This is a genomic window from Enterobacter cloacae complex sp. 309I3, from assembly GCF_050031595.1.
GTDB classification, from domain to species: domain Bacteria; phylum Pseudomonadota; class Gammaproteobacteria; order Enterobacterales; family Enterobacteriaceae; genus Enterobacter; species Enterobacter cloacae.
On sequence record NZ_JBLGWI010000001.1, the window covers coordinates 4,113,211 to 4,170,881 of the forward strand.

At 56.5% G+C, this 57,671-nt stretch carries 50 protein-coding genes (2 of these 50 only partly in view); 24 read left to right on the forward strand and 26 right to left on the reverse strand.

Annotated elements, in window-relative coordinates; genetic code table 11:
- A protein-coding gene (locus ACQG22_RS19690) for an autotransporter outer membrane beta-barrel domain-containing protein (protein WP_369706543.1) crosses the window boundary here: on the forward strand, positions 1 to 2,228 show its 3' portion. It extends 775 nt beyond the left edge of the window; only the last 2,228 of its 3,003 coding nucleotides appear in the window; the start codon falls outside the window, past its left edge; it ends in the stop codon at positions 2,226 to 2,228.
- Between the two features lie 81 nt (positions 2,229 to 2,309).
- On the opposite strand, the gene ACQG22_RS19695 is transcribed toward ACQG22_RS19690, so the two are convergent.
- Positions 2,310 to 2,837 carry a LuxR C-terminal-related transcriptional regulator gene (locus ACQG22_RS19695; protein WP_013098695.1) on the reverse strand — a complete coding sequence of 176 codons (528 nt, stop codon included), beginning with the start codon at positions 2,835 to 2,837 and terminating at the stop codon, positions 2,310 to 2,312.
- 670 nt (positions 2,838 to 3,507) lie between these two features.
- On the opposite strand from ACQG22_RS19695, the gene pgaA reads away from it, so the two are divergent.
- Genes pgaA through pgaD form a run of 4 tightly spaced genes read left to right on the forward strand, consistent with a single transcriptional unit; the run spans position 3,508 to position 9,641 of the window.
- The gene (pgaA, locus tag ACQG22_RS19700) at positions 3,508 to 5,946 is read left to right on the forward strand and encodes a poly-beta-1,6 N-acetyl-D-glucosamine export porin PgaA (RefSeq protein ID WP_369706542.1); all 2,439 of its coding nucleotides are present in this window, start codon (positions 3,508 to 3,510) and stop codon (positions 5,944 to 5,946) included.
- Between the two features lie 8 nt (positions 5,947 to 5,954).
- Entirely contained in the window at positions 5,955 to 7,892 is a 1,938-nt protein-coding gene (gene pgaB, locus ACQG22_RS19705) for a poly-beta-1,6-N-acetyl-D-glucosamine N-deacetylase PgaB (RefSeq protein ID WP_369706541.1), read from the forward strand.
- The gene (gene pgaC / locus ACQG22_RS19710) at positions 7,885 to 9,216 is read left to right on the forward strand and encodes a poly-beta-1,6-N-acetyl-D-glucosamine synthase (RefSeq protein ID WP_369706540.1); all 1,332 of its coding nucleotides are present in this window, start codon (positions 7,885 to 7,887) and stop codon (positions 9,214 to 9,216) included. The genes pgaB and pgaC overlap by 8 nt, the downstream gene beginning before the upstream one ends.
- The gene (gene pgaD, locus ACQG22_RS19715) at positions 9,213 to 9,641 is read left to right on the forward strand and encodes a poly-beta-1,6-N-acetyl-D-glucosamine biosynthesis protein PgaD (protein ID WP_369706539.1); all 429 of its coding nucleotides are present in this window, start codon (positions 9,213 to 9,215) and stop codon (positions 9,639 to 9,641) included. Before pgaC ends, pgaD begins: the two co-directional genes overlap by 4 nt.
- A gap of 47 nt (positions 9,642 to 9,688) precedes the next feature.
- Here pgaD and gss read toward each other — a convergent pair whose 3' ends face one another.
- Positions 9,689 to 11,551 (reverse strand): bifunctional glutathionylspermidine amidase/synthase, encoded by a 1,863-nt coding sequence (gene gss, locus ACQG22_RS19720; protein ID WP_150057349.1) that lies wholly within the window; start codon positions 11,549 to 11,551, stop codon positions 9,689 to 9,691.
- Positions 11,552 to 11,734: 183 nt separating this feature from the next.
- Here gss and yghU point away from each other — a divergent pair, with 183 nt between their 5' ends.
- Positions 11,735 to 12,604: a glutathione-dependent disulfide-bond oxidoreductase gene (yghU, locus tag ACQG22_RS19725; protein WP_013098701.1), complete on the forward strand. Its 870-nt coding sequence runs from the start codon at positions 11,735 to 11,737 to the stop codon at positions 12,602 to 12,604.
- Between the two features lie 160 nt (positions 12,605 to 12,764).
- Entirely contained in the window at positions 12,765 to 13,097 is a 333-nt protein-coding gene (locus tag ACQG22_RS19730) for a glycine zipper domain-containing protein (RefSeq protein WP_013098702.1), read from the forward strand.
- A 271-nt stretch (positions 13,098 to 13,368) separates the two neighbouring features.
- On the opposite strand, the gene ACQG22_RS19735 is transcribed toward ACQG22_RS19730, so the two are convergent.
- Positions 13,369 to 14,916, reverse strand: a complete 1,548-nt coding sequence (locus tag ACQG22_RS19735) for a methyl-accepting chemotaxis protein (RefSeq protein WP_250020810.1) — start codon at positions 14,914 to 14,916, stop codon at positions 13,369 to 13,371.
- Between the two features lie 246 nt (positions 14,917 to 15,162).
- Between ACQG22_RS19735 and ACQG22_RS19740 the strand changes: the two genes are divergently transcribed.
- Complete coding sequence (locus ACQG22_RS19740; RefSeq protein WP_102751591.1) at positions 15,163 to 16,203, forward strand: aldo/keto reductase; 1,041 nt, start codon at positions 15,163 to 15,165, stop codon at positions 16,201 to 16,203.
- Between the two features lie 502 nt (positions 16,204 to 16,705).
- Here ACQG22_RS19740 and ACQG22_RS19745 read toward each other — a convergent pair.
- Positions 16,706 to 17,194: a TIGR00645 family protein gene (locus ACQG22_RS19745; protein ID WP_013098707.1), complete on the reverse strand. Its 489-nt coding sequence runs from the start codon at positions 17,192 to 17,194 to the stop codon at positions 16,706 to 16,708.
- 72 nt (positions 17,195 to 17,266) lie between these two features.
- Positions 17,267 to 17,770 carry an ESA_00282 family adhesion-associated protein gene (locus tag ACQG22_RS19750; protein WP_013098708.1) on the reverse strand — a complete coding sequence of 168 codons (504 nt, stop codon included), beginning with the start codon at positions 17,768 to 17,770 and terminating at the stop codon, positions 17,267 to 17,269.
- Positions 17,771 to 17,874: 104 nt separating this feature from the next.
- Between ACQG22_RS19750 and ACQG22_RS19755 the strand changes: the two genes are divergently transcribed.
- On the forward strand, positions 17,875 to 18,279 hold the full coding sequence (locus ACQG22_RS19755) for a hypothetical protein (RefSeq protein WP_013098709.1): 405 nt from the start codon (positions 17,875 to 17,877) through the stop codon (positions 18,277 to 18,279).
- Position 18,280: 1 nt separating this feature from the next.
- Complete coding sequence (locus ACQG22_RS19760; protein ID WP_369706538.1) at positions 18,281 to 18,730, forward strand: cytoplasmic protein; 450 nt, start codon at positions 18,281 to 18,283, stop codon at positions 18,728 to 18,730.
- Positions 18,731 to 18,772: 42 nt separating this feature from the next.
- On the opposite strand, the gene exbD is transcribed toward ACQG22_RS19760, so the two are convergent.
- Positions 18,773 to 19,198, reverse strand: a complete 426-nt coding sequence (gene exbD, locus ACQG22_RS19765) for a TonB system transport protein ExbD (RefSeq protein WP_014833267.1) — start codon at positions 19,196 to 19,198, stop codon at positions 18,773 to 18,775.
- 6 nt (positions 19,199 to 19,204) lie between these two features.
- Entirely contained in the window at positions 19,205 to 19,936 is a 732-nt protein-coding gene (exbB, locus tag ACQG22_RS19770) for a tol-pal system-associated acyl-CoA thioesterase (RefSeq protein ID WP_013098712.1), read from the reverse strand.
- Positions 19,937 to 20,187: 251 nt separating this feature from the next.
- Here exbB and metC point away from each other — a divergent pair, with 251 nt between their 5' ends.
- Both metC and yghB read left to right on the forward strand, forming a co-directional pair.
- Positions 20,188 to 21,375 carry a cystathionine beta-lyase gene (gene metC / locus ACQG22_RS19775; RefSeq protein WP_013098713.1) on the forward strand — a complete coding sequence of 396 codons (1,188 nt, stop codon included), beginning with the start codon at positions 20,188 to 20,190 and terminating at the stop codon, positions 21,373 to 21,375.
- A gap of 142 nt (positions 21,376 to 21,517) precedes the next feature.
- Positions 21,518 to 22,177, forward strand: a complete 660-nt coding sequence (gene yghB / locus ACQG22_RS19780) for a DedA family general envelope maintenance protein YghB (protein ID WP_191979648.1) — start codon at positions 21,518 to 21,520, stop codon at positions 22,175 to 22,177.
- A gap of 45 nt (positions 22,178 to 22,222) precedes the next feature.
- On the opposite strand, the gene ACQG22_RS19785 is transcribed toward yghB, so the two are convergent.
- Entirely contained in the window at positions 22,223 to 23,122 is a 900-nt protein-coding gene (locus ACQG22_RS19785) for an AraC family transcriptional regulator (protein ID WP_023619917.1), read from the reverse strand.
- Positions 23,123 to 23,317: 195 nt separating this feature from the next.
- Between ACQG22_RS19785 and yqhD the strand changes: the two genes are divergently transcribed.
- Together yqhD and dkgA are read left to right on the forward strand one after the other, a co-directional pair.
- A complete protein-coding gene (gene yqhD / locus ACQG22_RS19790) occupies positions 23,318 to 24,481 on the forward strand; it encodes an alcohol dehydrogenase (RefSeq protein WP_013098716.1) in 1,164 nt (387 codons plus the stop codon).
- 105 nt (positions 24,482 to 24,586) lie between these two features.
- The gene (dkgA, locus tag ACQG22_RS19795; RefSeq protein ID WP_023619916.1) at positions 24,587 to 25,414 is read left to right on the forward strand and encodes a 2,5-didehydrogluconate reductase DkgA; all 828 of its coding nucleotides are present in this window, start codon (positions 24,587 to 24,589) and stop codon (positions 25,412 to 25,414) included.
- A gap of 85 nt (positions 25,415 to 25,499) precedes the next feature.
- Here the strand turns inward: dkgA and ACQG22_RS19800 are convergent, their stop codons facing one another.
- Positions 25,500 to 27,674, reverse strand: a complete 2,175-nt coding sequence (locus ACQG22_RS19800) for a YgiQ family radical SAM protein (protein ID WP_038420579.1) — start codon at positions 27,672 to 27,674, stop codon at positions 25,500 to 25,502.
- Positions 27,675 to 27,874: 200 nt separating this feature from the next.
- On the opposite strand from ACQG22_RS19800, the gene ACQG22_RS19805 reads away from it, so the two are divergent.
- Positions 27,875 to 29,350 carry a TrkH family potassium uptake protein gene (locus ACQG22_RS19805; protein WP_013098720.1) on the forward strand — a complete coding sequence of 492 codons (1,476 nt, stop codon included), beginning with the start codon at positions 27,875 to 27,877 and terminating at the stop codon, positions 29,348 to 29,350.
- 30 nt (positions 29,351 to 29,380) lie between these two features.
- Here ACQG22_RS19805 and ftsP read toward each other — a convergent pair whose 3' ends face one another.
- From ftsP to ACQG22_RS19825, 4 genes are all read right to left on the reverse strand, one after another.
- Positions 29,381 to 30,793, reverse strand: a complete 1,413-nt coding sequence (gene ftsP, locus ACQG22_RS19810; RefSeq protein ID WP_013098721.1) for a cell division protein FtsP — start codon at positions 30,791 to 30,793, stop codon at positions 29,381 to 29,383.
- Positions 30,794 to 30,852: 59 nt separating this feature from the next.
- Entirely contained in the window at positions 30,853 to 31,590 is a 738-nt protein-coding gene (plsC, locus tag ACQG22_RS19815) for a 1-acylglycerol-3-phosphate O-acyltransferase (protein ID WP_013098722.1), read from the reverse strand.
- A 164-nt stretch (positions 31,591 to 31,754) separates the two neighbouring features.
- Positions 31,755 to 34,013: a DNA topoisomerase IV subunit A gene (parC, locus tag ACQG22_RS19820; RefSeq protein WP_038983486.1), complete on the reverse strand. Its 2,259-nt coding sequence runs from the start codon at positions 34,011 to 34,013 to the stop codon at positions 31,755 to 31,757.
- Between the two features lie 118 nt (positions 34,014 to 34,131).
- A complete protein-coding gene (locus ACQG22_RS19825) occupies positions 34,132 to 34,533 on the reverse strand; it encodes a YgiW/YdeI family stress tolerance OB fold protein (RefSeq protein ID WP_020689494.1) in 402 nt (133 codons plus the stop codon).
- Between the two features lie 139 nt (positions 34,534 to 34,672).
- Between ACQG22_RS19825 and qseB the strand changes: the two genes are divergently transcribed.
- The 5 genes from qseB to lysM all read left to right on the forward strand — a co-directional run bounded on the left by qseB (position 34,673) and on the right by lysM (position 38,279).
- Positions 34,673 to 35,332 (forward strand): quorum sensing response regulator transcription factor QseB, encoded by a 660-nt coding sequence (qseB, locus tag ACQG22_RS19830; protein WP_020689493.1) that lies wholly within the window; start codon positions 34,673 to 34,675, stop codon positions 35,330 to 35,332.
- Positions 35,329 to 36,666: a quorum sensing histidine kinase QseC gene (qseC, locus tag ACQG22_RS19835; RefSeq protein WP_061771813.1), complete on the forward strand. Its 1,338-nt coding sequence runs from the start codon at positions 35,329 to 35,331 to the stop codon at positions 36,664 to 36,666. The genes qseB and qseC overlap by 4 nt, the downstream gene beginning before the upstream one ends.
- Before the next feature lie 105 nt (positions 36,667 to 36,771).
- Positions 36,772 to 37,353 carry an NAD(P)H-dependent oxidoreductase gene (locus tag ACQG22_RS19840; RefSeq protein ID WP_013098727.1) on the forward strand — a complete coding sequence of 194 codons (582 nt, stop codon included), beginning with the start codon at positions 36,772 to 36,774 and terminating at the stop codon, positions 37,351 to 37,353.
- A gap of 30 nt (positions 37,354 to 37,383) precedes the next feature.
- Complete coding sequence (locus ACQG22_RS19845; RefSeq protein ID WP_013098728.1) at positions 37,384 to 37,698, forward strand: putative quinol monooxygenase; 315 nt, start codon at positions 37,384 to 37,386, stop codon at positions 37,696 to 37,698.
- Positions 37,699 to 37,838: 140 nt separating this feature from the next.
- Entirely contained in the window at positions 37,839 to 38,279 is a 441-nt protein-coding gene (gene lysM, locus ACQG22_RS19850) for a peptidoglycan-binding protein LysM (protein WP_369706537.1), read from the forward strand.
- 30 nt (positions 38,280 to 38,309) lie between these two features.
- Here the strand turns inward: lysM and ACQG22_RS19855 are convergent, their stop codons facing one another.
- Genes ACQG22_RS19855 through ACQG22_RS19865 form a run of 3 tightly spaced genes read right to left on the reverse strand, consistent with a single transcriptional unit; the run spans position 38,310 to position 42,615 of the window.
- On the reverse strand, positions 38,310 to 39,497 hold the full coding sequence (locus tag ACQG22_RS19855) for a glycoside hydrolase family 88 protein (protein ID WP_369706536.1): 1,188 nt from the start codon (positions 39,495 to 39,497) through the stop codon (positions 38,310 to 38,312).
- A gap of 17 nt (positions 39,498 to 39,514) precedes the next feature.
- Positions 39,515 to 40,780 carry an oligosaccharide MFS transporter gene (locus ACQG22_RS19860; RefSeq protein WP_013098731.1) on the reverse strand — a complete coding sequence of 422 codons (1,266 nt, stop codon included), beginning with the start codon at positions 40,778 to 40,780 and terminating at the stop codon, positions 39,515 to 39,517.
- A 32-nt stretch (positions 40,781 to 40,812) separates the two neighbouring features.
- Positions 40,813 to 42,615: a DUF2264 domain-containing protein gene (locus tag ACQG22_RS19865; protein WP_369706535.1), complete on the reverse strand. Its 1,803-nt coding sequence runs from the start codon at positions 42,613 to 42,615 to the stop codon at positions 40,813 to 40,815.
- 166 nt (positions 42,616 to 42,781) lie between these two features.
- Between ACQG22_RS19865 and ACQG22_RS19870 the strand changes: the two genes are divergently transcribed.
- The gene (locus ACQG22_RS19870) at positions 42,782 to 43,621 is read left to right on the forward strand and encodes a helix-turn-helix transcriptional regulator (RefSeq protein ID WP_369706534.1); all 840 of its coding nucleotides are present in this window, start codon (positions 42,782 to 42,784) and stop codon (positions 43,619 to 43,621) included.
- Between the two features lie 23 nt (positions 43,622 to 43,644).
- Here ACQG22_RS19870 and ACQG22_RS19875 read toward each other — a convergent pair whose 3' ends face one another.
- Genes ACQG22_RS19875 through ACQG22_RS19895 form a run of 5 tightly spaced genes read right to left on the reverse strand, consistent with a single transcriptional unit; the run spans position 43,645 to position 48,318 of the window.
- Positions 43,645 to 44,532: a MurR/RpiR family transcriptional regulator gene (locus ACQG22_RS19875; protein ID WP_013098734.1), complete on the reverse strand. Its 888-nt coding sequence runs from the start codon at positions 44,530 to 44,532 to the stop codon at positions 43,645 to 43,647.
- The gene (locus tag ACQG22_RS19880) at positions 44,529 to 45,479 is read right to left on the reverse strand and encodes an iron-siderophore ABC transporter substrate-binding protein (RefSeq protein ID WP_369706533.1); all 951 of its coding nucleotides are present in this window, start codon (positions 45,477 to 45,479) and stop codon (positions 44,529 to 44,531) included. The genes ACQG22_RS19875 and ACQG22_RS19880 overlap by 4 nt, the downstream gene beginning before the upstream one ends.
- Before the next feature lie 9 nt (positions 45,480 to 45,488).
- Positions 45,489 to 46,529 (reverse strand): FecCD family ABC transporter permease, encoded by a 1,041-nt coding sequence (locus tag ACQG22_RS19885; RefSeq protein ID WP_248032009.1) that lies wholly within the window; start codon positions 46,527 to 46,529, stop codon positions 45,489 to 45,491.
- Positions 46,526 to 47,509: a FecCD family ABC transporter permease gene (locus tag ACQG22_RS19890; protein ID WP_369706532.1), complete on the reverse strand. Its 984-nt coding sequence runs from the start codon at positions 47,507 to 47,509 to the stop codon at positions 46,526 to 46,528. The genes ACQG22_RS19885 and ACQG22_RS19890 overlap by 4 nt, the downstream gene beginning before the upstream one ends.
- A complete protein-coding gene (locus ACQG22_RS19895) occupies positions 47,506 to 48,318 on the reverse strand; it encodes an ABC transporter ATP-binding protein (RefSeq protein WP_029883036.1) in 813 nt (270 codons plus the stop codon). The genes ACQG22_RS19890 and ACQG22_RS19895 overlap by 4 nt, the downstream gene beginning before the upstream one ends.
- A gap of 382 nt (positions 48,319 to 48,700) precedes the next feature.
- Here ACQG22_RS19895 and ACQG22_RS19900 point away from each other — a divergent pair, with 382 nt between their 5' ends.
- Positions 48,701 to 50,842 carry a TonB-dependent siderophore receptor gene (locus ACQG22_RS19900; protein WP_369706531.1) on the forward strand — a complete coding sequence of 714 codons (2,142 nt, stop codon included), beginning with the start codon at positions 48,701 to 48,703 and terminating at the stop codon, positions 50,840 to 50,842.
- A 96-nt stretch (positions 50,843 to 50,938) separates the two neighbouring features.
- On the opposite strand, the gene parE is transcribed toward ACQG22_RS19900, so the two are convergent.
- Genes parE through nudF form a run of 5 tightly spaced genes read right to left on the reverse strand, consistent with a single transcriptional unit; the run spans position 50,939 to position 55,347 of the window.
- Complete coding sequence (gene parE / locus ACQG22_RS19905) at positions 50,939 to 52,831, reverse strand: DNA topoisomerase IV subunit B (protein ID WP_013098740.1); 1,893 nt, start codon at positions 52,829 to 52,831, stop codon at positions 50,939 to 50,941.
- A 28-nt stretch (positions 52,832 to 52,859) separates the two neighbouring features.
- A complete protein-coding gene (gene yqiA / locus ACQG22_RS19910) occupies positions 52,860 to 53,441 on the reverse strand; it encodes an esterase YqiA (protein ID WP_014833291.1) in 582 nt (193 codons plus the stop codon).
- A complete protein-coding gene (cpdA, locus tag ACQG22_RS19915) occupies positions 53,441 to 54,268 on the reverse strand; it encodes a 3',5'-cyclic-AMP phosphodiesterase (protein WP_020689480.1) in 828 nt (275 codons plus the stop codon). The genes yqiA and cpdA overlap by 1 nt, the downstream gene beginning before the upstream one ends.
- Positions 54,269 to 54,295: 27 nt before the next feature.
- Entirely contained in the window at positions 54,296 to 54,718 is a 423-nt protein-coding gene (locus ACQG22_RS19920; protein ID WP_003862516.1) for a DUF1249 family protein, read from the reverse strand.
- On the reverse strand, positions 54,715 to 55,347 hold the full coding sequence (gene nudF / locus ACQG22_RS19925) for an ADP-ribose diphosphatase (RefSeq protein WP_013098743.1): 633 nt from the start codon (positions 55,345 to 55,347) through the stop codon (positions 54,715 to 54,717). The genes ACQG22_RS19920 and nudF overlap by 4 nt, the downstream gene beginning before the upstream one ends.
- A gap of 203 nt (positions 55,348 to 55,550) precedes the next feature.
- Here nudF and tolC point away from each other — a divergent pair, with 203 nt between their 5' ends.
- Together tolC and ACQG22_RS19935 are read left to right on the forward strand one after the other, a co-directional pair.
- Positions 55,551 to 57,017: an outer membrane channel protein TolC gene (gene tolC / locus ACQG22_RS19930; protein ID WP_047023594.1), complete on the forward strand. Its 1,467-nt coding sequence runs from the start codon at positions 55,551 to 55,553 to the stop codon at positions 57,015 to 57,017.
- A gap of 190 nt (positions 57,018 to 57,207) precedes the next feature.
- On the forward strand, positions 57,208 to 57,671 hold the 5' portion of the coding sequence (locus ACQG22_RS19935) for a DUF1190 family protein (RefSeq protein WP_013098745.1). Its footprint extends 202 nt past the window's final position; only the first 464 of its 666 coding nucleotides appear in the window; its start codon is at positions 57,208 to 57,210; its stop codon lies beyond the right edge, outside the window.

The window sequence follows — 57,671 nt, forward strand, 5'->3', positions numbered from 1 at the left end:
CAGGCAAAGACTCGCGCTTTACCAGCGACAGCAGCGTTAGCGTGGGCGATTATGGCAATGGCGTGCTGTCGGTTATTGACGGCGGTTCATTTTCCGCAGGCAGCAATGCGCTGATTGTAGGGACATCGGGCTCCGGTTCGAACCGGGGGGCGCTCATCATCGGCAGCCGCGGCAACATGGACACCGGCACGGGTATAACTGAGCCAACGCTTGGTACGGCAGGCGGCGCGGGTACCCTCGATGCGAAGACGGCAATCAGCCTGCGTGGCGGGCTATTCGGCAGTTATGTCTATTTCAACCATACCGACGAAAATTACATCTTCAGCAACAAGATGAGCGGCGAAGGTGAGGTGATAAATACCTCCGGGCAGACAACGCTGAACGGCGATCTTTCAGCGCTTCAGGCGAACGTGACCGCGCGCGGTGGCAAAGTCATTATTGCCAGCAACATCAACACCCAGCCAGAAGACGATATTTTTGAGATTCAGACCCTTAGCGCCGAGAACGGCGGTACGCTGATCCTCAACGCAACGGCGGGATCCGACGTTAACAACGGACAAGGTTACAGTAGCGCCGCGTCAATCAAGGCCGGTGGCACGCTGGGGGGGAACGGCACGTTGGGCCAGACTGAGATCCTGTCCGGCGGGCATATCTCACCAGGGGATGGCGATATCGGCACGCTGACGCTGAAACGTTATCTGAATTTTATCGGCGAATCCTTCTATGACGTTGATATCGCGGGAGATGGCCGCAGTGACCAACTGCTGGTATCGGGCAAAACCACCATCAGCAATCAGGCTAAGGTACAGGTCACCGCGCTGGATCCGCAAACCAGCTACAAAACGGGCCAAAGCTATCGCATTTTAACCTCGAACGGGGGTATTGACGGCCAGTTCGCCGGAGCGATTTCCAAATCCGCCTTCCTGGACGTGGCGCTTAAGCAGAGCACCGACGCCGTCGATCTGACCATCGCGCAGAAAGAGACCGGCGGCGAGAATCCTGGAGGTGAAAACCCGGGCGGTGAAAACCCGGGGGGTGAGAATCCAGGAGGAGAAAACCCCGGCGGTGAAAACCCGGGTGGTGAGAACCCCGGCAGCGGCGAGCCAGGGATTTTCCAGACCGTGGCAAAGAGCAGCAACCAGTGGAATACCGCCGGCGCGCTCTCCACGCTCACGCAAAGCGGCCCGTCGCTGGCGCTGTATAACTCGCTACTGGTGCTGAGCGCACCGGAAGCGCGCGAGGCGTTTAACCAGCTGTCCGGAGAAGTTTATCCGTCAATGCAATCCAACCTGATAGCCGGCAGCACGCAGGTGTTTAACGTGTTAAACCAACGTATGCAGCGCGCGTTTGATAACGACAGCCTGCCGATACCACCGTTAGCGATGTCGCTGGTGCAGCAGCCGGAGCCGCAAAACAATGGCGTCTGGGGCCAGACCTTCAGCTCCTGGAGCCGAAGCAGCGGCGACGGTAACGTGGGCAAGCTGGACGGCAACACCACCGGTTTCCTGCTGGGGGCAGATCGTAAGCTGGCGGATCATAACGTACGTGTCGGTGGTTACTTCGGCTACAGCCGCGGTGATTACGACGTCGACAGCCGTCGTTCCTCAACAGATACCGACAACTATCACCTCGGCCTGTATGCAGCGGGTCAACAGGATGCGTTCTCCCTTCGCGGCGCACTGGGTTACACCTGGCACAAGATCGAAGGCGAGCGCAATGTTGATTTCAGCGGCTTCTCGGATCGGCTGAAGTCTGATTACGACGCCAACTCGCTGCTGGCGTTCACCGAAGCGGGCTACCGTTTCGGCCAGCCAGAGATGAATGTCGAGCCCTTTGTTAACCTCTCCTGGATTCGACTGCATACCGACAGTTTCAGGGAAGACGGCGGTGCCGCCGCGCTGAGCGTTCACAATGAAACCATGAACACCTTCTATTCCACGCTCGGGGTGCGTGGTGTGACCGGATTGCCGAAGAACGTTAACCTCTACGGTTCGTTGGGCTGGCAGCACGCCTATGGCGATAAGAATACCTCTTCGCGCATGGCATTTGCGGGCAGCGACGCCTTCATTACCCAGGGTCAGGCCGTGGATGAGGACGTGATGGTGGGTGATATCGGCGTGAGCGTACAACTGTCGCGTGCAGCGACGCTGGATGTGGGCTATCAGGGGCAATATGGTGCCGATACCCGCGTCAACTCGGTTAACGCTAATCTGCGCTGGTCGTTCTGATTGATATCAACGCTAAAGTGCCGGGTTGCGCTACGTCGACCCGGCCTTCGTGGCGGTTTTTTCTTTTGGTTTATGACCCAATCAGGGATCGTTCCCATCTCCATCCAGCAGTTTGTTTTTAAAGATAAACAAACACGCCTCGTTAAAATTCTCCGCCCCCAGTCGTTCAGAGAGCGCCGTTCGCGTCCGGTAGAGGCTTTTAATCGAGGTGTTCAGTTCGTCCGCCACCTCTTCCATCGACATGCCCGCCCTGAGCAACCGCAGCATAATCGCTTCATGGGTACTCAACCGTAAGTTAAGCAGCCATTTGGTCGTCAGGCGCCTGCCTTTCATATTCAGCACCAGATTAAACAACGACGCCATGTCAGCCACCGGAAGCGCAGTATTCATAAACATCCTCATGCTGAGCTGATTCTCCTCCCGGTGCCGCATATCGAGCATGACGCAGCCGATTGTTTTTCTCGTTCTGGCCGGATGGCGTATCAGATAATCATACAGACGGAGCGGTGAACGGCTGTCAATCAGCACAGAATATTCATCTGCACTGTTATCAAATATCTTTCTGTCAATCGAGTCCAGCAGGATAATATCCGGAAAAAATATCCTCATTCCTCTGACGAGGTAGCGATCCTGTGTCACTAACACTATTGAAGTTGCCACTAACCATCCCTTTTAGATTAAAGCAAGAACGACCCTTCAGAAAGAAGACGCCTTCGTTTTATAGCGCTTTTACATGAACGATAAATGTATTCTGGCTTTGATCATCCCTCGACACGCACATTGATTTGTAAGACTTCCCATAGACTATCACTCAATGTCTGCTATTAATTATAAGTAAAAAACAATCGCAGAAAAGTCACCTCTCAAGATATTAAGAATTTTTGTCACGAAACTTCCCAAACATGCACCAGAAAGTACTTTAATTTATGCACCAAAGCCGCATTAAAAATATAAACAAAAACGTCACAATAAAAATAAATACATTATATATCAACGCATTACAAATATAGACTCCGTTAAAAATAATCATAAAAATCACCCAGATACAGAATTATCTCAAAACAACAACCCGGCTTTTCAACATATTTATCCGTCAACATATCAGGTGTACATTACCTTTCACCGGTCCATAACGATAAGGATCCATAATTACCTTTAAGTAAGTACCTCATAACGTAACTGCATTCACATTTTACGCTCTCATTTATGGCCTTTAACGCTACGTATAAAGGCGGCCGTGTTGCGCAATGGATTTATGATAAACAAATGGCAAATAGATATGGAAAGATCACTTCGCTTCAATACTTTATTCTTTTACCGCGTTCCAAAATTATTGTGTCTGCTATTACTGTTTCCCATTCTGGTTCAGGCTGCCGAATCCGTATATGAACAACAGATTCAGCAGGCGCGTAATGGTAATTACACTTCGTTTCTCCATTACCTGCAGCGTTATCAACAACAGCATGCTCTGACGCCAGAACAAGTGGCAGACTGGCTGCAGGTTGCCTCCTGGGCGGGACGCGATGATGAGGTTATTGAGGTGTGGTTGCGTTATCACGTTTATATGCCCCTGCCCGCCCGGGGAGTGGCCGCAGCCGCGCAATCCAGGAGAAATCAAAAGCAGTGGCAACCTGCGCTCGCGCTCTCGAAGCAGGCCTGTAGCCTTGCACCGGAGAACGACGACTACCGTATCGGGTATATCAAAACCCTGGCCGATGCCCGCATGGATCGGCTGGCCCTGCAGGAAGCGCAAAAACGGGTAACAGCCCACCCCAGCCAGATAAACCTTGAGACGCTCGCCTATGTGTACTTACGCCAGGGGAAAAGCTGGGATCGTCTATTAGCGGACACCCGCGCCCTGAAGAGCGCCCCCGAGAATCACGTACTGCTCAGGGCGCTCGTCGACGCCCTGAACGATAACCGGGTAAGTACGCCTGCCCTGCGGCTGTCACAGGGGATTTCTCTGCCGCCCGCACAACGGCGCCAGCTTGAACTTAACGCCGCCGCCGAACAGGTACGCCTTGCCGATGCGCCTGGGCGGACGGAAAAAGAGCGCCTGCGTCTCGCGCAAGCCGCACTGAATCGCTATGACGCCCTGCTTGCCCGCTGGCAACACGAACCGCAGGCGGCAGAAGATATCATTCGCGCCCGCGTCGACCGCCTTGGCGCGCTGTATGCGCATGGTGATTACCCGCAGGCGATCGCTGAATATCGCGCGCTGACGTCAGCTCACCATCCGGTGCCGGGCTGGGCAATCGGCTGGGTGATCTCTGCGTATCTGCAGGAGCAAAACGCCGATGCAGCCCTGGCACTCCTGCAAAAGTATCCTGACTATGCGCGTAACCCGCAGGATGAAGAACATCAGCTTTTCTATGCATATCTGGACACCGGTCAGTATCAGGCCGCCCGTCACTATCTTGCGCAGATGACCCGCAACGTTCCCTGGGCTCGCTACGATTTCGGCTCGCCAACCGCCCAGCCCAACGATCAATGGCTTATCGGCCAGTCGCTCACGTTTCAGTATTTGCTGGCAACCCATGCCCTGCCGCAAGCAGAAGCCGTGGCGCACCGTCTGGCTGCCACGGCACCCGGCAACCAGGGGCTACAGATTGATTATGCCGCCCTGCTTCAGGCTCGTGGCCTGCCACGGGCGGCAGAGCAAAAGCTCAAAATGGCGGAGGTACTGGAGCCGTCAAATACAGAGCTGGAGCAGCAGCAGGCTTACGTCGCGATGGATCTGCAGGAGTGGCGACAAATGGAACTTCTGACCGACGACGTGCTCGCCCGTGCGCCACGTGACCGCAGCGTCCAGCGCCTGGACAGGCTCAGAAATGTGCATCATATGTCTGAACTGCGTCTGAACGCAGGCAAGGGATTGCACTCCGACAACCCGGTCAGCGGGACACACGATCTGAACTGGGACGCCACGATCTATGGCCCACCAGTCGCTGATAACTGGCGACTGTTTGGCGGCACCCGCTTTGCCGAGGGCAATTTTGACGAAGGCAAAGGCACCAGCCGCCATCTGGTCGGCGGCGTCGAATGGCGATCACGGGATATCTGGCTTGAAGCGGAGCTCTCCGGCAACCGTTATCACGGCACCCACACGCCTGGCGCTCGCCTCTCCGGTCAGTACAGCCTGAACGATCGCTGGCAATCTGGCGGCAGCCTTGAACGGCTGTCACGCACCACGCCGTTGCGGGCGTTACGCAATGGGATCCGTGCAGACCGCGCAGAAGGCTGGGTGCGCTGGTATCAGAACGAGCGTCGTGAGTACCAGCTCAGCGCCGCCATCAGCCATTTTTCCGACCATAACCGCCGACAGGAGTACACCCTCACCGGCAAGGAGCGGCTCTGGCAAACGCCGACCCTGACGCTGGATCTTGAACCGGGCATCTCCGCCAGCGCGAATAGCCAGCGGGATACGCTCTATTACAACCCCGAGCGGGATCTGTCCGCGACGGCTGCGTTGTCCGTCGATCATCAGCTGTACCGCTATTACGACACCCTCTGGAGCCAGCAACTGGTCGCCGGAGCCGGAGGATACTGGCAGAAAAATCAGTCTGCTGGCGCCATCACCCTGCTCGGCTACGGGCAACGCGTTCAATGGAACAACGTCGTGGATACCGGCGTGATGTTGAACTGGGATAAGCGCCCTTACGACGGCAAACGAGAAAGCAATCTCGCCGTCACTTTCGATGCGACTTTACGGTTTTAAGGATGAATATGTTGACCATTCGTTTTCCTGTGGGCCTGCTCATCATCGGCTGGTTATGCCTCAGCGCGAGCGTCTGCGCCCAGGCCATTTCGTTTATTTCGCCCAACGAGAGACCTCAGCCGGAAGCCAGTAAACCCTGGCCGAAGAATCACTTTTTCGTGCTGGCCTATCACGATGTGGAAGATGACGCCGCCGATCAGCGCTATCTCTCCGTGCGGACCAGCGCCTTAAACGAGCAGATAAGCTGGCTTGTGCATAACGGGTATAACGCCATCAGCGTGCAGGATATTCTGGATGCCCACGACGGTAAAAAAACGCTGCCGCCAAAGGCCTTTCTGCTCAGTTTTGATGACGGCTACAGCAGTTTTTATACCCGCGTCTGGCCGTTGATCCAGGCCTGGAATGTGCCGGCGCTGTGGGCCCCTGTTGGCAGTTGGGTGGATACGCCAGCACATCAAAACGTGAATTTTGGCGGTTTGATGACACCCCGGGACCGTTTCGCGACGTGGGACATGGTGCGCGAGTTAAGCCAGTCCCCGCTGATTGAGATCGGCTCGCATACCTGGGCTTCGCATTACGGTATACCGGCCAATCCACAGGGAAGCCGCGAACCGGCTATTGCCAGCCGCTTTTACGATAACGCGACAGGGCGTTACGAAACTGACCAGCAGTTCAGCCAGCGCATCGGCGATGACGTGCGGAAAGTCACCGAAAAAATCGCCCAGGTGACGGGCAAAGCGCCGCGTGCCTGGGTGTGGCCCTACGGTGCTGCCAACGGCACGTCGCTCGCCATTGCCAGACAGCAGGGTTATCAGTTGGCCTTTACCCTTGAGGACGGGCTGGCAGATGTGCGTCACCTGGACAACATCCCGCGCCTGTTAATCTCCGGGAATCCCTCGCTTAAAGCCTTTGCCAGCAGCATCGCGCAGATTCAGGAGACCGACCCTGTGCGCGTGATGCATGTCGATCTGGATTACGTTTATGACCCCGATCCGGCTCAGCAGACCAAAAACATCAATACGCTGATCCAGCGGGTCTACGACATGAAAATCAGCCATGTTTTCCTGCAGGCATTTTCCGATCCCCTCGGCAACGGCACGATTAACGCGCTCTACTTCCCCAACCGTCGGCTGCCCGTGCGTGCCGATCTCTTTAACTTTGTCGCCTGGCAACTGCAAACCCGCGCGGGCGTAAAAGTCTACGCGTGGATGCCGGTTCTCTCGTTCGATCTCTCCCCTGCACTGCCGCGCGTGCAGCGTCGGGATCGGCAAACGGGCCAGGTACGCGCCGCCACCGAGCCCTATACCCGGCTTTCGCCGTGGGATCCGCAGGTTCGACAGCAGGTGACCGAAATCTATGAAGATCTGGCCCGCTATGCCAGCTTCAATGGGATCTTGTTCCATGACGATGCGGTGCTGACGGATCAGGATGATGCCGGGCAGCAGACAACGCGCCAGAAAAGCCAGACGCTAATCGGGTTTACCCACGCCCTGAGCCTGGCGGTGAAGCATATCCGCGGTCCGCAGATAAAAACCGCGCGCAATATGTTCGCCCTGCCGATCCTCGACCCGGCGAGCGAGGCGTGGTTTGCACAGAATCTTGATGACTTCCTGGCGGAGTATGACTGGACGGTGCCGATGGCCATGCCGCTGATGGAGTCCGTCCCGGCAGACGAGAGCAACGCCTGGCTAACGCGCCTGGTTAAGACCATTGCCACTCGCCCCGGCGCGCTGAATAAAACCATTTTTGAGCTGCAGGCCCGTGACTGGGCGCAGACACCGCAACGCGCCGTACCCGATAGTCGCCTGGCGGAGTGGATGCGCTTGCTCCAGCTTAACGGCAGCAAACATTACGGTTACTACCCCGACGATTTCATCCATAACCAACCTGATCTTTCCCGTATCAGGCCTGAATTCTCTTCGTACTGGTATCCTGACAATGACTGATCGCCTTATCGCCTTCTCAATTTTATGCCTGGTATTTGGGTTGCCATTAGGCGTGGCCGCCCTCTTTACCGGCGAACTGATTCTGGATTTTGTCTTCTTCTGGCCCCTGTTCATGTCCGTATTCTGGATCACCGGGGGGCTCTATTTCTGGTTTCAGCTTGAACGACACTGGTCATGGAACAGAAAAACACCCGCCCCGACGTTAGAGGGCGATCCGTTAATTTCGATCCTCATTCCCTGTTTCAATGAGGAACGTAACGCCCGGGAGACGATCGGTGCCGCGCTGGCCCAGCGTTACCCGAATATCGAGGTCATCGCCATCAACGATGGTTCTTCCGATAACACCGCGCTGGTGCTGCAACAGCTGGCGCAGGAGCAGCCGCGTCTGCGCGTCATTCATCTGGCGGAGAATCAGGGGAAAGCCGTGGCGCTGAAAGCGGGCGCAGCGGCGGCCCGGGGAGACCTTCTGGTCTGTATTGATGGCGATGCCCTGCTCGATCGCGATACCGCCGCTTATCTGGTTGCCCCGCTGATCCACTACCCCCACGTGGGCGCCGTGACCGGGAACCCGCGTATTCGCACGCGCTCCACGTTGATTGGCCGCATTCAGGTGGGCGAATTCTCCTCCATCATAGGGCTCATCAAACGCACGCAGCGGATCTATGGCCGGGTCTTTACCGTCTCTGGCGTCATCGCGGCCTTTCGCCGTCAGGCGCTGGCGGACGTGGGATACTGGAGCCCGGATATGATCACCGAAGATATCGACATCAGCTGGAAGCTTCAGCTTCGCCACTGGGATATTTTTTTCGAGCCGCGCGCGCTGTGCTGGATCCTGATGCCGGAGACGCTAAAAGGGCTGTGGAAACAGCGCCTGCGCTGGGCTCAGGGCGGCGCGGAGGTGTTTCTGGTCAATCTTCGCAAGATCGTGCGCTGGGAGCATCATCGCATGTGGCCGCTGTTTTTAGAGTACGCCCTGTCAACGCTGTGGGCGTTTGCGTATGCGGTGACGGTGCTGTTATTTATCATCAGCTCCCTCACGCCGCTTCCTGCCAACCTGACCGTCACGAGCCTGTTCCCGCCGGAATTCACCGGGCTCCTGCTGGGGGTGATGTGCCTGCTGCAGTTCCTCGTCAGTTTGTATATCGAGCGACGCTATGAACGTAACGTGGCGAGTTCGCTTTTCTGGATCATCTGGTTTCCGATGGTGTACTGGATGATCGGCCTGTTCACCACCCTCGTCGCCTTCCCAAAGGTCATGCTTAAACGCCAGCGCTCACGCGCGCGCTGGATCAGTCCGGACAGAGGTAAAGGGAGCATTCAATGAACGAAAACACGTTAATCCTGACTGAATATCGGCTGGTGCCCCGGCTGTTTGATGCAGCGTTAACCCTGCTGGCCTGGGGAGGATTTCTCTTTTTCCTCTATGCCAACCTGTGGATGCAGATAACCAACGAGAGCGACTACCGCTGGGGCGTGATTATTGCCTCCTTTAAGACGGTGCTGATCTATTTACTGATCGCCGCGCTAAACGGCTGGCTGCTGATCCTGTGGTATCAATATAATCGCCGCCGCGCGCATGCAAGACGACATCGCCGCCCTGCAACGCTGATGCACGACGAGCTGGCCCGCAGCTTTAACGTGACACCGCAAATCATCTCAGAGATGAGCCAGTACAATTTGCTGACGGTCTATCATGACCAGATCGGTCGCATCATTGATTTGAAAATCAGTCAGCAGGACGAGGAATAAACCTCAGGCATCCGCAGGTTGTCCCTGCGGATGCTGTTTCTGCACGATCACTTATCCTTCACCACAATCAGCGGTTCAATATCGCTCTCTTTTTTCACCACCAGCGTTTCATCCCCACGCAGGCAGGTTCCGCCGTAATTCCCGCCCACGGTAAAGGTACAGACCTGAATATATTTGCCGTCCACCTTCGGCAAACACCACAGCTGCTGGTAGATATTCTTGCGATCGACAAACTTGCCGCTGGATTTATCCAGCAGTTCATCCTGGGCGCTGATCAGATCGATATTACTGCCGCAACGGCCAGCAATGGGTTTGACGGCATAACCGGTCTGCTTCAGCAGCGCGTTAACCTCAAAATCGGTATCGAGCAGGTAGCGGTGGTTCGGGAATAGCTGCCACAGCACCGGCAGGATCGCCTTATTGCCAGGGATCACCGTCCACAGCGGTTCAAACACCAGCACTTCCGGGCGCAGCAGGACGTCAATCAGCCGCACCTCGCCTGCCGGGTGGCCGGTGCGGATCGGCACGGCAGCGTATTCGGTTTCGCTGACCTCCCGGATCTGCTCGATTGCCGTTTCCCACGCCCAGGTTTTCCACACGCAGTTGACGTGGCGACCTTCATCGTCGATTAACTGCCCGGCAGCATCCCAGCTCAGCGCGCCCAGACCGTGCAGAATTTTGGTCTCAAACCCGGCCTGCAGCAGCGAGCGCTGAATGAAGAGCGCGTGATAATCCTCTTCGACATCATTGTCCTGCATGATGTGCACGAACGGACGCGCATGGCTGTGTTTCCACGCGCCGGTCAACTCCTCCAGCAGACCTTCTGCCGGGTTGTGCCCATTGCCGCGATAACCGTTTTTGACCCACTCTTCCAGAATTAACCCGCCCTCGGTATGGCAGGAGGCAGAATCGGCGTTGTACTCGTAAACCTTAATGCCGCGTTCATCCATACAGAAATCCATACGACCAGTGATCATATGGTGGCGACGCCACTGCCAGGAGAGACGCAGGCGCGGCCAGAGGATTTTGGGGATATCGAAAAGCGCCAGTAAGTTGTCATCTTTCAGCACTTTGTCGGTGGCGTGCAGATACATCAGATGCAGTTCATTGGTCGCTTTAATCAGCTCCTGTTCGGCGCTTTCGGTAATCGTGAAATAGTGGCAGGGATCGTTATTAATAACGTGGCCGTTGGCACGGATGTAGGCCTGCTGCAGGGCGTCATTTTCGTTGAGCCATTTTCCGTCGTATTGACGTTTATTCTTCAACCGCGCACCGCTGATTTTCAGCAGTTCGCCGTCAGGTTCGGGCTGGGGAATACTGTGCTCCGTGTCGTCCGTCTGGATCATCCAGCCAAGGATTTCGGTATCGCTGAAGGTGTCATGAAGCGTGTAACAGCCGTTCTCAACGGTCATGCGCAGCTCACGGGTCCACTGCTGTCCGAGCGGAAGTGGGGAGTGAATAACATTCTGCTCGGCAATGCGGACCTTACCATCTAAAAGCTGGGTGATTACTGCGACATGGCCGGTTTCATGGAACTCGCCGCCCTTTTGCCAGATGAGCAGCGCCCCGGCCTGCGGCGCGCGTTTCGAGCCGTTGGCAAAAGCCTGTAACGGCAGAATATTATCGTTTACCACCTGGCGCAAAAAACGCAGGGAGAAGATCTCCCACGCCATCCCGACGTCGGTAAACACGAAGCCATAGTTGAGGAACAGGAAACGGCGGGCGAACTCCACACACTGCCACTTGTGGCCCATGTATTCGTTGCCAATATAGCTGCGGAAATCCGCGTCTTGCGGGTACTTACGCGGGTCCAGACTGCCGTAATTTGAAGAGTAAATCGCCACGCCACCGGGCGCATAGCCTAACAACGTCCCGAATGGCGCATCACTGCTTAACTTTCCTTTACGCATGTATCCAACCTAAAACAGGCAGGCGGCAATTTTTGGAAGGGTTGTCGTCGTCTGCACGTTGTAATTAACCTGACAGAGGTAGGGTTATCATACACCTCCCCTGGCCTTTGCGCTCAGTTCGTTAAACGGTCTATTCATCTCCTGCTACACTGCCTCAACACATCACAAAAAAGGCAGGCCAACATGTCAGACGAAAATACCTATCAGCCACCCAAAGTGTGGGAATGGAAAAAGAACGGCGGCGGGGCATTCGCCAACATCAACCGTCCTGTTTCTGGTGCCACGCATGAGAAAGATCTGCCCGTCGGTTCGCACCCGCTGCAGCTTTACTCCCTGGGCACGCCGAACGGCCAGAAAGTGACGATCATGCTCGAAGAGCTGCTGGCGCTGGGCGTAACGGGCGCGGAGTACGACGCGTGGCTGATCCGCATCGGTGAAGGCGATCAGTTCTCCAGTGGCTTTGTTGAGGTGAACCCGAACTCGAAAATACCGGCGCTTCGTGACCACTCCACCACCCCGCCAACGCGCGTATTTGAATCCGGCAACATTCTGCTCTATCTGGCAGAGAAGTTCGGGCATTTCCTGCCCAAAGATCCGGCTGGCCGCACGGAAACCCTGAACTGGCTGTTCTGGCTGCAGGGCGCGGCCCCGTTCCTCGGTGGCGGTTTCGGCCATTTCTACAACTATGCGCCGGTGAAGATCGAGTACGCGATTGACCGCTTCACGATGGAAGCCAAGCGCCTGTTCGACGTACTGGATAAACAGCTCGCCCGCGGCCGTTACGTGGCGGGTGAAGAATACACCATCGCCGATATGGCGGTCTGGCCGTGGTTTGGCTGCGTGGCGCTGGGCAGCGTCTACAACGCCGCCGAGTTCCTGGACGCAGAAAAGTACACCAACGTCCAGCGCTGGGCAAAAGACGTAGCGAACCGCCCTGCCGTGAAGCGCGGACGGATTGTGAACCGCACCAACGGTGAGCTTAACGAGCAACTCCACGAACGCCACGCGGCGAGCGACTTCGAGACCAAAACCGAAGATAAGCGTCAGGCGTGATGCACTGCCGGGCGGGTAACCGCCCGGCCAGGCAAATCCTTGTCCAGGGCATGATTAGCTTAAGGGTTGGGCCGGTATTACTGGCACTATGCGGACGTTTTTCTCCAGCCAGACGGCGAGAAGCGACGTTTCAACCGACAGCAGTCACAAAGGATTTGTTATGAAATCAATCAATACAGCGCTGGTGATCAGCATCCTTCTTTTTTCTACCTCAGGTATGGCGATGGATAAAACCGCCGCCGGTGCGGTAGCAGGCGCGGCGATTGGGGCGGCCACAGGTAAAGATCTGAAATCCACCGTAGGCGGCGCGGTCGTAGGTGCAGGCACGGGTGCGATGTTCAAAAACGGTGACAAAGGTAAAGCCGCGCGTAAAGGCGGTGCCGTAGGCGCTGTTGTTGGTGCAGGTGCCGCTGCCGTAACGGGCAACAGCGTACTGAAAGGTGCCGCTGTGGGTGCGGGTTCAGGCGCGCTGATTGGTGAAGCGACGCACTGATAACCGCCGTGGTTCTGCTTTTCGAGCCGGTAGGTTGAGTTTAATGACACCCCCCCGCTATCAACAACTGAACCGCTTGTTTTGCCGGGTGGCGCTACGCTGACCCGGTCTACAATCGACAACAATATCAATAAATTGGCACTGTTCGTTGTAGGCCCGTGCAAGCGTAGCGCCGCCGGGCGAGGGGCACATCTCGCACGATATCAGCAGCCTCAACCCAGCGCTTACGCTGGGTTTCTTGTTTTCTCTGGTCAGGCAACCAACCGCAACATTATGCCGTGAGGCGGAACTTCTGCACCGAACGCTGAAGCTCTTCGGTCTGCCGCTCAAGTGCCGCTGCCGCGGCGGAGACCTGCTCCACCAGCGAGGCGTTTTGCTGGGTCACACCGTCCATCTGCGTAATGGCAACCCCGACCTGGGAAATGCCTTTGCTTTGCTCCTCAGAGGCTGACGCAATCTGCTTCATGATGGTGGTCACTTCCGTTACATCGCGCAGAATCGCTTCCATGGTGGTCCCCGTGTCGTTCACCAGTTGAGCCCCCTGCTCGACGCGAGCGACGGAATCGGCAATCAGCCCTTCAATCTCTTTCGCCGCGTTGGCGCTGCGGCTGGCCAGATTACGCACCTCACCTGCCACCACGGCAAAGCCACGGCCTTGCTCACCCGCTCGCGCCGCTTCCACTGCTGCGTTGAGCGCCAGGATATTGGTCTGGAAGGCGATACTGTTAATCACGGTGGTGATTTCAGCAATTTTCTTCGAGCTGTCGGAAATACCGCTCATGGTGGTCACCACCTCCTCCACCAGCGAGCCACCGCGGCTGGCCGTGGTCGATGCCACATCCGCCAGCTGGCTTGCCTGACGTGCGCTTTCGGCGTTCAGCTTCACGGTGGCAGTGAGTTGCTCCATGCTGGCTGCTGTCTCTTCCAGCGCGGCAGCCTGCTCTTCGGTACGGGAGGAGAGATCGTTGTTACCGCTGGAGATCTCGGTCGCCCCGCGCCAGATATTTTCACTGCCCGCACGGATCGTGCTGACCGCCTCGCGCAGGCTGTCCTGCATGGCACTCAGCAACGGCACCAGCTGTCCCACACAGTTACGACCAAACGGTTCAATGGGCTGGCTGAGATCGCCCTGCGCAATCTGGCGGAACTGCTGACGAATTCGGTCCAGCGGTTTCACCAGCATCGCCACCAGGTAACGGTCGCTAAAGAGCAGGATCAGCAGACCAATCACGGTGGCGGCAATAATCACCGTGCGGGTCATGCTGGTCAGGCCATCCACCACTACGCGGGTACTGTCGAGGGCCTTCGCAGCGGCGTTATTGAACTCCTCAGCGGCCGCACCAAACGCACGGCTCAACTGTGGCGTGACGTTATTAGCCTGCTGGCGATAACCATCCAGCGCGCCCAGCTTCGCCTGCTGCATTTGCGGCGTAACGCCCTGCTCGAGCAGCGCCTGCCAGGTGCCGATCACCCGGGAGGAGACCTGTTCATCCATCGGACCCGGAGAGATCGCTTTCATCTCGGCCAGTTTTTTGCCCATGTTATCCAGCGCCTGCTGGGCGGAGGCCAGATCCGGTGTACCGCCGGCGGCTTTGACTTCCATCGCGCGGCTCAGTCGGGTGACAAAGCGGAAATACTGATCGTTGCCCTCGCTGAGTATGGTCATCTGTTTCACCAGCTGGCGATCGACTTCATTGCCATCCGAAACGCGAGAGAGGGACCAGGTGCTGTAGAGTCCAACGCCTGCCCACATTAAACAAAAGATCCCCAGGATCGTCAGCATGACGAAACGGATCGTGAAATTACGGAGCATGTTCATAAGTATTCCTTGCCGTGAGGGTGAGTTCGCCCAGAGGCGAGTACTACTCTCGTTATCGGCAGGAAACGAGGAAATTATAACCTTTTGTAACTATTTTTCGTTAGCGTGGCTTCACAGGTACCACAGCACCGATTAACGCTTAGAGGCCTTTCCCGCCGCGACATCGCTTCACGAGCAGATTTATGGTTTGATAATCAAAGAATGAAAACGCTGTTTCGAAAATTCATCGATAAGAAAGGAGACATCATGTCCTGGCACCCTAACCCCGGCCGTTATGAAAATATGCAGTACCGCTACTGTGGCAAAAGCGGGCTGCGCCTGCCTGCGCTGTCGCTTGGCCTGTGGCATAGCTTCGGCCACGTTCAGCCGCTCGACACCCAGCGTGCGCTACTGCGTAAAGCCTTCGACCTCGGTATCACCCATTTCGATCTTGCCAATAACTACGGCCCGCCTGCGGGGAGCGCGGAAGAGAACTTTGGTCGCCTGCTGCGGGAGGATTTTGCCGCCTGTCGCGACGAGCTGATTATCTCCACCAAAGCGGGTTACGACATGTGGCCGGGACCGTATGGCTCGGGCGGCTCGCGCAAATATCTGCTCGCCAGCCTCGACCAGAGCCTGAAGCGTATGGGTCTGGAATATGTGGATATTTTCTATTCCCATCGCGTGGACGAGAACACGCCGATGGAAGAGACCGCTGCCGCGCTGGCCCATGCGGTGCAGAGCGGTAAAGCGCTGTATGTCGGAATTTCGTCCTATTCAACGGCGCGCACGCAGAAAATGGCTGACCTGCTTCGCGAATGGAAAATCCCACTGCTCATCCATCAGCCGTCGTACAACCTGCTTAACCGCTGGGTGGATAAAACCGGCCTGCTGGAGACGCTAAAGCAAAACGGTACTGGCTGTATTGCGTTTACCCCACTGGCGCAGGGGTTGCTGACCGGAAAATACCTCAACGGTATTCCTGAAGGTTCGCGGATGCAGCGCGAGGGGAATAAAGTGCGCGGGCTGACGCAGAAGATGCTGACCGAAGCCAATCTGAACAGTCTGCGCTTGCTCAATGAGATGGCACAGGCACGTGGTCAGACAATGGCGCAGATGGCGCTAAGCTGGCTGCTGAAAGATGAGCGCGTAACGTCCGTGCTGATTGGTGCGAGCCACCCGGAACAGCTGGAAGAGAACGTTCAGGCGCTGAAAAACCTGCGCTTTAGCGAAGAGGAGCTGATACGCATTGATAAGCATGTTGCGGATGGAGAGTTGAATCTGTGGCAGGCGTCGTCGGATAAATAGTGCGGCCTGTTGCCCTCTCCCACAGGGCGGAGGGTTCCCCAGTAATTTTTAACCATAAGCGATAACACTGCTCTCAGAATGACTGAGAGCATTCAGCGATGCCCTGGTCCGGCTGTAAATCGCTGAGGCGTTTCCTGCAGGCCGGGGCGAGGCGCATGGATGCGCCGAGAGGGCGGCTTTACAGGGACGTTACATCCGCCCGTCCCCGATAAGCCGGAAGGAATAAGCCGAAGACAAAATTGCCGGGAGCAATTTTGGACAGCACTTGCGCTGGCCCCAAAGGGGTGAGCCCCAGGGATGGGGCGAACAATCCGCGAAGCGGCGATTTACCGCCGGGAGCCCGGGTCGCCAGGGCGGCGGCGATTGAGCCACCCTGGCACGTTCACGGGTCATGTTGTTACAGAGTAGCAAGGAACATAAAGTGAACGGAATGACCTCCACAGCCGTATGTTCCCCCTCACCCCCGCCCTCTCCCACAGGGAGAGGGTGGTTAAGAAGGAAATTACTTCTTGCTAATCTTATCCAGATACCCCATCACAAACGCCGAAAGCACAAACGTGAGATGGATAATGACATACCACATCAGTTTGTTGTCCGGGACATTCTTTGCGTCCATGAACACGCGTAACAGGTGAATGGAGGAGATCGCCACAATCGAGGCGGCCACTTTATTCTTCAGCGACGTGGCATCCATTTTGCCCAGCCAGCTCAGCTTTTCTTTACGCGCGTCGATATCAAGCTGGGAGACAAAATTCTCATAGCCAGAGAACATCACCATCACCAGTAAGCCCCCCACCAGCGTCATATCCACCAGTGACAGCAGAACCAGAATCAAATCTGCTTCGGCAATGGAAAAGATGTTCGGCAGAACATGCAAGATTTCCTGGAAGAACTTAATCGTGAGCGCAATCAGCGCCAGCGAAAGGCCAAAATAGACGGGTGCCAGTATCCAGCGCGAGGCGTACATAGCGTTTTCAAAGAAGCGTTCCATAAAGTCCTGTCTGCAAACGAAACCAGCACTCAGTATATCGCAACGGCGCTGACTGTTTGCAACAACTAACCATTACACGTTGTCAGGATCCACCTCAGGGCGCGCATACTCCGGCCAGACCAGCACCACCAGCTCCGGATAGGCTTCCAGGCTGAACTCGCGAAAGCACTGACGCAGGTTTAATACGTCTAAATCGGAATACGAGACCTTCTCACCATTCAGACAGCGCTTTTTGATATTGTCGTAATATTTATAGACCGCTGAATTCAGGTCACTGCAGCGACGCTGCGCTTCAAACAGGCCCGGCGTGTCATTAATTTCCGACATTTTCATCCGCTTTATTGTCGCGTGCAAAAAGTCGATATATTCATGGTTCACCCGCCAGTACCAAACCGGCGTCACCGAGTTCATCAAAACAGAGAAATGGTCTTCACCTTCCTCTTTAGTCATCAGTTCAGGCTGTGGGGTTTCACTGGTGTCTTTCGACTCTTTCGTTTTATTGAACTCCTGCATCAATAAAAGAACACCAGCGGTCAGTAATAGTAATGTAATGACCGTAAAAAAGATGCTGTTCATGGGTTGGCTCCATTTTTTTTGATTTTAAAATTGCCTCATGATATTGTCAACGAATCTCACGCCTTTATCTTCCCCACCTTGTTGAAATTAAAGGAAATTAAAAAATGTTGCCCGACTATCTCGTCCCGGCTAAGTACCACATCACGCCTGTGGAACAGCAACCGACGGAAGCAGAAAAAGAGGCTAATTTCACTCAGGGAAAAAGAAAGCTCGCTGATTTTGAGCCTGACATATTAATTGGTGTCTCCCGTAGCGGCAAATCCCGTAATATGTTGCTGGAAGAGCACGATCGTCATATAAAGGATCGCTTATTTCGCGCCATCAAAATTGAAGCCTTTGTCCACCTGTTGAATGACCTGCAGGCAGAAGGCGAAATAGATGCCCAGAAACTAAGTCAAATAATGGCCGAAAAGACCAAAGAAATAAATGAAGCGGGCAATGAAATTTGGCTTAATCTAATTACGCGAGAAAAAAACAACCCTATTTTTTATAACCTGGGGGAAGATTAATGTGAAAGACGTTAAAGATAACGATGTCTATTTGACTTTAGATGAGAAAAAAAGTGACGAATTTATCTTAAAGCAAAATCTCGAGGCTTTGCGTAACACCAAAAACGCCGAGATGACGCGTATTACCCAGGATCTGGTTTCCATTCCGGCGACGCTGGTGCGCCTGAAATGGCAAAACCGCCGCGAGATTTACCCCTTACAGGTCAAGGAAGAGATTTACGGCGCCGTGATGAATGCCATCATCGAACAACGGCCCGAGCTGAAAGAGAAGCTTCTGGGGCGTCTGGAGGCCAATTATCAGTATCTGCTGGCCAGAGAAACCGCGACCCTGCGCCTGACGCGCAAACTGTCCGACGGCGAGTATCGTACCTCAAACGTCACCAGCGTCGCGCTTGACGAGGACGCGCTGGCAGCCATCTCTCCCGCGTCGACGGATAACAAACACGAATAACCCGACAGGCATAAAAAAAGCCGGCTTTCGCCAGCTTCTTCGTTATTTCGCGGCCGCTTTCTCTTCGCCGACCAGCCCAATCTTCAGATAACCCGCCTGATGCAGCGTATCCATGACCTTCATCATGGTCTCGTAATCAACGGTTTTATCCGCACGGAAGAAGACCGTCGTGTCTTTCTTACCGCCAGTGAGCTGATCCAGCGCCGGGATGACAGAGTCAGCCGTCACCGGGTCGTTGCCGAGGAACATCGATTTATCTGCTTTCACCGACAGATAGATGGGCTTTTCCGGGCGCGGCTGCGGCTGGCTGGACGAGGCCGGCAGGTTTACCTTCACGTCGACCGTCGCCAGCGGCGCAGCAACCATGAAGATAATCAGCAGAACCAGCATAACGTCGATAAACGGCGTCACGTTGATTTCATGCATTTCGCCGTTATCGTCCAGATTTTCATTAAGACGCATTGCCATAATTCATTAACCTACGCGCAGTTTGGACGCCGCGTGCACCGGTTTAGCGGCACTGGCATTCAGATCAAGATCGCGGCTTTGCAGCAGCAGAACCTGCGCGGCGACGTCACCGAGGGTGGCTTTATAGCTGCCAATCATGCGCGCGAAGACGTTATAGATAACCACCGCAGGGATCGCCGCAACCAGACCGATAGCGGTCGCCAGCAGCGCTTCGGCGATACCCGGTGCAACTACCGCCAGGTTCGTCGTTTGGGTTTGCGCAATCCCGATAAAGCTGTTCATGATGCCCCAGACCGTACCGAACAGCCCCACGAACGGCGAGATGGCCCCGATGGTCGCCAGATATCCATTGCCCCGGCCCATATGGCGACCCACGGCGGCGACGCGACGCTCCAGACGGAAGCCGGTACGTTCTTTAATACCTTCGTTATCTTCACTGCCTGCGGAGAGTTCCAGCTCGTTTTGCGCTTCGTTAACTAACAGGGTGGTCAGGCTTTTCGCGTGGAAGGATGAGGTCATATCAGACGCCTGATCCAGAGAGCGGGCTTCAGCCAGCTGCTGTTGCTCACGCTTGAGGCGGCGCTTCTGAGAAATCAGCTCGGCGCTCTTGCCAAAGAAGATAGCCCACGTGATCACGGACGCCAGAATCAGGCCGATCATCACAATCTTAACCACGATGTCAGCATGATGATACATGCCCCAAACGGAGAGATCCGTCTGCATCAAATTATTACCCACTCTGTATCTCCAGGACGCAAATCACAAAATCTGAACGTAATAATATCAAAACATCGTCGAATTGATAGTCGTTCTCATTACTATTTACATAGTGCCGCAATTTTCGCTCATATTCCTTGCGCTTACGCAGTAAAAATTTCTTATGCGGTTTTTTGCTAATATTTTCTGCTTATTCGATAAGCATCCGGGTGCAGATTTTTACATTCGTGGTAGTCTGGACGTCCAGACGTATAAAAATAGGGTTAGCGAACATGACCAAGAAGCATCTTGATACCACGCTGGTACAGGCCGGGCGCAGCAAGAAATATACTCAGGGTTCGGTGAACAGCGTGATCCAACGGGCCTCCTCGCTGGTGTTTGATACCGTAGAGGACAAAAAAATCGCCACGCGTAACCGCGCCAAAGGCGGACTGTTTTACGGACGTCGCGGCACGCTAACCCACTTCTCACTGCAGGAAGCCATGTGCGAGCTGGAAGGCGGCGCAGGCTGCGCGCTGTTTCCGTGCGGTGCGGCGGCAGTCGCCAACACCATTCTGGCGTTCGTGGAACAGGGCGACCATATTCTGATGACCAACACCGCCTATGAACCGAGCCAGGATTTCTGCACCAAAATCCTCTCCCGACTCGGCGTAACCACGGGCTGGTTCGATCCGCTGATTGGCGAAGGCATCGCAGAGCTTATTCAGCCCAACACGCGCATTGTGTTCCTGGAATCTCCGGGTTCGATCACCATGGAAGTACACGACGTGCCGGCCATTGTGAAAGCCGTGCGCAGCAAAGCGCCAGAGGCGATTATCATGATCGACAACACCTGGGCGGCGGGCGTGCTGTTTAAAGCGCTGGAATTCGACATTGATATCTCCATTCAGGCGGCGACCAAATATCTGATTGGCCACTCAGACGGGATGATCGGCACGGCCGTGTCTAACGCCCGCTGCTGGGATCAACTGCGGGAAAATGCCTACCTGATGGGGCAGATGGTCGATGCCGATACCGCCTACATGACCAGCCGAGGCATCCGCACGCTGGGGGTGCGCCTGCGTCAGCATCACGAAAGCAGCCTGAAGATAGCTGAGTGGCTGGCGCAGCACCCGCAGGTTGAGCGCGTCAACCATCCGGCACTGCCGGGCAGTAAAGGGCATGAATTCTGGCAACGAGACTTTACGGGCAGCAGCGGTTTGTTCTCATTCGTTCTAAAAAAACGGCTGAATAATGACGAGCTGGCAAGCTATCTGGATAATTTTACCCTCTTCAGCATGGCCTACTCCTGGGGCGGGTTTGAATCCCTGATCCTGCCAAATCAGCCGGAGCAGATTGCGGCCCTGCGCCCTGGCGGTGAAGTGGACTTCAGCGGCACCCTGATTCGCCTGCATATCGGTTTAGAAAACGCGGACGATTTAATTGCCGATTTAGCAGCAGGGTTTGCGCGTATCGTGTAGAGTGCTGGCAAACATGTACTCCATGGATGCTTTTGTGGACACCGCCACCAGAAAAGTCTGCATTAGTTGCGCCCGCGATCAACCCCATCGGGCAAATAAGGGAGTACAATAGTGCTATATCTGTTGTTCCACAGGAAAGTCCATGGCTGTTATTCAAGATATTATCGCGGCGCTCTGGCAACACGACTTCGCCGCACTGACCGATCCTCACGTTGTAGGTATCGTCTATTTCGTGATGTTCGCGACCCTGTTTCTGGAAAATGGATTACTGCCAGCCTCATTTTTACCCGGTGATAGCCTCCTTTTGCTTGCGGGGGCGTTAATCGGTAAAGGTGTCATGGACTTCGCGCCGACCATGGTGATCCTCACCTCCGCGGCAAGCCTGGGCTGCTGGCTGAGCTATCTGCAGGGCCGCTGGCTCGGCAACACGCGCATCGTGAAGGGCTGGCTGGCGCAGCTACCGCATAAATACCATCAGCGTGCGACCTGCATGTTTGACAGGCATGGCCTGCTGGCCTTGCTGGCCGGGCGTTTTCTGGCCTTTGTTCGCACCCTGCTGCCCACCATGGCAGGCATTTCCGGCCTGTCGAACCGCCGCTTCCAGTTCTTTAACTGGCTGAGCGCGTTGTTATGGGTGGGTGTCGTTACTACCCTCGGCTATGCGCTGAACATGATCCCGTTTGTGAAGCACCATGAAGACCAGGTAATGACCTTCCTGATGGTGCTGCCGATGTTCCTGCTGGTGGCTGGACTGGTGGGAACGATTGCGGTGGTGATTAAGAAGAAGTACTGCAGTGCATAAATAAAAGCCGGGTGGCGCTATCGCTTACCCGGCCTACGTTTGCCGTCAGACTCCCTGCATGGTTCGGATGCGTGACGCATCTTCTCCCGGGGTGACGCCGAAGTAGCGCTTAAACTCCCGACTAAACTGCGACGCACTCTCATACCCGACCCGCATCGCCGCCGCGCTGGCCTTCATGCCGTCGTGGATCATCAGCATCCGCGCCTTATGCAGCCGGTAGGTTTTGAGGTATTGCAGCGGCGAGGTGCTGGTCACCGACTTAAAGTTGTGGTGAAACGCCGAGACGCTCATGTTCGCTTCCGCCGCCAGCTGGTCAACGCTGAGGTTTTCCGTGTACTGGCTTTCGATGCGCTTGAGCACGCGGCTTATCAGGCTGAAGTGGGTCTGCCGACTGACCAGCGCCAGTAGTGCCCCGCCACCCGGCCCCAGCAGCACATGATAGAGAATTTCGCGGATGATTTGCTTACCCAGAATACGCGCATCCAGCGGTCTCTCCATCACGTCCAGCAGACGCTCAATGGCACAGAGGATCTCCTCTGACAGCGTGGCTGAGTTAATGCCGCTCGCCGCCATCGACGGCTGGAAAAGCTCGTCTTCGCCAATGTCCATCAGCAGCTCCTGAAGCTGAAGAATATCGACATTTACGCGGATCCCCGCCAGCGGTACCTCCTCTGTCGCGAAGGTTTCACATTCGAAGGGTAAAGGTACTGTCAGCAGCAGATATTCATTGGTGTCATAACGGAACACGCGTTCATTGATATAACCAATTTTATGGCCGGAAAAGAGAAAAACGATGCCCGGCTGATACATCACCGGCGTCCGCGTTCCCGGCTGCGTCCCGTAGAGCAGGCGAATATCCGGCAGCAGTTCGCCTGGGTTATTTTGCTTATCAATCAGTCTTTTAATCTGCGAAGTGAGCTGAAGACAGATGGCTTCACGGTTCATTTAGCGTTACTCCGGGTACGGTTTGCGACCCTCACAGTCTGCGCATTTTCCTGACGTTTCTCCAGTGCTCTGTAGAAATGGGCAAGACATCGGCAGGAATGTGCATTGAGAGGATATCCCCGGGCAGCCACAATGTGCAGCATCAGGTAGCCATCCGCGCCGCCACGATTTTTCACCCACGATAGGGAACGAGCCATGAATAATTTTAATCTCCATACCCCAACCCGCATTCTGTTTGGTAAAGGCGCTATCGCCGATCTGCGTGCACAGATCCCCGCTGACGCCCGCGTGCTGATCACCTACGGTGGCGGCAGCGTGAAAAAAACCGGCGTGCTGGATCAGGTTTACAGCGCACTGGAAGGTCTGGACGTGCGCGAGTTTGGCGGTATCGAGCCAAACCCTTCTTATGAAACGCTGATGAACGCGGTGAAAATCGCCCGCGAAGAAAACATCACCTTCCTGCTGGCTGTCGGCGGGGGTTCCGTGCTGGACGGCACGAAGTTCATCGCCGCGGCAGCACACTACGCCGACGGTATCGACCCATGGCATATCCTGGAAACCCGCGGCAGCGACATTAAAAGCGCGATCCCGATGGGCTCCGTGCTGACCCTGCCAGCTACCGGTTCTGAATCCAACAAAGGCGCGGTGATCTCCCGTAAAACCACCGGAGACAAACAGGCCTTTATGAACGAGCACGTTCAGCCCGTATTCGCGATCCTCGATCCGGTGTACACCTACACCCTGCCCGCGCGTCAGGTCGCGAACGGCGTGGTCGACGCCTTTGTTCACACCGTTGAGCAGTACGTGACTTATCCGGTGGATGCCAAAATTCAGGATCGTTTTGCGGAAGGCATTCTGCTGACGCTGGTCGAAGAGGGTCCGAAGGCGCTGAAAGAGCCAGAAAACTACGATGTGCGTGCCAACGTGATGTGGGCTGCAACGCAGGCGCTGAACGGCCTGATTGGCGCAGGCGTGCCGCAGGACTGGGCAACCCACATGCTGGGCCATGAACTGACGGCGATGCACGGTCTGGATCACGCCCAGACGCTGGCGGTGGTTCTGCCGGCCCTGTGGAACGAAAAACGTGATACCAAACGTGCCAAACTGCTGCAGTACGCGGAACGCGTCTGGAATATCACCGAAGGTTCTGACGACGCGCGTATCGATGCGGCAATCGAAGCGACCCGCAACTTCTTTGAAGGCCTGGGCGTGCCGACGCGTCTGTCCGGCTATGGTCTGGATGGCAGCTCTATCCCTGCCCTGCTGGCTAAACTTGAAGAACATGGCATGACTCAGCTGGGCGAACACGGCGACATTACGCTGGACGTTAGCCGTCGTATCTACGAGGCGGCGCGCTAAGCGTTTTTGGCATCCTGCCTTTCGTTTTTTGACATTTCGTCCAGACTTAATGCACACCCCATCGCCGGAGTCCCCCTCCGGCGATGCGCACCTGAAGGAGGAAAAATGGCAAACCAAACCGTAATCAAGCTGCAGGACGGCAACGTGATGCCCCAGTTGGGGCTAGGTGTATGGAAAGCCGGTAACGACGAGGTCGTCTCCGCCATTCATAAAGCACTGGAAGTCGGCTATCGGTCCATTGATACCGCCGCCGCCTACAAAAACGAGGACGGCGTGGGGAAAGCACTGGCCAGCGCCGGTATGCCCCGCGACGACCTTTTTATCACCACCAAACTGTGGAACGACGACCAAAAGCGCCCACGCGAAGCCCTGCAGGAGAGCCTGGAGAAACTCCAGCTCGATTTCGTCGATCTGTATCTGATGCACTGGCCGGTTCCGGCTATCGACCATTATGTTGATGCCTGGAAAGGGATGATTGAACTGCAAAAAGAGGGGCTGGTGAAAAGCATCGGCGTCTGTAACTTCCAGGTTCATCACCTGCAGCGTCTGATTGACGAAACGGGCGTTGTACCGGTGATTAATCAGATTGAACTGCACCCGCTGATGCAGCAGCGCCAGCTTCACGCCTGGAACGCTACTCACAAAATCCAGACCGAATCCTGGAGCCCGCTGGCTCAGGGCGGTGAAGGGGTGTTCGACCAGAAAATTATCCGCGATCTGGCGGATAAATATGGCAAAACCCCGGCGCAGATTGTCATTCGCTGGCACCTGGACAACGGCCTGGTGGTGATCCCGAAATCGGTCACGCCATCGCGCATCGCCGAGAACTTCGACGTCTGGGATTTCCGCCTGGATAAAGATGAGCTGGGCGAGATTGCGAAACTGGATCAGGGCAAGCGTTTAGGGCCCGATCCGGATCAGTTTGGCGGGTAGTAAAAAGCCGGGTGGCGGCTGCGCCTTACCCGGCCTACGATCTGAGTTGTAGGCCCGGTAAGCGAAGCGCCACCGGGCAATGAGACTAGCCGCTCTTACGTTTCACATTCTTTTTCGTTCCCGCGCTACCGTTCGAACGCTGATGCACAATCGGCGTATGTTTGGTCAGTGCCGGGCGCGTATGGCGGTTCTGGCGACGCGCTTCGCGCATCTCATCCAGCGTTGGTGCCGGCACCAGACAGTCGCGACGCGAGCCAATCAGATGCTTTTTCCCCATCTCTTCCAGCGCCTGGCGGATCAGCGGCCAGTTAGCCGGATCGTGGTAGCGCAGCAGCGCTTTGTGCAGACGACGCTGTTTATCCCCTTTCGGCACCACCACGTCTTCACTCTTATAACCAATTTTACTCAGCGGGTTTTTGCCGGTGTAGTACATGGTTGTGGAGTTGGCGAGCGGTGACGGATAGAAGTTCTGCACCTGATCCAGACGGAAGCGACGTTGTTTCAGCCACAGCGCCAGGTTCACCATGTCTTCATCGCGCGTACCCGGGTGGGCGGAGATGAAGTACGGGATCAGGTACTGCTCTTTCCCTGCCTGCTTTGAGTAGGTATCGAACAGCTGTTTAAAGCGATCGTAGCTGCCCATCCCCGGCTTCATCATTTTCGACAGCGGGCCTTCTTCGGTGTGCTCCGGCGCAATCTTCAGATAGCCACCGACGTGGTGCGTCGCCAGCTCTTTGATGTAGCGCGGATCTTCCACAGCGATGTCGTAACGTACCCCGGAGGCAATCAGGATTTTCTTGATGCCCTTCAAATCACGCGCGCGGCGATAGAGGTTGATCGTCGGCTCGTGGTTGGTGTCCATATGTTCGCAAATGCTCGGATAGACACAGGAGAGACGGCGGCAGGTTTGCTCCGCGCGCGGCGATTTACAGCGCAGCATGTACATGTTGGCCGTTGGGCCGCCGAGGTCGGAGATCACCCCGGTAAAGCCAGGCACGGTATCGCGAATGGCTTCGATCTCGTTGATAATCGAATCTTCAGAACGGCTCTGAATAATGCGCCCCTCGTGCTCGGTAATGGAGCAGAAGGAACAGCCGCCGAAGCAGCCGCGCATGATGTTGATCGAGAAGCGGATCATCTCATACGCCGGGATACGGGCGTTGCCGTACGCCGGGTGCGGCACGCGTTTGTACGGCAGCGCAAAGACGCTGTCCATCTCTTCGGTGGAGAGCGGGATCGCCGGTGGGTTGATCCAGATAAAACGCTCGCCGTGCTTCTGCATCAACGCACGCGCACAGCCGGGGTTGGTTTCATGGTGCAGAATACGGGACGCATGGGCGTAGAGCACCTTATCGGCTTTCACCTTCTCGTAGGACGGCAGCAGCACATAGGTCTTTTCCCACGGTTTCGGGCGCGGCGGCTGCACGACGATAGCCTTCGCTTCCGCTTTCTTTGGCTCAACCGGTTTGTTATCGGCGCACGGCAGATCTTCGCCATACGGGTGCGGGATAGGATCGATTTTGCCCGGCATATCAATGATGCGGGAATCCACCCCGCGCCAGCCCGGCAGCGCTTCTTTCACCATGATGGCGGTGTTGCGCACGTCGCGGATGCTGCTCACCGGCTCGCCCTGCGACAGACGGTGCGCCACTTCTACCAGTGGACGCTCGCCGTTACCGTAAATCAGCATGTCGGCTTTGGAGTCCACCAGCACCGAGCGGCGCACGGTATCAGACCAGTAATCATAGTGCGCGGTACGACGCAGGCTCGCCTCGATGCCGCCCAGGATCACCGGCACATCTTTCCAGGCTTCTTTACAGCGCTGGGTGTAGACCAGCGTGGCGCGGTCAGGGCGTTTGCCCGCCACGTTATCCGGTGTGTACGCATCGTCATGGCGCAGCTTACGATCGGCGGTATAACGGTTGATCATCGAGTCCATGTTGCCGGCGGTCACGCCGAAGAACAGGTTCGGTTTACCCAGACGCATAAAGTCGTCTTTGCTGTTCCAGTCTGGCTGGGAGATGATCCCCACGCGGAAGCCCTGCGCTTCAAGCATGCGGCCGCAGATGGCCATACCGAAACTCGGGTGGTCAACGTAGGCATCGCCCGTGACCAGAATGATATCGCAGCTATCCCAGCCCAGTTGGTCCATCTCTTCCCGGGACATCGGCAGGAACGGCGCCGGTCCAAAGCAGGCCGCCCAGTACTGGGGCCACGAGAAAAGGTCACGATCCGGCTGGATCAGGGAAATTGCGCTCATAATGCTTCCGAAGAAAAAATAGACAAAAGGAGCCGGATTATACGCTGTTCATCCGCCAGATTTGAAGAAAAGGATGCAAGAGGCAGACAGATATTCACAGAAGTCGTTAAAATACAGCGCCCTGATTATTTTGGCTCATAATATTCACTCTAACTTCCGGTGATTTTCCCCCGGAACAGGTTCTTGCGCGGAGTTCTGTTGTGAAGTTCAACGATTCGTTACATGTCTCCCAGCTGCGGGTTGTGCTTCATCTCTGCGGGTTTCTGGTTCTTCTGTACAGCCTGTCTATGCTGCCGCCGATGGTTATCGCTCTGCTGAATAAAGAGCGAACCTATTTTGCTTTTTTGACCACCTTTTTGACCTTTTTCAGCCTCGGCGGCCTGGCCTGGCGGGCAACCCGTCACGCCGGTATACAGCTACGCACCCGCGACGGATTCGTGATTATCGTCCTGTTCTGGCTGCTGTTCTCATTAATCAGCGCCATGCCGCTCTGGATGGACGATGGCCTGCAACTCTCCTTTGCTGACGCACTTTTTGAAGGCGTTTCCGGGATCACCACCACGGGCGCAACGGTGATCGGCGACGTCAGCGCCCTGCCCAAATCGTACCTCTATTATCGCGCGCAGCTCAATTTCATTGGCGGGCTGGGCGTCATCGTGCTGGCCGTCGCGGTCCTGCCGCTGCTGGGCATCGGTGGCATGAAGCTGTACCAGTCAGAAATGCCCGGCCCATTTAAAGAGGAGCGTCTGACGCCCCGGCTCGCCGATACCGCACGCACCCTGTGGGTCACCTATCTGGCGCTGGGGATAACCTGCACGCTGGCGTACTGGCTGGCGGGGATGCCCTTTTTTGATGCCGTTTGTCACGGGCTCTCCACCGTATCCCTGGGCGGCTTTTCAACCCGCAGCGAGAGCATCGGTTTTTATGACAGCCACGCGATTGAGCTTGTCGCCGGCACCTTTTCGCTGCTTTCGGCGTTTAACTTTACCCTCTGGTATGTCGCCCTTGTCAGACGCACGCTGAAGCCGATTCGCCGCAGCCCGGAGGTGAGATTCTTTCTGGCCGCTGCCGCGGTGCTTATCGCCATTACCGCCTGGCAGGTCTGGCACGCGGGAATGTATAACCCTCTCGACAGCCTGGTGCACGCCTTCTTCCTGGCAAGCTCAATGATGACCGATAACGGCCTTTCAACGGCCGATTACGCCCACTGGCCTGCCCACACCATATTCCTGCTGCTGAGCGCCAGCTTCTTTGGTGGCTGCGTGGGTTCGACCTGCGGTGGGATTAAGGCCCTGCGTTTTCTGATGATGTTCAAGCAGAGTATTCAGGAGATGAATCAGCTGGCGCATCCGCGGGCGCTGCTGACCATCAAGGTTGGCAACAGCGTGGTGAATGAGCGCGTCCTGCGTTCAGTATGGAGCTTCTTCTTTCTCTACGTGATGATCACAGGCTTTTTCGTCTGGGCGCTCAATCTGATGGGCTATGACCTGTTTACATCATTTGCGACGGTGGCTGCCTGTATCAACAATATGGGGCTGGGCTTTGGCGAAACGGCATCAACCTTCGGGACGTTAAAGGAAGAAGCCAAGCTGTTGATGTGCGCGGCGATGATCTTAGGACGTCTGGAAATTTATCCGGTGTTGATCCTGTGCTCGCGCTTTTTCTGGCGGGCATAACGCATTCCCGGCGCACCGGGAATGCTGTGCTTACGGCGCCGGGTTAACCAGCATTTGCCCTACGGAGCCCCTGTCCATCATCTCCAGCGTCTGGCTGTGGAACAGGAACGGGAAGTGCGGCCAGGAAGGCTGGCCGTAGTAGACAAGCAGTTCAACCTGACCATCCACCCAGACGGTGTCTTTCCAGCCCCTGTCTTCCGGGAACGGCATCGCGCCGTTCACGTTGCGGATCAGGAATGACACACCTTCAATATGGAACGACTGCGGCATGTCGGAGCGAACGGTCCAGCGCTCCCAGGTGCCCTGCTGGGCAGTAATGTCGATACGGTTAACGTCCCACAGCGCGCCGTTGATGCCCGGGTCGTCGCCGAGGCTGATATCACGGCTGCGCACTGGCGAACCGCTCATGATCTCCTGCGGCAGCAGGCGCATGGGCAGGCTGTCGGTCACCAGCGGCAGGAGACCGGTTGGGCGCAGGGTCAGCACCAGCGTGGAGACCAGAATGCTCGACGGCTCAAAGAAGCCACGAATGCGATCCACAATGCTCGCCGCTTCGCCGCAGGTCACCGAGACTTCATCGCCGTTGGTCATATCCACGAGAATTTCACGGCGTTCACCCGGGGCAAGCGCCAGCTGTTTTACGGACACCGGCGCCGGTAAAAAGCCCTGGTCGCCGGAGATCACGTGCAGCGGGCGGCCATCGCTCATCTGCAACAGATAGCGGCGCGAGTTAGAGGCGTTCAGCAGACGCAGGCGAACCCAGCCGCGCGAGACTTCGACATACGGACTTTGCGCGCCGTTGACCAGCAGCGTGTCGCCAACAAAGCCACCGCTACCCGGCTCGCTGTATTCCGGTGTGCCAAAGTTATCCAGACGCTTGTCCTGGATAATGACCGGGAAATCATCCACGCCGTAGTGGTTTGGAATGGGCAGAGATTTACTGACCTCGTCTTCTATCAACCACATCCCGGCCAGGCCGTTATAAACCTGCTGGGCAGTGCGGTTAGGGGTATTAGCGTGATACCACAGCGTCGCCGCGCTCTGACGGATCGGCAGTACGGGAGCCCAGTCGGCGTTAGGCGACATCATGCGCGCGGCCCCGCCAATCAACGGGCCGGGAACCTGCAATCCGCTGATGGTCATCGCCACATTTTCAGGCGTGCGGTTGCTGTAGATGAGCTTTACGTCATCGCCATTCCACACGCGGATGGTCGGCCCAAGGTAGCGCCCGTTAATGCCCCAGACCGGCGCGCGGGTTCCCTGGGTAAACGACCAGTGGCTTCGCTGTAGCGTCAGGAATAGCGGCTGCCCGCGACGGGATTCAATCAACGGCGGAATGGGCAGCGGCTGTTGCTGCCCGGCGGCGCTGGCTGTCAGCGGCATCGCACCCGCACAAAGGGCGATCCCTGAAGCCTGAATAAACTGACGCCGACTGAGTGACATATAAGCTCCATCTGAAACGACTAACAACGCGGGAATTCGTTTTCCCTTTTAACGCCGGATTAGATCTTCCCGGCGGCTTCTCTCTCTGCGACTTCTTTGTCGAGCTGAGCAATATGCTGAACCATCAGTTCACGGCAGTGCGCTGCCAGCTCGCGGACCTGATCTTTACCGTATTTGCTGGTATCGACCGGCGGCAGCATCTCGACAATCACCAGCCCGTTATTCAGGCGGTTAAGATTAATCTTATTCGATGTATTGGAAACACACACGGGAATAATTGGAACGCCCGCCGCAATTGCGGCATGAAACGCCCCGGTTTTAAACGGCAGCAGACCGCGGCCGCGGCTGCGCGTGCCTTCCGGGAACATCCAGATAGAAATGCGGCGCTTTTTGAAGTGGTTCACCACTTCCGCAATGGTACCGTGCGCTTTTGCGCGGTTATTACGGTCAATCAGCAGGTTACCCGTCAGCCAGTAGAGCTGGCCGAAAAAGGGGATCCACAGCAGGCTCTTCTTACCCACCGTCACGGTCGGCGGCAGCACGATGTTAGAGGCGGTCACCATATCGTAGTTATTTTGATGGTTTGCGATATAGATGGCGTTACCGAAATTCTCCGCCCCTTCCGGCAGACGCTTTTCAACCTTCAGGCCAAACAGCGGCGCAAGACGACCAAACATGTGGCCGAAGGTGGCGACATGCTTCGGGTTACGCGGGCTGAACAGGCAATAGATGCAGCCGAAAACACAGACCAGAATGCAGTAGATAACGGTAAGAATAAGACGAACAATGTATAGCATAGCGACCTCTGAAGCCCTGACAGCTGACAATTATACTTCACCTGTGGCCAGGTAAGGACTTTATTACGAGCGCGTATTGTTAATCGCAACGCACGAATTAACAACGGTTTTACGGGAAATTTTATTGGATATCCCCCTCCGGAACAGAGGGGGATCGAAACGCGTTACTCTTCGCTGTCGCCCGCGTTGCTGCGTGCAGGAGAATCGATCTCCACGCGGTCGATACGCTGCAGGCCGCGCATCAGCGAACCGCGGCGTCCGCGCTCGCCCACCACCTTCTGCAACTCTTCCGGACGCAGCTTGATTTTACGCTTGCCGACATGAATGGTCAGCGTGCTCTGCGGCGGCAGAATGAAGAGATGCGCCAGGCCATCTTCACCTTTCGCGGCTTCCGCCGACGGGATGTTGATGATCTTATTGCCCTTCCCTTTTGACAACTCCGGCAGGTCGCTGACCGGGAACATCAGCATGCGCCCGGCAGACGTGATGGCCAGCAGCATGTCGCTCTCGTTCTCAACCACCAGCGGCGGCATAACGTGTGCGTTATCCGGCAGGCTGATCATGGCTTTACCGGCACGGTTACGTGACACGAGATCGTTAAAGGTACAGATAAAGCCGTAACCCGCATCAGAGGCCAACAGCAGTTTCTGGTCGTCGGCTTCCATCAGCATGTGGTCAACCGTCGCCCCCGGCGGCAGCGTCAGCTTGCCGGTCAGCGGTTCGCCCTGACCGCGCGCGGAAGGCAGCGTGATCGGATCGATGGCGTAACTGCGGCCCGTGGAGTCAATAAACGCCACCGGCTGGTTGCTCTTGCCTTTCACGGCCGCCTTGAAGCTGTCGCCCGCTTTGTAGCTCAGCCCCGGCGCGTCGATATCATGGCCTTTGGCGCTACGCACCCAGCCGCTCTGGGACAGGACGATGGTGACCGGCTCTGAAGGCTGCATGTCATGCTCGTTCATCGCCTTCGCTTCTTCGCGCTCATGCAGCGGAGAACGGCGGTCGTCGCCGAAGGCATCGGCATCGGCCTGCAACTCTTTCTTCAGCAGGGTGTTCATTTTGCGTTCGGACGCGAGGATCGCCTGCAGCTGATCGCGCTCTTTTTCCAGCTCGTTCTGCTCACCGCGGATCTTCATCTCTTCCAGCTTAGCGAGATGGCGCAGCTTCAGTTCGAGGATCGCTTCAGCCTGGGTTTCACTGATACCAAAGCGCGACATTAACGCGGGCTTCGGCTCGTCCTCGGTACGGATGATCTCAATGACTTCATCGATATTGAGGAACGCCACCAGCAAACCTTCGAGGATATGCAGGCGCTTAAGCACTTTCTCCAGACGGTGGTTCAGACGACGGCGCACCGTATCGCGACGGAAGGTCAGCCATTCGGAGAGGATCTCCAGCAGGTTTTTCACCGCCGGGCGTCCGTCCAGACCGATCATGTTCAGGTTGATGCGGTAGCTTTTTTCCAGGTCGGTGGTGGCGAACAGGTGGTTCATCACCTGCTCCATGTCCACGCGGTTAGAGCGCGGCACGATCACCAGACGGGTTGGGTTTTCGTGGTCGGATTCATCGCGCAGGTCGTCCACCATCGGCAGCTTTTTATTGCGCATCTGGGAGGCGATCTGCTCCAGCACCTTGGCACCAGAGACCTGATGCGGCAGCGCGGTGATCACCACGGCGCCGTCCTCTTTGGTCCACACCGCGCGCATGCGCACGGAGCCACGGCCGTTCTGGTAGATTTTGCGGATTTCCGCACGCGAGGTGATGATCTCAGCTTCGGTCGGGAAGTCCGGCCCCTGAACGATATCCAGCAGCTCGTCCAGCGAGGTTTTCGGCTGTTCAATCAGGGTGATGGCGGCTTTCGCCACTTCACGCAGGTTGTGTGGCGGGATGTCCGTCGCCATACCGACCGCGATACCGGTGGTGCCGTTCAGCAGGATATTCGGCAGACGCGCAGGCAGCATTTTCGGCTCCTGCAGCGTGCCGTCGAAGTTTGGCACCCAGTCCACCGTCCCCTGGCCGAGTTCGCCCAGCAGCACTTCGGCATATTTAGACAGGCGGGATTCGGTATAACGCATCGCCGCGAAGGATTTCGGATCGTCCGGTGCCCCCCAGTTCCCCTGACCGTCCACCAGCGGGTAACGATAAGAGAACGGCTGGGCCATCAGCACCATCGCTTCATAGCAGGCGCTGTCGCCGTGCGGATGGTATTTACCCAGTACGTCACCGACGGTACGGGCGGATTTCTTGAACTTGGCGGTGGCGTTCAGCCCCAGCTCGGACATCGCATAGACGATGCGACGCTGAACGGGCTTCAGGCCATCCCCGATAAACGGCAATGCCCTGTCCATGATGACGTACATGGAGTAGTTCAGGTAGGCGTTTTCCGTGAATTCATGTAGCGCGAGGCGCTCTGCCATATCGCTCATTACGTGTGATTCCTCAACTCAGAAACCGATGGGTTTCAGGCAATATTGCCGCAGATACTACCCTATCTGGCGAGTTGAGTCACAAAGAAAAAGGGCCGGATAAGCGGCCCTTTCTGGGTTATTTCGTCAGCTTGATAACCTGCTTCACGTCGATTTCAAATTCGTTCCAGTCTTTATCGACCTTACCCTGCAGCTCAACTTTATCTTGCGGGGACACGGTCACACCGTTCCAGCGCTTATGATCAATCTCAACCACCACCGTGCCGGTCTCGTCGCGGAAGGTGTAGCGGTCATCGGACAGGCGTTCGGTGATGTTCCCGCGCAGCTTCACCCAGGCGTCGTCCTTCAGGTCTTTGACTTTCGCGGCCGTTGTCAGGTTGGCGTTGTTATCAACAAAACCGCCTGCCTGCGTCTGAGTCTGGGGTTGGGTAGCTGATGGGCCCGTAAAACCGCCCTGAGCAGCGAAGACCGGTGCGGTGGTCATCATCATGATAGCAGCCATTGCAGCGAATTTTTTCATATTCATCTCTCCCTTTAATGTGGTGTCGCAATCCATTAAACAGGGTAATCCTTAACAACTTCTTAAGGGGAAAATTTATATTTTTTTACTGTACAGCAGGCGGATCCAGAGGGTTTACTGACGCCATCAAGGAGGGGATATGCGCATATTACTGGTAGAAGACGACAAGCTGATTGGTGATGGCATCAAAGCGGGCTTAAGCAAAATGGGCTTCAGCGTGGACTGGTTCACCGACGGAAAAACCGGCCAGGCGGCGCTCTGTTCTGCTCCTTACGATGCGGTAGTGCTTGACCTGACGCTACCGGAGATCGACGGTCTGGCGATCCTGCGCGCCTGGCGCGAAAGCGGGCGCAGCGAGCCGGTGCTTATCCTGACCGCGCGGGATGCGCTGAATCAGCGCGTCGAGGGGCTACGCCTGGGAGCCGATGATTATCTCTGCAAACCCTTCGCGCTGATCGAAGTGGCCGCCCGCCTTGAGGCGCTGGTGCGTCGCAGCCACGGTCAGACGCGCAGCGAACTGCGTCACGGCAAAGTGACGCTCGACCCGACAAGCCTCGTCGCCACGCTGGAGGGGGAAACGCTGGCCCTCAAGCCCAAAGAGTTCGCCCTGCTGGAGTTACTGATGCGCAATGCGGGCCGCGTCCTGCCGCGTAAAGCGATCGAAGAGAAGCTCTATACGTGGGACGATGACGTCTCCAGTAACGCCGTGGAAGTTCACGTTCATCATCTGCGGCGTAAGCTGGGCAGCGAATTTATCCGCACGGTTCATGGTATCGGCTATACCCTGGGTGACGCATGAAACTGAGCCTGAAACTCCGTCTGACGCTTCTTTTTCTGCTGCTGTCGCTGACGGCCTGGTTTGCCGCAAGCCTTGTCGCCTGGCAGCAGACGACCCACAAGCTCGATAAGCTGTTTGATACCCAGCAGATGCTGTTTGCTAAACGGCTGCTGACGATGGATCTGGATGAGATCCGCGCTCCGGAGCGGATGCGCGAGATCCCCAAAAAAGTGAAGCACGGTCGCCTGGACGACGATGCTCTGGCCTTCGCCATTTACGCTACCGACGGCACGATGATCCTCAATGACGGGGAAAACGGCCGCGACATCCCGTATCACTATCGCCGCGATGGGTTTGATGACGGCAGGCTCAAAGACGACAACGATGACTGGCGTTTCTTATGGCTGACCTCGCCGGACGGGAAGTACCGCGTGGTGGTCGGTCAGGAGTGGGAATACCGGCAGGAGATGGCGCTTGATGTGGTCAGCTCGCAGCTGACGCCGTGGCTGGTGGCGCTACCGGTGATGCTGCTGTTGCTGATTGTCCTGCTGAGCCGGGAGCTTAAGCCATTGAAAAAACTGGCGCAGACGTTGCGCCTTCGCTCACCGGATGCCACCGACACTCTGCCGACACAGGGCGTGCCATCAGAAGTGCGCCCCCTTCTGGACTCCCTGAACCACCTCTTTACCCGAACCCAGGAGATGATGAGCCGCGAGCGCCGCTTTACCTCCGATGCCGCGCACGAATTACGTAGCCCGCTGGCGGCCCTGAAGGTGCAAACCGACGTGGCGCAACTCTCTCTGGACGACCCGCAGGCGCAGGAAAAAGCGCTCTCGCAGCTCCACGCGGGGATCGACCGGGCATCCCGGCTGGTGGATCAACTCCTCACTCTCTCGCGTCTGGACTCTCTGGAAAATCTCGACGATGTCGAACCGATAAAGATGGCCGATTTACTGCAATCAGCGGTTCTGGACATCTGGCATCCGGCGCAGCAGGCGGGTATCGACGTTCGCCTGAACATCAACGCCCCGCAGGCTGAACGCACGGGTCAACCGCTGCTGTTGAGCCTGCTGGTGCGTAACCTGCTGGATAACGCCGTTCGTTACAGCCCGCGCGGCAGCGTGGTTGACGTTACGCTGGACGCCCGTTGCTTCTCCGTACGCGACAACGGACCAGGGATCGCCCCCGAGGCGTTGGCCCGTATTGGCGAGCGTTTTTATCGTCCACCCGGCCAGGATGCCACGGGCAGCGGGCTGGGGTTATCGATTGTAAAACGCATTGCTGCCCTGCACGGTATGCGCGTTTCACTGGATAATGCTGCGGAAGGCGGCGTTGATGTGAAGGTGTGCTGGTAAGGGATTATTGCATTTAACGCAAAAGACTTTGCACATTTTGCTCATTTTACCGTATCGCCCTCGCGCGTAGAATACTCGCCATACTCTCATCGACGAGGACAAATAATGAGCAATATTCTGATTATCAACGGTGCGAAAGAATTCGCCCACTCTAAAGGCCAGTTGAATGACACCCTGACCGAGGTCGCGGACGGCTTCCTGCGCGACGCCGGGCATGATGTTAAGGTTGTGCGCGCAGACAGCCATTACGACGTGAAAGCCGAAGTGCAGAACTTCCTGTGGGCTGACGTGGTTATCTGGCAGATGCCGGGCTGGTGGATGGGCGCACCGTGGACCGTGAAAAAATACATGGATGACGTGTTCACTGAGGGCCACGGTTCACTGTATGCCAGCGACGGCCGTACCCGTTCCGACGCGTCTAAAAAATATGGTTCAGGCGGCCTGATTCAGGGTAAGAAATATATGCTCTCCCTGACCTGGAACGCCCCGCTGGACGCGTTCACCGATAAAGATCAGTTCTTTGAAGGCGTAGGGGTAGACGGCGCATACCTGCCGTTCCACAAGGCTAACCAGTTCCTCGGCATGGACCCGCTGCCGACCTTTATCGTCAACGACGTGATTAAAATGCCTGACGTCCCGCGCTATATCGCAGAATATCGCAAGCATCTGGCTGAAATTTTTGCTTAACTGGTAACCTGGAATTAGAAGGAGTTAATTATGCTTACCGTTATTGCTGAAATCCGTACCCGTCCTGGCCAACATCACCGCCAGGCGGTGCTGGATCAGTTCGCGAAAATTATCCCAACCGTACTGCAAGAAGAAGGCTGCCACGGCTATGCGCCGATGGTTGACGCCGCAACCAACGCCAGCTTCCAGGCCACCGCGCCGGACTCCATCATCATGGTTGAGCAGTGGGAAACCGTGGCGCATCTCGAAGCGCACCTGCAGACCGCACACATGAAAGCGTGGAGCGATGCGGTAAAAGGTGACGTGCTGGAAACCCACATCCGTATTCTGGAGCAAGGGGTGTAAGTTTCCCCTCACCCCGCCCTCTCCCACGGGAGAGGGAGAACACATCCGGCCCGGTAAGCGCTAGCGCACCGGGCTTTTTTTATCATCTTAAAACTCAACTGCTATGCTTATTCTGACTTCATGATTAACAGGAGGAAGGAATGGGACTTTTTAACTTCGTAAAAGAAGCAGGCGAAAAGCTGTGGGACAACCTGACCGATCATAAAGGCCAGAGCGACAAAATCACCGAGCATCTCAAGAAACTCAACATTCCCGGCGCGGATAAAGTGCAGGTCAACGTTACCGACGGTAAAGCCAGCGTAACGGGCGATGGGCTGACCCAAGAGCAGAAAGAAAAAATCCAGGTCGCCGTCGGCAATATTGCGGGCGTCAGCGAGGTGGAAAACAACATCACCGCCACTGATGCCAAAGATGAAGCCACCTACTATACGGTGAAATCAGGCGACACCCTCAGCGCCATCGCCAAAACCGTGTACGGGGATGCCAACCAGTACAACAAGATTTTTGAGGCGAACCGCCCGATGCTCTCCAGCCCGGACAAGATTTATCCCGGCCAGACGCTGCGTATTCCTAAGGCGTAACCCACACGTCGGGGGCGTGCCCCCGACCTTTTACCAGTACGGCTTCCAGTTCTGGGTGAACCGCACCAGCGCCTCAACGTAGAAGTAATCGCCCCAGCTCGCACACTCATCCACGCCTTTGTTGCTCGCCAGGTGATAGACAGCGTGCTTAAGCAGCCCGCTCCCCTTCTCGTCTTTGCCCATCAGATAGTGCTTTGTCAGTGACGACATAATCCCTTTAGCCCAGTCCAGATAACGTTCACGATCCGGATCCGTGACCGGCAACTGTTTTACCAGCTCCAGCAGCCCGCAGACGGCAATGGCCGCCGAGGAGGAATCCCGCAGCGCATCTGTCCCCAGCAGCGCCAGATCCCAGTGGCAGACATAATCCTCCGGCAGACGATTAAGAAAGTAGTTTGCCAGGCGTTTTGACAGCGCAATCATCGTCTTATCGCCGGTATAGAGATAGCTCAGCATAAAACCGTAGATCCCCCACGCCTGCCCGCGGGACCAGCAGGAGTCGTCCGCGTATCCTTGCTGCGTGTTGCCGTAACGAGGCGCGCCGGTAACCACATCCATGTAGTAGGTGTGGAACGTCGAGGCATCTTCACGAATCAGGTACGTAGCGGCCTGCATCACGTGGGCTTTTGCGGCGTCAGCAAAGCGCGCGTCGCCGGTTTGTTCCGTCGCCCAATAGAGCAGCGGCAGATTCATGTTGCAGTCGATAATCATCCGCCCGGCCTGCTCCGGGTCTGACAGATCGCCCCAGGCCTGAATAATCTTCGCCTTCGGGTGAAAGCGCTCCAGCAGGGCTTCAGCCGCCAGCAGGGCGAACCCGCGCGCCTCGCGGTTGCCGGTCAGTCGCCAGGCCGCCACGCAGGAGAGCGTATACAGGAACCCCAAATCATGAGTGTTGGTATCATTACGCCCGGCGATGCGCAGGCCAAACGAGCGCACGTGTTTTTCAGCCATCTCGCGGTACGTTGTTTCACCGCTCATCTCCCACGCCAGCCATAGCTGCCCGGTCCAGAAGCTGGTGGTCCACTCCACATTCTCCGTCAGCGGATAAACCCCGTCCTGGCAGGTTTCTGCCGGGAATCGGTCACCAAACGCCACCAAATGACGGCTAATCAGCTCAAGCACGTGGCTGCGGGCAGAGCTGAGTTCATCACGTAATGTCCGCGATTCAACGGGGACAGGAATAGCCTGCAGGTGTTCCTCTTTGATACGACTTAACATGTTTCGGGTCCTTTAAATTACCGGGATGAGGGTTCTGCTGCGTTCAGCGAGCGGGTACCGCGCCATTTGCTCTGGCAGGCGGATAACGTAAAGGCAGAGATAAACGTAAAGGTCAGCGCCGTGGCTCCCATAATGATATAGGTGTGCTCAAAGCCGATGCGGTCATACAGATAGCCGGCAGGCGAAGAGACAACCACGTTGCCCACGTAGAGCATGGCCTGATAGCCCAGCAGATACATGGTGGCGTTAACGCGTTTATCGAAATGCTCAGCAATATATTTAAAGACCGATACCAGCAGCAGACATATTTCCAGGCCATACAGCGGTTTCAGTACGGAAATTAACAGATGGGAATCGCACAGGCCGGAAATAATCAGTCGTGCACCGACCACCAGCCCGACAATTAACAGTCCACGCTTGGCACCAATACTATTCACCAACAGCGGGATCACCATATACATCACAAATTCCATACCCGACTGTACGGTTCCCAGATAACCGAACACCGCGTTACCCTGGTGAATATCATCAAAGAACGTGACGAAATAGCGTGAGAACTGCTGCTCGGCAATAAACATCATCCACGCCACGCCCGCCACATACAGGCAGAACGCCCAGAACTTGCGGTTACGCAGCAGGGCATAGACATCCGCAGGGGCGATTTTCTCTTTGGTCAGCACCTCGCTGGCGTGAGCGGAGTTAGTATTCACTTTCAGGCTCACAAGGACGATCAGCATGATGATGGATGCGACGCTGCCCAAAATAAAGTTATACGCCGGAGAGAGATTAAACAGCAGACCGGAGAACGAGGACGCCACGGCCCAGCCAAGCGATCCCCACATGCGAATTTGCCCGAACTCCATACCGTTTAAACGGCTAAAGCGGTCAGAATAGGATTCACACGCCGCCACGCCCGCGTACCAGGCAAAGCTTAAATAGAGCGCGCCAATGATAATCCCCACCAGGGTATTGGACATCAGTAGCGGCTGATAAACATAAATAAAGAACGGTGCCATCAGCGCGGACATGGCAACCACAAAATAGAGCAGGTATTTACTCATGCCGATCTTATCGAGAATATAGCCGTAGATCGGTTTAAGGATGACTGAGAAGATACCGTTGACCGCAAAGACAGTGCCAATTACCGAGCCGCTGAGATTCGCCTTTTGGCCGAGCCAGATGGCTAATAGCCCAATACTGGCAGACCAGGTAAAGAAATAGAGAAATATAAAGCTGCTGATTTTGTAATATTCGGTTCTGTTCGTTGTAGATGCACTTTTCATATCATCCTCGCCGACGTGTAGGGTCAGATTTTTTATAATGTGAACGACAGCTTACGTTCGCCTCCGGGTTCGCGGATCGCGACCTGGTCAGGGGTCATCTTCAGTTCAGGTGCCAATGCTGCGGGGGGTTTCTCGCTGGCCACGACGGCGCAACAGAGCCAGCTCTCTCCCTGAGGGAGATCGGTTTTTAACAACGGAATGGATGCGCATTCCGGGAACATAATGCTGCTGTTCGGCGGCGTGACGATGCTGTCTGGCTCCCGGGCAATGACCGGGGAGAGATCGACAATCACGCTGCTGCCGTTGCTGGCCGTCAGGTAACAGCCACGCTCATGAATGTGGTGTTCGGTTTTCATCACCGCAAAACCGCCCTCCACTGCCTGAAGGGTGCGAGCGCTGTTAATGCGGTGCAGACGCACGTGCCACTCGCCAAAGGGAATTTGCCAGGTTTCGACATGGACATCATGCCAGGGTGACCAGCGTGAATAGAGGTAGTTCTCATCCACCCGCACCTCCGCGCATTCGCGACGCCCACGGAAGTAGTTATCCCCCTCCGCCAGCAGTAACATCGAGTCGCAGGCGGCATGTTTCAGGCCAAAGCGCCCCCGTTCGAGGGTGAAGCCAAAGCGGCTTGAGTACGCAAATCTGGTGTATTTGGCTTCGGTGTTGACGTAGTTATTCAGCTCAAGCTGACCGGCAGTGAGCATCGTGACGTGCTGTGAGTTATCCGCATGCATCAGGATGTGCTGCGCTGGGTGGATCACGCGTTTTTCCGCCAGCGAGGGGAGCGGCTGCTCTTCTGTCTGCCAGAAGGGGTGTGACTCCGGCAAGGCCAGCATCAGGTACGTTTTCAGCGCCCAGTACGGCGAGCCGGGGGCGTTATAATCCTCGCACATCACCAGGTTGGGATAAGTAAAACCGAGGGTCAAAATACCGTCGCGATCGGTCATCGGCTGCCGCTGCCACCAGCGAAGATGGCGCAGCACAATGCCCTTCACGATGCCCGGCGAGAAGACATTCAGCCCGGAAAAGGCCACGGCGCTCCAGAAAGCGACCATCGCGAAGCGATAGGTGAGGCTCCGGCCAAACGGTACCGACGCGCCGTCGGCGGCAGACCAGTAAATAAAATCTTCGGCAAACTGACAGGCACGCTCGCGTAACACCTCCGCCCTTTTTTCATCACCGCCGAGGGTGGCATAAATCAGGCCGTAGAAGTGGAACGCCATTGAGATGTAGTAATCCTTCGGGCGGCCCGGACCGTCAGAATACCAGCCGTCACCCAGATAATACGCCTCCATCATCGCAAACCGACGGTCGATGGCGCGCGGATCATACGGCAGCCCGGCACATTTGAAGCCAAGCTGCACCATAATCGCGAAGTAGTTCCAGTTGCTGTCCGGCATCTGCGCATCGGTGATCTGGTTGAGCCACGCGTGCAGGTTCATTACCTCACGTTCACTGAAGCGGCAGGTAAGCTTATCCCCCAGCAGCGCCAGCCCCAGGCCGTAAGCCGCCATCTCCACCAGACGCTGGTCGTACGGGCCGGTTTCCCCCCAATAGCCCGGGCTCTGCGGATCGGTGCCGAGCTTAATGGCGGTCAGGTACTTCTCACTAAACGGCTCGCCCCCGCCGCCCGCCATCAGCGGAAACAGCCCCCACAGCGCGCGGGATAGCCCTTCCATCTGCGCAATCTCCGTGGGGTAGTGCGCACAGGTTTCTCCCAGCGAGAACCGGGAACAATCCTGCGGAAAGGACTTATCCAGCGCGCCCAGCAGGTCATGTAACGACGCCACCACCTCCTGGCGCGAAGACAATGGATTTGATTTTTTAGACATACGCTCGCCCTCGTCATCAACTGCGACGAAGGATAGTGAATCCGCAAGGGGGATAAATGTTAGCCACGTCACAGCCGTGAAGGCTAAATAAACCTCCAGTTGAGAAAATTTAAAAAGGTGGTTTATAACGAGAAGATAACGGCAGAAAATTGAGTTTTATTGCACTATGCGCGACACGCCCACCTCCGACCGGCTGGAACTGATCACCTTAAATGACACCGTCGTGTCATTCAGCCGTCTGTTTGCCAATACCGTGCGTTACCATCACTGGCATCAGTGTCTGGAGATTCTGTATGTGGAAGAAGGATTTGGCGTCGCCATTGTCGATAACCGTCATTACACCATGCGCCCCGGGCGGCTGTTTTTCTTTCCGCCGTTTACCCTGCATAAAGTGAGGGTGGATGAGCAGGCAGAAGCGATTTACCGACGTACCATTATTCATCTCGACCCTCACGCGGTGCTTACAGCCCTGCGCGATTTTCCCCACACGCAGCAGCGGCTGCAGAAACTTTCTGCCCGCGGCGCCGGAGCGTGGGTCGCCGATCTGGCGCACTGCCATCACCATGTCGATCATCTGCTCGGCTGTTACCCGTCGCCTTTAACCCGCGAGGGAATAGCCGCGCTGTTGATTGGTTTATTCGCCATGCTCCCGGACGATAATGCCCGTGCGCCGGGCAGTAGCCTTGGGCTCGCCAGCCAGGTGATGTTCTGGCTGGACGAACATTACCAGGAGAAATTTCGCCTGGACGCGCTGGCAGAAACGCTGGGGAAATCCCGCAGCTACGTATCGCGAAAATTCCATGCGGAAACGGGCGAGAAGATCCATGACTATCTGAATACGTTAAGGCTGCGCAAGGCCTGCGAGCACCTGCTGCACAGCGAGGCGAGCGTACGTGAGATTGCCACGCAGGTGGGATTTTCCGACGTGACGTGGTTTATCAGCGCGTTTAAGAAGGGGATTGGCGAGACGCCGTTGCAGTACCGGAAGAACCATGTTGACCGATGAACGGCGTGAGCGCCCGGCATGCTTTAACCGCTCTTCTTCCCCGGCTTTAACCCACGATGAAACTCGTTGATGCGCTTCATGGATTTGATGGTGCGCTGCGGCTCGGTGGAGGCGACGGACAAAATAATCATCTCCAGGCACAGCAGCACCGTACCGTGCAGCGGGATTTTGCCCTTTTCTCCGCCGCGCGGCACATGGATCACCACGCTGGCCTCTTTGCTGAAACGCGAGTCCAGGGCGTTGGTCAGCAAAATCGTCGGGATCCCCAGACGTTTGGCTTCCCGCAACGTGGTTTGTCCTTCCCGGTGTGCAGATTTTTGCGCCATCATCACCAGCACATCGCCGCGCTGGAGCGCAATCAACTGTTCGGCAAGGCCTATCCCGGTGCGGTTGAGCGGCATGGCGGGGAGCCCCATCCGGCTGAATAATCTGGCGGTGTACTCGGCCAGAATACCGGAGGCACCAATGCCGAAGATCGCCACCTGCCTGGCCTGCGCCAGCAGCGACACCGCCTGCGCCATCGCATAGCGATTGTGCGGTTGCGACAAGACCTCACAGGTGTGCTGATGCCCTTCCAGCACAAAATCGATGCTCGCGTTAACGTCGCTGGTGAGCGTGTTAACCGTCGAGGAGATCTTTTCGCTGGACGTCACCACCGGACCAAACCACTGCTCCAGCGTCTGCTTCAGATCGCGCAGCCCGGCAAAACCCAGCGCCTGAATCGCGCGGACCACGGTGGCGTCCGAGGTTTTTAGCAGCGTAGCGATCTCCATTGCCGTCTGCTCCATCACCGCTTCCCGGTTCTCGTTGATGTAGCGCGCCACCTGCAGCAGACGCGGCGTCAGGTGATGCGCACGTGCGCGAAAGCGCTCCCCGTAAACATCCACGCGCCCTTTCTCTTTACGGATCACGGTGATACCTCCGGCAATGGCCGCCCGGCAATCTGCGACTGTACCTGCGCGGCCATCAGCCCTAAAGAGGCGAAGGAGTTCGAAATGGCCTCTTCGCGTGAAATCAGCACGTAGTGGCCGGTCCGACAGGCGTTCAGGAACTGGCACCAGCCCGGCATCACCGCCTCCATCGCCGCCAGCTCGTCCTGCGGTTTACCCCCGGTGTCGCCGCGCCAGGTGGCAAAGACAAAATCGGCGTCCAGCTCCGGCAGACGTTCGGCGCTGACGTCAATCCGTCCCCCTTCCGGGATATTCTCAATCAGCGGCGGGAAGGTAAATCCGGCGTCACGCAGCACGCGGCCTAAAGAGTGGTAGCTGTGCATGGCATTGATTTTTCCCTGGTTAGCCTGAATCACCGACACGGTGATTTTGCGCGTATCGATGGTCGCCTTCAGCGCCCTGATTTGCTCCTGATAGCGGCGCTCCAGGATTTTCAGCCGCGCCTGCGTACCGGTGAGCTGCGCCAGCTTGCGGTAGATCTCCGGTGCACCGCCGTCGAGATGGTCGATACTCACCGTCGGGGCAATCTTCTCCAGCTGTTCCACCGGCGTGTTGCGGGTCGGCTCGGTGATGATCAGATCGGGTTTGGCGGCGGCAATGGCTTCAATGTCGATATCCGCCGTGCCGATGAATTTGATGTCGGAATTATCGAAATCCACCCCCATCAGCATGCCGCTGGCGCGCAGAAAATGGCTGCCGTCCGGGCGCGTGCGGCCATGGCTGGCGACGGGCGGTACGCCAAGCTCAATCAGTGGAATGGTGATATCCAGGTCGTGCAGCGAGACGATCCGCTTCGGGTGAAGCGGCACCTCCACCTTACGCCCCAGATCGTCAGTGAACGTCTGCGTCGGCTCCGCCGCACCCACCGCAAACCCTATCAGCAACAGCATCGAAACAAGTACGCGCATCTTAGTCCTCTAAAATCTGTCCCGACGCTGCCAGAGCAGCAGCAGGAAAAACGGTCCGCCAATCAGTGAAATCACAATCCCCGCCGGTAACTGCAACGGCAGGAATGCCAGCCGCCCGACGGTATCCGCCAGCAGCACCAGCAGCGCACCCAGCGCGGCACTGCCCATCAACAACGCGGTTTGCCCACCGCGCATCACCAGACGCGCCATATGCGGCGCAATCAGCCCCACAAAACCAATACTCCCCACGCAGGAGACACAGGCCGCCGTTAACACCACCGGCGCGAGAACGCGCAGTAGCGCTAATCGTGCGGTGCGAACCCCGAGCCCCGTTGCGGCGTGGTTACCCAGCAATGCCACGTCAGCCGCGCGGGCAGTAAAGAGCAGCAGCGCAAACGCCGGGGCCGCCCAGGCTGCGGCGATACCGACCAGCGTCCAGTTTGCCGCGTGCAGGCTCCCTGCCAGCCACAGCATCGCCGTCTGCACATCGCGCACGTCGGCGGTGGTCATAAAGATCCCCATTGCCGCAGAGAAAGCCCATGACACGCCAATCCCAATCAGAATAAAACGCGGACGCGAGATATCGCGGGCCAGCGCCACCACCAGCAACGCGGTAATGAGGCCACCAGCCATCCCGACCAGCGGACGCCAGGCCAGCCCCAGCGCAGGGAACTGAAAAATCAGCAGCAGCACCGCCGCGCTGCAGCCCTCTTTCACACCAATAAGCCCCGGATCGGCCAGGCCATTGCGGGTGATGGACTGCATCGCCGCTCCCGCCATGCCCAGCATCGCGCCGCTTAAAATGGCCATCAGCAGCCGTGGCAGGCGGATATCCATCACGATATAGCGCGCATCGGCCTCCAGGGGTTCTCCGGAGAACAGCGCGCGCCCGATGGCGGAAGTGGGAATGGGAAGCGAACCGTGCGTCAGGCCAAACCCCAGCAGGAGAATGCCCATTAGAGCGATAAGCGTAACGCGCGCCACTGCCGCCGGGCGTACCTGCCCGGAAAACGGCCCGACACGCCATGCACGCAGTCCGGCCCGGCTCATTTGAACATCCTTGATGCCATCAGGATAAAGAGAGGAGCACCCACCAGCGCGGTCATGATCCCGGTCGCCAGCTCATACGGCGTAAACAGCGTACGGGCCGCGATATCCGCCAGCAGTAACACCAGTGCCCCGCACAGGGCAGAAAGCGGCACCATCACGCGTAAGTCCACCGACACCAGACGGCGGATAAGCTGTGGCACGACCAGACCAATAAAACCAATCGGCCCGGCAATGGAGACGGCTGCGCCGCAAAGCAGTGCAATCGCCAGCAGAGCCAAAAGGCGAGTTTTGAGCAGCGACACGCCCAGCCCCTGCGCCATCCGGTCGCCCAGGGCCAGCATATTGAGCGATGGCGACAGCCAGAGCGCCAGAGCGAACCCCACAGCGGCAACCCAGGATGCGCTGCGAACGATCTCCGCGTTAAGTCCGGCAAGATCTCCCGCCAGCCAGGTGCGCATGGCAAGCAGCGTCTGTTCATCCAGAATCAGCACCGTGGCGGTAATCGACGACGCAAACGCCGACATCGCCACGCCGCATAAGGTAATTTTCATTGGCGTGAGGCCGGTTCGCCCTGAAGAGGAGAACGTCAACACCAGCATAAACAGCGCGGCGGCACCGACAGTGGCAACCAGCGGGCGGCCAAACGGCAAGGTAAACCCGAGCGCGCTGGTCAGCACCACTGCCAGCGCCGCCCCCGCGTTAAGCCCCAGAATATGCGGCTCGCCCAGCGGGTTACGGATCACCGACTGTAACAACACGCCCGCCACGCCAAGCGCCGCCCCGGTGACCATGGCGGCAGCCAGCCGTATCAGGCGTAATCTGACAATCACGTTGTGATCGAAATTGCGCGGGTCGAAATGAAGCAAGGCCTGCACCACCGTCTGGGGAGCAATGACACGCGCACCGATACCCAGGTGGGCAATCGCGCCCATCACCAGCAGCAAGGCAAACAGCAGGAAAGCCAATGACGTTCGCATCATGATTTTTCCGCCGCCTGGCGGAATGGCATAAAGAACGGCTTACCGGTCAGCGGATTAACCGACATATGGACATCGACATCAAACACCGCTTTGATGAGTTCCGGCGTGCAGACGTCGCCTTCATGCAATACCCCCTCGACTTTGCCCTGGCGTAAAAAGACCAGGGAATCGCCATAGTTGACGGCGAAGTTGAGATCGTGGAGCACCACCACCACCGTACGGCCATGCTGGCGGGTCAGGGTATGCAGCAGCTCGAGGATCTCCACCTGATAGCGGAGATCGAGAAAGGTTGTCGGTTCATCCAGCAGGATATAGGGCGTTTGCTGCGCCAGGGCCATTGCGATCCAGCAGCGCTGGCGCTGGCCGCCGGAGAGGCTTTCGACGGGCTGATGTGCAAACTCTGCCGTACCGGTCAGGTGCAGAGCCTCTTCAACGGCCTGCTCGTCTTCATCGCTCCACTGGCGCATAAAATTTTGCCAGGGAAAACGGCCGCGTGATACCAGCTCAAACACCGTCAGCCCTTCCGGCAGCAGCGGAGATTGCGGCAGGATCCCCAGCTGGCAGGCTACCGCTCTGGTTGGTTGCTCGTGAATGGCTTTGCCATCAAGCAGTGCGGCCCCGCCAAGTGGTTGCAGCAGACGCGCGATAGTGCTCAGTAGCGTGGATTTTCCACAGCCGTTCGCCCCTACCAGCACGGTCATTTTCTGCCGGGGGATCGCAAGGGAGATATCATCGACGATGATTTTTTTCTGATAGCCCGCGGAGAGGTTCTCCAGAACCAGCCCCGGTTTATGGGTGTTGTGCGCCACGTAAATGCCAACTTAATAAAAATCGAACAAATAAAAATAAAACTCATTCTCTTCTGAGAGTTTGCCGCTGCGCCATGTAGTAGTCAAGGGGATAAACACCCTGATAAAGCCAGGGTTAAATAACAGGTACTACAGCGGCGGTGTTATTTTTTATTTAATTGTTTTCAATGAATTATATGGAATCTACTTATATCAGGACGGGAGGTTTCAGGCTGTAGCCGATTTTTGCTTTTTTTCCATTTACTACTACATTGCCGCATGATTGAATGATTCTCAATTACATGTTCGATGCCACACGGCTAACGAGCAGACAATTAAGGGCAATGACTCATACATTCTTCCGCGCCCTTCATGCGCGGGATCTTTTGGGAAAACAGATGTAATGGCTACGTTCACACCTTCTCTCTCTGGGGTAAAAGGGCGCGCGCTCTTTTCACTGCTGTTTATGGCACCGCTGGTGCAGGCAGCCGACACCGCAACGGCTAACGACGGCGAAACGCTGACCGTCACCGCCGATCCCCATGCCGTGGCCGAGGCCACAAACGGCTATCAGCCGCTTAACACCTCCACCGCCACGCTAACCAACATGCCAATGCTGGATATTCCGCAGGTGGTGAATACCGTCAGTGATAAAGTGCTGGAAGATCAGCACGCTACTTCGCTTGATGAAGCCCTTTATAACGTCAGCAACGTGGTGCAGACCAACACCCTGGGCGGTACGCAGGATGCGTTTGTGCGCCGGGGATTTGGCGCGAACCGCGACGGGTCAATAATGACCAACGGCCTGCGCACCGTGCTGCCGCGCAGCTTTAATGCCGCGACCGAGCGCGTGGAGGTGCTGAAAGGGCCGGCCTCAACGCTGTATGGCATTCTCGATCCTGGCGGCCTGATCAACGTGGTTACCAAACGCCCGGAAACCCGCTTCGGCGGCTCAATTTCCGCTACCTCCTCAAGCTTTGGCGGGGGGACCGGGCAGGTTGATGTCACCGGCCCGATTGACGGCACGCGGCTGGCGTATCGCCTGACGGGCGAGTATCAGGATGAAGATTACTGGCGTAATTTTGGCAACGAGCGCAGCACCTTTATCGCCCCGTCGTTGACCTGGTTTGGTGATGATGCAACCGTGACCGTGCTCTATTCACATCGCGACTATAAAACGCCGTTCGATCGGGGAACCATTTTCGATCTCAACACCAAACAGCCGGTAAACGTGGATCGTAAAACCCGCTTTGACGAGCCGTTTAACGTTACCGACGGGCAGTCCGATCTGGCGCAGCTGAACGCCGAATACCGTCTTAACAGCCAGTGGACCGCGAAGTTTGACTACAGCTTTAGCCAGGATAAATACAGCGATAACCAGGCGCGCGTGATGGCCTATGACGCCAAAACGGGTAACCTGACCCGCCGCGTGGATGCCACCCAGGGCTCGACTCAGCGTATGCACAGTACGCGTGCGGATCTGCAGGGGAACGTGGATATCGCGGGCTTTTATAATGAGATCCTGACCGGTGTGTCGTATGAGAATTACGATCTGCTGCGTACGGACATGATGCGCTGTAAGAACGTTAAAGATTTCAATATTTACCATCCGACCTACGGCAATCTCAGCAAATGCACCACCGTCTCCGCCACTGATAGCGACCAGACGCTCAAACAGGAAAGCTACTCCGCCTACGCGCAGGACGCCCTGTATCTCACCGATAAGTGGATTGCCGTTGCCGGGCTGCGTTACCAGTATTACATCCAGTATGCGGGCAAGGGCCGCCCGTTCAATGTGAATACCGACAGCCGCGACGAACAGTGGACGCCGAAGCTGGGGCTGGTCTACAAGCTCACGCCATCCGTCTCGCTGTTTGCTAACTATTCCCAGACGTTTATGCCGCAATCGTCCATTGCGAGCTACATTGGTGACCTGCCGCCGGAAACGTCTAATGCTTACGAAGTGGGGGCTAAATTTGACCTGTTCGATGGCATTACCGCCAACATCGCACTGTTTGATATTCACAAGCGCAACGTGCTGTACAACGAAAGCGTGGGGGGTGAAACCATCGCCAAAACCGCTGGCCGCGTACGCTCGCAGGGTGTGGAGGTGGATCTTGCCGGATCGCTGACTGAGAATACCAATATTATCGCCAGCTACGGCTACACCGACGCCAAAGTGCTGGAGGATCCAGACTACGCAGGTAAGCCCCTGCCGAACGTGCCGCGTCATACCGGTTCTCTGTTCCTGACTTACGACATTCATAACGCGATCGGCGGGAATACCCTGACGCTTGGCGGCGGTGGACACGGCGTGAGCCGTCGTTCAGCGACCAACGGTGCGGATTATTATTTGCCGGGATACTTTGTTGCCGATGCCTTTGTGGCCTACAAAATGAAGCTGCAGTATCCGGTGACGCTGCAGGTGAACGTGAAGAACCTGTTTGATAAAACCTACTACACCTCGTCCATTGCGACCAACAACCTGGGCAACCAGATTGGCGACCCGCGCGAAGTGCAGTTTACGGTGAAGATGGCGTTTTGATTTCAGTGCGGGGTGTTCCCCTCACCCTAACCCCAAAGGGGAGAGGGGAATTGAACACCCTCTCCCCTTTGGGGAGAGGGCTGGGGTGAGGGGACATCAGGCCTCAATATCCGCCATATCGCCTTTCTCCTGCAGCCAGTTGCGTCGGTCTTCCGAACGTTTTTTGGCCAGCAGCATATCCATCATAGCGTTGGTTTGCTGTTCGTCTTCATCGCTGATGGTCAGCTGAACCAGACGACGGGTGTTAGGATCCAGCGTGGTTTCGCGCAGTTGCATTGGGTTCATCTCGCCCAGCCCTTTAAAGCGCTGAACGTTTGGTTTGCCCTTCTTGCGCTTGAGCTGCTCCAGCACGCCCGCTTTCTCTTCTTCCGTCAGCGCGTAGTACACCTCTTTGCCGAGATCGATACGGTAGAGCGGCGGCAGCGCGACGTAGACGTGGCCGTTTTTCACCAGCGTGCGGAAGTGCTTCACGAAGAGTGCGCACAACAGCGTGGCGATGTGCAGACCATCGGAGTCCGCATCCGCGAGGATACAGATTTTGCCGTAGCGCAGCTGGCTAAGATCTTCGCTGTCCGGATCGATACCGATCGCAACAGAGATATCATGCACTTCCTGCGAGGCCAGCACTTCATCGGACGAGACTTCCCAGGTATTCAGGATTTTACCTTTAAGCGGCATGATCGCCTGGTATTCACGGTCGCGCGCCTGCTTGGCCGATCCGCCTGCCGAGTCCCCTTCCACCAGGAACAGCTCGGTACGGTTAAGATCCTGCGCGGTACAGTCCGCCAGCTTGCCCGGCAACGCAGGACCGCTGGTGAGCTTTTTACGCACCACTTTCTTCGCCGCACGCAGACGACGCTGCGCGCTGGAGATCGCCATTTCCGCCAGCATCTCTGCAGCCTGAACGTTCTGGTTCAGCCACAGGGTGAAGGCATCTTTGACCACGCCGGAAACAAAGGCCGCGCACTGACGCGAGGAGAGACGCTCTTTGGTTTGCCCGGCAAACTGCGGATCCTGCATCTTCACGGAAAGCACGTAGGCGCAGCGATCCCAGATATCTTCCGCCGACAGCTTCACGCCGCGCGGCAGAATGTTGCGGTATTCGCAGAATTCACGCATCGCATCCAGCAGACCCTGACGCAGCCCGTTAACGTGCGTACCGCCGAGCATGGTTGGGATCAGGTTGACGTAACTTTCGGTCAACAGCTCACCGCCTTCCGGCAGCCACAGCAGCGCCCAGTCCACCGCTTCGGTGTCACCGGTGAAATTACCGACGAACGGTTTTTCCGGCAGCGTCGGCAGGCCGTTTACCGCTTCGCACAGGTAGTCGTTCAGACCGTCGGCATAGCACCAGCTCTGCTCGGTATTGTTGACGTTATCTTTAAACGTGATTTCCACGCCAGGGCACAGCACCGCTTTAGCTTTCAGCAGGTGCGTCAGGCGAGAAACGGAGAAACGTGGGCTGTCGAAGAAGCTTTCGTCAGGCCAGAAGTGGACGCTGGTGCCGGTGTTGCGTTTACCGCACGTGCCGACAACCTGCAGATCCTGCACTTTCTCGCCGTTTTCAAACGCGATGTTATACACCTGGCCGTCGCGGCGAACGTTCACTTCCACGCGCTTAGACAGGGCGTTAACCACGGAAATCCCCACACCGTGCAAACCACCGGAGAACTGGTAGTTCTTGTTGGAGAACTTACCGCCCGCATGCAGTCGGCAGAGGATCAGCTCAACGGCCGGTACGCCCTCTTCCGGGTGGATATCCACCGGCATGCCGCGACCGTCGTCGATAACTTCCAGCGACTGATCGGCATGCAGGATAACGTCGACACGTTTGGCATGGCCTGCCAGCGCTTCGTCGACACTGTTATCAATAACTTCCTGGCCCAGATGGTTTGGGCGCGTCGTATCGGTGTACATCCCCGGGCGGCGGCGAACCGGCTCAAGTCCGGTGAGTACCTCAATGGCATCAGCGTTATAGGTTTGCGTCATGATTTAAACTAGCAATTCGCATTGATTGTCAGAGGCTGTGCAGTCCAAGAAAATCGACAATCTGGGTGAAATGATCTTCAAAGCCCGTGAAAGCATGATTTCCGCCCTCTTCTATAGTCTGGCGGCAGGAGGCGTAATACGCCACTGCCTGGCGGTAATCCAGCACTTCATCACCCGTTTGTTGCAGCAGCCAGATCAGGTCCGGTGCTTCAAGCGGGTCGACCTGCATAACTTTGAGATCGTAAATATGGCGTGACTCTAGCACATATTGTTGGCCGGTGTAGGGGTTCTCGTTTTCGCCAAGAAAGTCCCGCAGCAGCTCAAACGGTCGAACCGCCGGGTTAACCACAACGGCGGGCAGCATAAAGCATTGCGAGAGCCATGTGGCGTAATACCCTCCCAGCGAGGAACCCACCACGCCGAAAGATTCGCCGCCGTGTTCCAGAACAATGGATTCCAGCATCTCCGCCGCCTCTGCCGGATAAGGCGGCAGCTGCGGGATAATCATCTCAACGTGCGGATGATGCTCGCTCAGCCACTGGCGTAACTGTGTCGCTTTGGCAGATCGCGGCGAGCTGTTGAACCCATGCAGGTAGAGGAGCGTAGACATCAATAGCCTTCTGAAGCGGTATCGGGGCGGAATTGCGCGCCTGCCAGACGGCAGACTTCCGTGGTCAGTGAACCATCCGCATGCAGTTCCAGCCAGCGCCAGCCCGGCGCGATGGTATCCAGGGTAAAGTTCGCGCAGTGCGGCTTAAACTGAACGCAGGTCGACGGCGTCGCCAGCAGACGGCGGCCATTCCAGTCGAGATCCTGTTCCTGATGAATGTGTCCGCACAGCAGATTCTTCACGCGCGGAAATTTCACCAGCACGCTATCCAGGGCGGCAGAATTGCGCAGGCTGTGTTGATCGAGCCAGCTACAGCCCGCCGGAAGCGGATGATGATGAAGCAAAAGCAGCGTATGTCGCGCCGGTTCGGCGGCCAGTTTGGTCTCCAGCCAGTCGAGCTGAAACTCGCTTAACTCACCGTGCGGGACGCCAAACACCTGGCTGTCGAGCAGCAGGATCTGCCACTGCTCACCGGCAAACACACACTTCGCCGGAGAGATCCCCGCCTCCTGAAGAGAGCTGTACATCGCAGGCTGAAAGTCGTGGTTGCCCGGAAGCCAGACGCACGGCACGCTAAAGCTCGCGATGCCTTCAGCAAAATGCTGGTAGGCCGCGGAGGATTGATCCTGCGCCAGATCGCCCGTTGCAACGATCAGATCGCAGGCACGATTTTCAGCGTGAATAGCGCTAAGTACAGCCTGATAACTCTCCCAGGTGTTCACCCCCAGCAGCGTTTCATGCTTTTCGGCAAAAAGGTGAGTATCGGTGATTTGTAATATCCTGACTGGTGCCCCACCAGCAACAGTCAGGTTCAACAGGCTTTCCAAATGGTGTCCTTAGGTAGGTTTATGACGCTAACAAACCGGAATCGCCATTGCTCCATGTGCTAAACAATATCTTAGCCAGTCGGCTAAAAACTGGTTAATTTGATGCTTTTCGTCGCGTTGATGCAACTTTTTATTCGGGTAATCATACCGCGCTTTAAAACGAAAGATCTGCTGACTTGAACACACTTCAGCGACCATCGCGTCGTGGTAGAGCCGCACCGTCATTGACGGCAGGCTCCAGTAGCTAATGCTGGGTGCCGTTTGTTCGATTTCCACCAGCGTAGTGTAGCGCGTTGATTCTGTTATCGTTAATCGATACTGCGCGTTGCTCACCTGATAGCTTACCGTTTCGCCGGGTGCGTCGTTTCTCGGCAGCAGGCGGCGCAATTGTGCGAAATTGGTTTCGCACAGGCGCATCATTTCTGGGAAGTCAGGTGTATAACGCTTCATTTTTTCCACTCGTTTCGTAATGTCTGATAATGCAGTTGCAGCCATTGCAGGGCGATGACAGACGCTGCGTTGTCGATTTTCCCCTCTTCTACCCACTGGTAAGCCTGCTCCCGACTCACCACATGAACCCGAATATCTTCGTTTTCATCTGCCAGACCGTGGATCCCATCCGCGGTCGTGGCGTCCACTTCGCCCACCATGATGGACAAGCGCTCGCTGGTGCCTCCCGGACTGGCCAGATAGCTGAGCACCGGTTTTGTGCGGCCAACGATCAGCCCCGCCTCTTCCAGCGCCTCGCGGCGGGCAACGTCTTCAACCGACTCGCCCTCTTCGATCATGCCGGCGACCATCTCCAGCAACCACGGGCTTTCACTGACGTCATACGCCGCGATGCGAATCTGCTCAACCAGTACGACTTCATCACGCACTGGGTCAAAGGGTAGCAAGACTGCTGCATGCCCGCGCTCAAAAATTTCGCGCCTGATTTCGCCGCTCATCTCACCGTTAAACAGGCGATGCCTGAAACGGTAAAGTTCCATTGAAAAAAAACCGCTATAAAGCGTTTCTCGTGCAATAATTTCTACATCGTTTTTGGCGAATGTCACGGGCAACTTATCTGGTTTTTGCATGAGTCGAGTCCTGGTAGCAATGGTGATGAAATTATGAATTTCAAGGCTGTTTGGCTGCCGTTTGTAAGGCTATATGGTAGATTGGTGCAAATTAACGCCACATGGCACATTACGCCAACCTTTTGGTGTGGATGATTCTGTTAGAATCGGCAATTATTTTTAATTAGATCAGCGCTAATACTGCTTCACAACAAGGAATGCAAATGAAGAAATTGCTCCCCATCCTTATCGGCCTGAGCCTGACGGGCTTCAGTGCAATGAGCCAGGCGGAAAACCTGTTACAGGTCTACCAGCAGGCACGTCTGGGCAACCCTGATTTACGTAAATCAGCGGCCGATCGTGATGCTGCGTTTGAAAAGATTAACGAAGCGCGTAGCCCACTGCTGCCGCAGTTAGGTTTAGGTGCAGATTATACCTACAGCAACGGTTTCCGCGACGCTAACGGCGTTAACTCCAATGCTACCAGCGCCTCACTGCAATTAACACAGACGCTGTTTGATATGTCCAAATGGCGCGCACTGACCCTGCAGGAAAAGAGCGCGGGTATCCAGGATGTGACCTATCAGACTGACCAGCAAACGCTGATCCTGAACACGGCGACTGCGTACTTCAACGTGCTGAGCGCGATTGACTCGCTCTCCTATACTGAAGCGCAGAAACAGGCAATTTACCGTCAGTTAGATCAAACCACCCAGCGTTTCAACGTGGGCCTGGTCGCCATCACTGACGTGCAGAACGCCCGTTCACAGTACGACAGCGTACTGGCCAACGAAGTGACCGCGCGTAACAACCTCGACAACGCGCTGGAATCTCTGCGTCAGGTCACCGGTAATTACTATCCAGAACTGGCTTCCCTGAACGTAGATAACTTCAAGACCGATAAGCCGCAGGCGGTGAATGCCCTGCTGAAAGAAGCAGAAAACCGCAACCTGACCTTACTGCAGGCGCGTCTGAGCCAGGACCTGGCCCGCGAGCAGATTCGTCAGGCGCAGGATGGCCACCTGCCAACCCTGAGCCTAAGCGCCTCCACCGGCGTGTCTGATACCAGCTACAGCGGTTCTAAAACCAACACCGCCCAGTATGACGACAGCAACCAGGGCCAGAACAAAGTCGGCCTGAGCTTCTCACTGCCGCTGTATCAGGGCGGTTTGGTGAATTCTCAGGTGAAACAGGCGCAGTACAACTTTGTTGGCGCAAGCGAGCAGCTGGAAAGCGCCCACCGCAACGTGGTGCAGACCGTGCGTTCGTCGTTCAACAACGTGAACGCTTCTATCAGCAGCATCAACGCGTATAAACAAGCCGTTGTGTCTGCCCAAAGCTCCCTGGATGCAATGGAAGCTGGTTACTCCGTCGGTACTCGTACCATTGTTGACGTGCTGGACGCGACTACCACGCTGTATAACGCGAAACAGCAGCTCTCCAGCGCACGTTACCAGTACCTGATTAACCAGCTGAACATCAAGCAGGCGCTGGGTACGCTGAACGAGCAGGACCTGCTGGCGCTGAACAATGCGCTGGGTAAACCGGTCTCAACCTCGCCGGACAGCGTGGCACCGGAGAATCCGGAGCAGGTTGCTGCGGTTGATAACTTCAACGCTAACAGCAATGCCCCTGCTGCACAGCCAGCCGCTGCGCGTACCAACACCGGCAGCAATCCGTTCCGTCACTAAGAGTGTCATCAGGCCCACTGCGGCCTGATGCCCTCCCCCCAGCCCTCTCCTACAGGGAGAGGGAGCATCTGAATCACATCCGAACGTAAGCCAACGTAAAGATCCCCCTGATTCCGACCCTCTTCGCTTCATTTTCAACCACTCATCCTCTATCCTGAGCGTTATAACCACTGGGTCCTGGAAGACAAATATGAAACGGACAAAATCCATAAATCACGCTTCGTTCCGCAAAAGCTGGAACGCGCGTCACCTCACCCCTGTTGCGCTGGCGGTTACCGCTGTCTTTATGCTGGCAGGCTGTGAGAAAAGCGATGAAACGGTTTCTCTGTATCAAAACGCAGAGGACTGCTCAGCCGCAACCGGTAACGCGGCAGAATGTAAGACCGCCTATAACAACGCCCTGAAAGAAGCGGAACGTACCGCACCGAAATATGCCACACGCGAAGACTGCGTGGCAGAGTTCGGTGAAGGCCAGTGTCAACAGACACCGGCTCAGGCGGGAACGGCGCCAGAAAATCAGGCGCAGGCTCAGTCCAGCGGTAGCTTCTGGATGCCACTGATGGCCGGCTATATGATGGGCCGCCTGATGGGCGGCGGGGCGGGTTACCAGCAGCAGCCGCTGTTTAGCTCGAAAAACCCGGCCAGCCCGGCCTA

Coding starts and splice junctions, on each gene's coding strand:
- pgaA (WP_369706542.1), top strand. CDS start 3,508: ATGGAAAGATCACTTCGCTTCAATACTTTATTCTTTTACCGCGTTCCA.
- yghU (WP_013098701.1), top strand. CDS start 11,735: ATGTCAGACGAAAATACCTATCAGCCACCCAAAGTGTGGGAATGGAAA.
- qseC (WP_061771813.1), top strand. CDS start 35,329: ATGAAACTGAGCCTGAAACTCCGTCTGACGCTTCTTTTTCTGCTGCTG.
- pgaB (WP_369706541.1), top strand. CDS start 5,955: ATGTTGACCATTCGTTTTCCTGTGGGCCTGCTCATCATCGGCTGGTTA.
- ACQG22_RS19785 (WP_023619917.1), bottom strand. CDS start 23,122: ATGAACCGTGAAGCCATCTGTCTTCAGCTCACTTCGCAGATTAAAAGA.
- ACQG22_RS19845 (WP_013098728.1), top strand. CDS start 37,384: ATGCTTACCGTTATTGCTGAAATCCGTACCCGTCCTGGCCAACATCAC.
- ACQG22_RS19840 (WP_013098727.1), top strand. CDS start 36,772: ATGAGCAATATTCTGATTATCAACGGTGCGAAAGAATTCGCCCACTCT.
- ftsP (WP_013098721.1), bottom strand. CDS start 30,793: ATGTCACTCAGTCGGCGTCAGTTTATTCAGGCTTCAGGGATCGCCCTT.
- ACQG22_RS19890 (WP_369706532.1), bottom strand. CDS start 47,509: ATGATGCGAACGTCATTGGCTTTCCTGCTGTTTGCCTTGCTGCTGGTG.
- dkgA (WP_023619916.1), top strand. CDS start 24,587: ATGGCAAACCAAACCGTAATCAAGCTGCAGGACGGCAACGTGATGCCC.
- ACQG22_RS19865 (WP_369706535.1), bottom strand. CDS start 42,615: ATGTCTAAAAAATCAAATCCATTGTCTTCGCGCCAGGAGGTGGTGGCG.
- ACQG22_RS19750 (WP_013098708.1), bottom strand. CDS start 17,770: ATGAACAGCATCTTTTTTACGGTCATTACATTACTATTACTGACCGCT.
- pgaC (WP_369706540.1), top strand. CDS start 7,885: ATGACTGATCGCCTTATCGCCTTCTCAATTTTATGCCTGGTATTTGGG.
- ACQG22_RS19920 (WP_003862516.1), bottom strand. CDS start 54,718: ATGAAGCGTTATACACCTGACTTCCCAGAAATGATGCGCCTGTGCGAA.
- ACQG22_RS19740 (WP_102751591.1), top strand. CDS start 15,163: ATGTCCTGGCACCCTAACCCCGGCCGTTATGAAAATATGCAGTACCGC.
- yqiA (WP_014833291.1), bottom strand. CDS start 53,441: ATGTCTACGCTCCTCTACCTGCATGGGTTCAACAGCTCGCCGCGATCT.
- ACQG22_RS19880 (WP_369706533.1), bottom strand. CDS start 45,479: ATGCGCGTACTTGTTTCGATGCTGTTGCTGATAGGGTTTGCGGTGGGT.
- metC (WP_013098713.1), top strand. CDS start 20,188: ATGACCAAGAAGCATCTTGATACCACGCTGGTACAGGCCGGGCGCAGC.
- gss (WP_150057349.1), bottom strand. CDS start 11,551: ATGCGTAAAGGAAAGTTAAGCAGTGATGCGCCATTCGGGACGTTGTTA.
- yghB (WP_191979648.1), top strand. CDS start 21,518: ATGGCTGTTATTCAAGATATTATCGCGGCGCTCTGGCAACACGACTTC.
- ACQG22_RS19885 (WP_248032009.1), bottom strand. CDS start 46,529: ATGAGCCGGGCCGGACTGCGTGCATGGCGTGTCGGGCCGTTTTCCGGG.
- ACQG22_RS19800 (WP_038420579.1), bottom strand. CDS start 27,674: ATGAGCGCAATTTCCCTGATCCAGCCGGATCGTGACCTTTTCTCGTGG.
- ACQG22_RS19870 (WP_369706534.1), top strand. CDS start 42,782: ATGCGCGACACGCCCACCTCCGACCGGCTGGAACTGATCACCTTAAAT.
- ACQG22_RS19825 (WP_020689494.1), bottom strand. CDS start 34,533: ATGAAAAAATTCGCTGCAATGGCTGCTATCATGATGATGACCACCGCA.
- parE (WP_013098740.1), bottom strand. CDS start 52,831: ATGACGCAAACCTATAACGCTGATGCCATTGAGGTACTCACCGGACTT.
- pgaD (WP_369706539.1), top strand. CDS start 9,213: ATGAACGAAAACACGTTAATCCTGACTGAATATCGGCTGGTGCCCCGG.
- ACQG22_RS19735 (WP_250020810.1), bottom strand. CDS start 14,916: ATGAACATGCTCCGTAATTTCACGATCCGTTTCGTCATGCTGACGATC.
- lysM (WP_369706537.1), top strand. CDS start 37,839: ATGGGACTTTTTAACTTCGTAAAAGAAGCAGGCGAAAAGCTGTGGGAC.
- ACQG22_RS19860 (WP_013098731.1), bottom strand. CDS start 40,780: ATGAAAAGTGCATCTACAACGAACAGAACCGAATATTACAAAATCAGC.
- plsC (WP_013098722.1), bottom strand. CDS start 31,590: ATGCTATACATTGTTCGTCTTATTCTTACCGTTATCTACTGCATTCTG.
- qseB (WP_020689493.1), top strand. CDS start 34,673: ATGCGCATATTACTGGTAGAAGACGACAAGCTGATTGGTGATGGCATC.
- ACQG22_RS19755 (WP_013098709.1), top strand. CDS start 17,875: ATGTTGCCCGACTATCTCGTCCCGGCTAAGTACCACATCACGCCTGTG.
- ACQG22_RS19900 (WP_369706531.1), top strand. CDS start 48,701: ATGGCTACGTTCACACCTTCTCTCTCTGGGGTAAAAGGGCGCGCGCTC.
- parC (WP_038983486.1), bottom strand. CDS start 34,013: ATGAGCGATATGGCAGAGCGCCTCGCGCTACATGAATTCACGGAAAAC.
- ACQG22_RS19745 (WP_013098707.1), bottom strand. CDS start 17,194: ATGGAACGCTTCTTTGAAAACGCTATGTACGCCTCGCGCTGGATACTG.
- ACQG22_RS19695 (WP_013098695.1), bottom strand. CDS start 2,837: ATGAGGATATTTTTTCCGGATATTATCCTGCTGGACTCGATTGACAGA.
- exbD (WP_014833267.1), bottom strand. CDS start 19,198: ATGGCAATGCGTCTTAATGAAAATCTGGACGATAACGGCGAAATGCAT.
- ACQG22_RS19855 (WP_369706536.1), bottom strand. CDS start 39,497: ATGTTAAGTCGTATCAAAGAGGAACACCTGCAGGCTATTCCTGTCCCC.
- ACQG22_RS19730 (WP_013098702.1), top strand. CDS start 12,765: ATGAAATCAATCAATACAGCGCTGGTGATCAGCATCCTTCTTTTTTCT.
- tolC (WP_047023594.1), top strand. CDS start 55,551: ATGAAGAAATTGCTCCCCATCCTTATCGGCCTGAGCCTGACGGGCTTC.
- yqhD (WP_013098716.1), top strand. CDS start 23,318: ATGAATAATTTTAATCTCCATACCCCAACCCGCATTCTGTTTGGTAAA.
- nudF (WP_013098743.1), bottom strand. CDS start 55,347: ATGCAAAAACCAGATAAGTTGCCCGTGACATTCGCCAAAAACGATGTA.